The following is a 57671-nucleotide window of genomic DNA, read 5'->3' as shown; positions in this document are numbered from 1 at the left end:
TCTTCTGGCAAAGACGGTCGTGAATTCTGGGGACCCGCTTCATTATCCCCATCAGTTTGTGGATTCTATCAGCGATACCATAATGGATGAACCGATCTCGCCACCAAAAGTAGAAGTATATTTCGAACAAAAAAATGACCTTGAAGATGCAAAGAAAGCGATTGAAGGAATGTTTTCTGAGGTTGATCTGTTAAAGTTAACAGATTATAGAATGGAAATTGTACCACGTGGCGTTTCCAAGCTCACTGGCCTCCTCTTTTTAGGTCAGCAGTTGGGCATTAAACGAAATGAGATCGTTGCAATTGGCGATGCCATTGATGATTTAGAAATGATTGAAGCAGTTGGGCTTGGTGTTGCGATGGGGAATGCACCAATAGAAGTAAAAAAGGCGGCAGATTGGATTACCCGCTCGAATAATCAGCAGGGGGTAGGTTATATGGTGAAGGAGCATTTTCGCAAACAACAGCCGATTGAGTTTTTAAGAAAAATGAATATTATTCGTTAATAGGATAGTAAAGTGGATTGCCATTCGTGCAATCCATTTTTTAGGAATAGAGAGCTGTCTTCCAATTGACCTCGATTGCTCTATTCTGTACACTAGAAGTAATTTTGTCTTTAATGAAAGAGCAAGGAGAGATACTTTTGTATATTCACATAAATGGCTTAAAGGATGAACGATTTGCAAGGCCGCTCCAATTAATAGCGAACCTGTTTTTTGAAGAAACCTCGATTTCTCTCGAAGAAGAAATGGGCAAAGCCAATATAAAAATTGATTTTGAGCTACAGATTGGAGCAAAAGTAGAAGTTCAAGCTGTATTGCAACAAAATGAGCAAAGCTATAAAGCTTTTTATGAAAAAGCTCTTTCTGATGGTCTTACGGAAAAAGAACAATTTAAAGTTATCAAAAATGCCGTGGCCCATGTGTATTTATCCGTCTTACAGGACTGCACAAAAATGGTACAAAAGTGGGGAATCCTAACAGGTATAAGACCGACAAAGCTATTGCATAAATCGCTTCAACAAGGATTGACAAAAGAAGCAGCTCATCAAAAGCTAAAGTCTGATTACTTAATCACCGACGAAAAAATTGAATTGATGCAGGCCATTGTCGATCGTCAATTAGCCGTTGTACCAGACCTTTATGAATTGGGGAAAGAAGTAAGTATTTATATCGGTATTCCTTTCTGCCCAACGAAATGTGCCTACTGCACTTTTCCGGCTTATGCGATAAACGGACGACAAGGTTCAGTCAACTCCTTTCTTGGTGGTCTCCATTTTGAAATGAGAAAGCTCGGCGAATGGCTTAAGGAAAATAATGTGAAAATTACTACTGTTTATTATGGCGGAGGCACTCCGACGAGTATTACTGCAGAAGAAATGGATATGCTCTATGAGGAAATGTACACATCCTTTCCAGATGTGGAAAATATTCGTGAAATCACTGTAGAGGCAGGAAGACCAGATACGATTACCCCAGAAAAGCTATCAGTATTAAAAAAATGGAAGATTGATCGAATCAGTGTCAATCCTCAATCGTACACACAAGAGACATTAAAAGCGATCGGTCGTCACCACACAGTGGAGGAAACGATCAATAAATTTGACCTCGCGCGGCAAATGGGAATGAACAATATTAATATGGATTTAATCATTGGTTTGCCTGGTGAGGGGGTTGCGGAATTTCAACATTCCCTTGATGAAACGGAAAAGCTCATGCCGGAGTCCTTAACCATTCATACATTGTCCTTCAAACGTGCTTCGGAAATGACGAGAAATAAATCTCGTTACAAAGTGGCAAGCAGAGAAGAGATAGTTGAAATGATGGATTTAGGAGAGAAGTGGACGAAGGAACATGGCTATGCTCCATACTATTTATACAGACAGAAGAACATTTTAGGGAATCTGGAAAATGTCGGCTACTCCCTTCCAAATCAGGAAAGTATTTATAACATCATGATTATGGAGGAACAGCAAACCATCATCGGCCTCGGCTGTGGAGCGGCTAGTAAGTTTATTGACCAAGATGGGAAGATCAATCATTTTGCCAACCCAAAAGACCCAAAAACCTACAACGACAGTTTTGAAGAATACACAAATAAGAAGATCGCTATCCTAAATGAGATTTTTAACAAAAATGTGTTAACTAAATAAATTCAAAAAACTGCTGATAAGCTCGGAAGGAAAATGAGTTTTGTTAGCAGTTTTAATGTATTTAAAGTAGCTTAACTGTTGTTCTTACTACATCTTAAAAAGAAGCCATTTATTAAGCATAGTCTCTGTTGTGGGAGTGGATGCCTGTGATGGGGTGGGCGCCAAACTTTCTAAAAGAGCAAGCTCCTGAGGAATCCGCTGTTCTGCTAATTTGGACAGGGGTCAAGCAAGTGAGCTGAAATCAAGATTAGCTTTGCCATCTTTGTTTTTATTGAAAAAGCGGTTGGATTAAAAATGATAAAATCTTTAAACATAAAAAAGGATTTTTTTCTTAAAGAGAGAATCTTTTAGAAAAGGCTTCATAATTATTTATAAGCAGAAAAAATGTAAGCGTTTTATTTTCAAAAGGAGGAAGATAAAATTGATGATGCAAACACCTTTAACAATCACGCAAATGATTAAGCGGGCAGAAACGTTTTTTCCAAAAAAACAAGTCATCTCACGGACTGCAAAGGGAATTACAAGGTTAACTTACAAAGAAATGGCGGAACGAACGAGAAGGTTAGCCGATAGTCTCCAAAAACTTGGCATGCAAAAGGGGGATAAAGTTGGGACACTTGCCTGGAACACTCATCGTCATTTAGAAACCTATTTCGCGATACCATGTTGCGGAGCAGTACTCCACACAATTAACATACGATTAGCACCTCATCATATTTCCTACATTATTAATCATGCAGAAGATAAAGTCCTACTCATTGATGCAGATATCGTCCCACTAATTGAGAAATGCCAACATGAAATTCCAACGGTAAAAGCCTTTGTTATCATGACAGATGAAGAAGAGTTACCTGAAACAAGCCTTTCACCTGTCTACCATTATGAAGAATTAATCGAAAATGGCCGCAATGATTTTGAATATCCAGAAGATATTGAAGAAAATGACCCTGCTGGGATGTGTTATACATCGGCAACGACAGGAAATCCGAAAGGAGTTGTTTATACACATAGAAGTACAGTTTTACACAGCATGGCACTAGGGATGGCTGATAGTGCAGCCATTAGTGAACGTGATGTGGCGATGGCCATTGTTCCGATGTTTCATGCCAATGCATGGGGGCTACCGTTTGCAGGTGTTTGGTTTGGGACAACTTTAGTCATGCCTGGTCCTTATTTTACACCTAAAATATTGGCTGAGCTGATTGAACAGGAAAAGGTAACTTTTGCAGCCGGAGTTCCGACCGTTTGGTTAGGTTTACTGAAAGAATTGGAAGAGAAGAAATATGATGTTAGCAGCTTAAGAGCCGTTCTTTGCGGTGGTTCAGCTGCCCCTAAATCGGTGATTAGAGCGTTTGAACAGAAATATAATATTCCTTTTATGCATGGATATGGAATGACGGAAACAAGTCCACTTGCCGTTATTTCAACGTTAAAGAGTTACCAGGAAGAACTGCCTTATGAAGAGAGATTAAATATTCGTGCGAAACAGGGGATACTCGTGCCTGGACTGGAGATGAAAGTAGTAGGACACTCTGGAGAAATTGCATGGGATGGAAAGGAAATGGGAGAACTTGCCCTCCGCGGCCCGTGGATTGCATCGGAATATTATCATGATGAAAGAACGGGTGAAGCATTCTCAGATGGTTGGTTATTTACGGGAGATGTGGTCACCGTAGATGAAGAAGGTTTTATTAAAATAATTGATCGAACAAAGGACTTAATCAAAAGTGGCGGAGAGTGGATTTCCTCTGTCGATCTAGAAAACGCTCTGATGGCTCATGAAGCTGTATTCGAGGCAGCAGTTGTTGCAGTTCCACATGAACAATGGCAGGAAAGACCGGTAGCATGTGTTGTGTTAAAAGAGAAAGCAGAAATAACAAAAGAAGAATTAATAGATTTTCTCAAACCGCAGTTTGCAAAATGGTGGTTACCTGATGATGTTTTATTTTTGCAGGAAATTCCTAAAACATCAGTTGGCAAGTTTCTTAAGCGTGCTTTACGCGATAAAGTTCAAGAGGAATTGCAAAAGAATTAAAACGGGCAACTCGTGAAAGCAAATTTTCTTTCTGAAATATTATGAGGGAGTTCAGATATATTTTTCGCTAAGCCTTCAGTTCTGACTCGGTGAAATATGGGAAAACAAGTTTTCTCTTAGCTCATCGAGTCAGATTTAAACCTTGATGAAGAATCAGCAGTATGTCTCGCCTAAACAATTAATTTAAGAAATATTAGCGCAAGCTGTTTATAACCTATTAAATATCGCGATTCGAGTCACATTAAAGGGTTTTTGTCCGCTTCTGACTGCTTTTAACTAATCCGAAGTATTTTTGTTCTAATCGAAATAAAAAGTAATTTTAAAATATTATAAAAAATACTTATCCTTTCCAGCTATTGCCTTTATAATGGAGGTGAAGGAAGTAAAGGAGGGGGAATGGTTATGACAACTGAGTTTCTTACGAATACGGTGAATGTCAATGTGGCTGGGCGAGTAGCCACAATTCAATTTAATCGTCCTGAAAGCTTGAATTCGATAAACATTGAAATGATTAAGGAACTAGCTAGTAATTTAAAGGAAATCAGCAACTCTGATGTAATTGATATTGTAGTTTTCACTGGAAATGAACGGTCATTTTCCTCTGGGGGAGACATTAAAACAATGCTCAATCAGAAAGTGAATGAAAACGATTTCTCTTCCGTCATGGATAGCATTAATGAATTGGTGGTTACAATTCATAGTCTGCCGATGCTGACAATTAGTGCAATTTCGGGGGCTGCTGCAGGACTGGGGCTTAGTCTTGCGCTGGCTACGGATTACATAATTGCTGATGAGAACAGTAAGCTTGCGATGAATTTTATTGGGATCGGCCTTATCCCTGATGGAGGAGCGCATTTTTTCTTAGAGAAAAGAATGGGGGAAAATAAGGCGAAACAGTTAATTTGGGAAGGTAAGTCATTATCTGCTGAAGAGGCGTATAAATTGAATCTCGTTCATGAAGTCGCAGCGAATTATAAAGAGGCGCTTGAGGCCAAAATAGAGGATTGGTTAAATAAACCGATAAAGGCTATGATTAAAACCAAAAAAATCCTTGCTGAAAAAAATCGTCCACAGCTCCTGAAAATCTTGGAATTAGAGAAAAATGGGCAATATGCGATGCGCCAAACGAAAGACCATCAAGAAGGGATCGCTGCCTTTCTTGAAAAAAGAAGACCGAAGTTCACTGGAAAATAATTAGTCTGGAATGAAATGACGCTTATACGTTCATTTCATTCCAGATTTTTTTAAAAGACGTCCCTTGTTTTTTCGGGGTGTAAAGCCGAGAAAAAACAATCTTTAATCATATTTTGGTTAACTGTTAAAATATTGTTCCAATTTGTAGGCGGCTATTGCCAATTGGAGGGTCAACCTCGCATCAGCGGAATTTAGATCGGACCCACTGCGACTTTCAATTTGCCTGAGGCGATATTTTAATGTATGTCGATGGATGAAAAGCTCTGCTGCAGTTGCTTGTATATTGAGATTATGTTTGAAATAAAGCTCAAGAGTATGGACGTAATCAATCCCATGTTTACTCCCTTCTAGTAAACTGCCTATTTGTTCCTCGTAAAATTCCGCCAAGCTTATTCCTAATTCCTTCATCTGTAATAATAAATGGAAGGTTGCTAAGTCGTTGTAATGAATAATTTCTTTTTTTACTAATAAAAGATTGGATAAATCAACTGCATATTTTGCTTCATTGGCACTATCACTTAATTGATTAACATTTTTATATGCGCTTCCTACTCCAATGATAATGGGGATCCCCCGGTTCCGCTGCTGCCAATGATTTAATAGATTTTTAGCGAGTCTAATGCTGTCTTCAATAGCATTCTCTTCTTTCTTGGTAACTTTGACTTCTGTAAGAATAATCAGGCCATCTAACCTCGTTCTCAGCATAAATTGCCTATTTGACCTATCCAAGTAGGTAAGGACATGATTATACAGCAGTTCAACTTGGTGCTTAAAGAATTCGTTTTCTTCATATTTCTCCAGTTTAATTTGCAGGACTGCATGATGGAGAGAAAGATCGTATCCAAGCTTTTTTCCTCTATCGATAATCAGTGACGTCGATTGAAAGCTGCCGTTAATGATTTCCTCCAGAAATTCTCCCTGTAATCGAATTTGTGTTTGTTTCACTGCCTCTTCTTTTAAAAATTCAATGGCATATACAGTAGCTGCATGTTCAATTGTTGTAATATAAACGTCTTGCCATTTTTCGATTTCGGTAATAACAATTAATGTGCCATGATAGTGCTCATTGGCAATAATCGGATGAACATACACTTTGAAAATATCCCATTCTAGTTCTGATGGCTGTTTTCGACTGCGGCATTTCTGCACTAAGGGAATGAATGGAATGGAGCGATTATTGATGAAGATCGCATTATTGCTATAAAGTAAAGAATGATGCTTGTAGGCGTAATAAGCAAATTCATCGGATTCGTTTAAGACAAAAATGGAAGAATTAATTAATTCGGCTAAAGTAGTTGAAATCTTATTTTCTTGTTCATTTTTTAAGACAAGGCTTGTTAATTGTTTATGAGTTTCTAGCGAAAAGGACGTAACCTCCATTTGCTTATTTAAAATTTGCTGCAGAATACTTTTCGTAATAGAAGAAAAATTAATATGGGTTGGAAGCTCGATTAGCGGCAATTGGTATTGATTAGCGATTTCAATAAAAGCTTGAGGAATGTCTTGTAAATAAAAGCCGCTGTAGATGGCGACTCCTGATAGCTGTTTCATCGTTAGCAATTTTTTAAAATTTGCACTGTCTTCATTTAAACCATAGCCTGTTGTAATGAGAAATTCCCCCTCTTGGAAACGGTTAATATCCTCAATGATTTCGACAATGGTGACCCATTTTATCTGGTTATCAATTCCCCCTGCTCCGCCGCGTATTTTCGCTTCTTTCATTACTGGAAGGGAAATGGCTTCCTGAACACTTATACTCATTTTAAATCCCACCAATCTATCATTTCATGGACATTCTTATACATATTGTATAATAAAAAGCCACTAATTTTCATTGGTTTGACGAATATCAATTGTGTATTTCTTGAAATAAGATGTAATTATCAGAAAAAAACAATAATTTTAAATCCCTTAATAAGGAGGCGAGTACAATGAGCGAACAAACATTTTTAATAAAACCCTTATTAGATGGTCATTATCCTACTGCCAAGTATGGGAAGGGGATTTATATTTATGATGACACGAATAAGCAATATATTGATGGTTCTTCTGGAGCAGTAACAGCAAGTATAGGTCATGCTGTTCCTGAAATTATCGAAGCGATGATCAAGCAAGCTCAAAAAATCTCATTTGTGTACCGCTCACAATTCACAACTGAAGAAGCGGAAAGATTGGCGGCTAAATTAAGCAGGATTGATTTTATTAAAGCTGGCGACTACAGTTCCTTCTTTGTAAATAGTGGCTCTGAAGCAACAGAAACGGCAATGAAAATTGCAATTCAATATTGGCAGGAACAGGGAAAGACAACAAAAAATAAAGTGATTTCAAGATGGACTAGTTATCATGGAATTACGATTGGTTCATTATCCTTATCAGGACATTCAGAACGGCGTAGAAGGTTTGTTTCATTATTGGATGATTTGCCAACGATTTCAGCGCCTTATTGCTATCGTTGTCCATTTCATGCAACTTATCCAAGCTGTCAATTACAATGCGCATCAGAGCTTGAGAGCGCAATTCAACGAATCGGTGCAGAGCATATTGCCGCGTTTATAGCTGAACCAATTATCGGTGCAGCCGGAGCAGTGATAGTACCACCTGAGGGATATTATAAGTACATTAAAGAAATTTGCGAAAAGCACAGCATTTTATTTATTGCTGATGAAGTGATGACTGGAATTGGACGTACTGGAAAAATGCTGGCGATGGAACATTGGGGAGTAAGGCCAGATATCATTACACTTGGAAAAGGGATGAGCGCAGGTTATACACCAATCGCGGCTACCCTTGTAAGTGAAAAAGTGCTTGCTCCGATTCGCCAAGGGTCAAAGATGATTATGAGTGGGCACACATACAGTGCAAACCCTCAATCCGCTGCCGTATCGTTAGCAGTGCTAGAGTATATTGAACAACATCAACTAGTAGCAAAGGCAGAGGAGAATGGACAATACCTCTTAAATGAACTGCAAAAAATGGCCCAGCAAATTCCTATTATCGGGGATGTAAGGGGGAAAGGACTCCTTGTTGGAGTGGAATTTGTGGCGAATTACTTTAGCAAGTTCCCGTTTCGTAAAGATCTTGATCTAACTAATTCAGTTGTCGCATTGGCGAGGGATAAGGGACTATTAATCTATCCAGCTTCTGCAGGAATAGAAGGAGGCGATGGAGACGCAGTCATTATTTCTCCGCCCTTGACTATAAATAAACAAGAGATTGATCAATTGATAAAAATATTTAAAGAGACACTTCTCGATATTCAAAATGGAGTCATGGTCGATGACAGTTATGATTCGATCAGTTGAGAGAACGGGGGGAATCGAAAATGGAGATGCAGTCTAAGGTGACCACATTAGAAAATGCATTATCTTTCATTAATGACGGTTGCGTATTAATGTTTGGCGGCTTTGGCGGTGTTGGCAATCCTCCCACCTTAATTAAGGGGATTCTTCAAAAAGGGACCAAGGACTTGACCTTGATTGGAAATGATGCGGGTTTTCCGGAGATTGGTATCGGGAAAATTGTGAGTGCGGAAAGAGTAAGCAAACTAATAACTACGCATATTGGTTCAAATCCAATAGCAGGGAAATTAATGGTTGAGGGTAAGATGGAGGTTGAGTTTTGTCCACAAGGAATTTTAGCTGAGAGAATTCGAGCCGGCGGAGCTGGACTAGGAGGTGTTCTGTCTGATATTGGAATGGGGAGCATGATTGAGGTTGGAAAGCAAAAGGTGGAAATGGGAGGGAAAACATACTTGATTGAGTCAGCTTTACAAGCGGATGTGGCGATTGTTCATGCTAAAAAAGCTGATTATTTTGGGAATCTCATCTATGACAAGAGTGCAAGAAATACAAATCCATTAGTTGCAACAGCAGGCAGGGTAACGATTGTTGAAGCTGAGGAGATTGTTGCGCCCGGTATGCTTGACCCAGAATCGATTATTACGCCAGGAATTTATGTCGATATGATTGTCGAAAGCGAGGGGGTTAATTGGAAATGGGCATGGGAATAGAGGTGCGCAATCGAATGGCTAGTCGGGCAGCAAAGGAAATAAAAGCTGGGATGGTCGTGAATTTAGGAATCGGAATTCCTTCTCTTGTCCCAAATTTTCTTGCTCCCGAGACGGAAGTGTTATTTCATGCAGAAAACGGTGTCCTTGGCATGGGTCCTTCTCCGTCAAAAGGGGAGGAGGATGCAATGCTATGCAATGCAGGGGGATTTCCGGTTACTGTTATTCCCGGTGCGTCTTACTTTGACAGTGCTACGGCTTTTGCCATGATCCGTGGAGGTTATCTGGATATGACGATACTAGGAGGACTGGAAGTTAGTGAAAAAGGAGATTTAGCCAATTGGGTCATTCCGGGAAAAAGGATTCCAGGAATCGGCGGAGGGATGGAGTTAGCTGAGAAGGCGAAAAAAGTCATCGTGTTAATGAGTCATGTCAATAAGCATGGGGAACCTAAAATTTTACAGGAATGTACTTTACCTTTAACTGCAAGACGATGTGTAGATTTAATTATTACTGATATGGCAGTAATTGAAGTAAGTGAGAAGGGATTACTGTTAAAGGAAGTAATGGAGCCTTTTACTGAGAAGGATGTAAGGGAGATGACCGGTGCCAGATTATTGGTTAGAGAGGGGGGCAAAAAGTGAGTACTGCAATTAAAGAGCAGCTTAAGCAATGGTTGACAGACAATCAAGAAAGAGGCATTAAGCTATTGCAACAATTCGTGCAAGCAAAAAGTACACAGGGGAATGAAAAAGGTGTACAACAATTAGTGAGAGAAGAGCTTCAACGGATGGGACTTGAGGTAGATGTGTGGGAGCCTGATGGCAGACGATTAGCGGAGCATCCTTTTTTTGCATCGCCAAGAAAGGAATTTTCAGGAAGTCCAAATGTGGTTGGCGTGCTAAAAGGAACTGGGGGTGGCCGCTCTATTATTTTGAACGGGCATGTGGATGTAGTTCCAGAAGGGGATTTACAAAAATGGAACTATCAACCATACAGTGGAAAATTAGTTGATGGAAAAATATATGGGCGCGGTACGACAGATATGAAGGGGGGCAATGTGTCTCTTCTCTTAGCTATGCAAGCAATTCAAGCATTGGGTATTCGATTAAAAGGAGATGTCCTATTTGAAAGTGTGATTGAGGAAGAAAGTGGTGGGGCAGGGACGCTTGCTGCGATTTTAAGGGGATATCGAGCGGATGCAGCACTTATTCCTGAGCCGACAAATTTAAAGATATTTCCGAAACAGCAAGGCTCGATGTGGTTCCGCATTTATGTGAAGGGACAGTCCGCTCATGGTGGAACCCGCTATGAAGGTGTGAGTGCCATCGAAAAGAGCATGTCTGTTATGAACCATATTTTACAATTAGAAAAAATTCGTAATGAGCGGGTGCAGGATCCACTTTACAATCAGATTCCAATTCCTTTTCCTATAAATATTGGTAAAATTTCTGGTGGCGATTGGCCATCATCGGTGGCTGATTTCGTTCAAATTGAGGGGCGGATCGGCGTATCTCCCGAAGAAACGATGGATGAAGCAAAAGAGGAAATGGCTAAATGGATCGAGCGACTAAAAGAGATCGATCCCTGGTTTGAAGAATATCCCCCTCAATTAGAATGGTTTGGAGCTAGATGGCTACCAGGTGCAATTGAGCAGGAACACAAGCTGATGAACATTCTAGTCAAAAAATTTCAAGATGTGTTAGACGAAGAGCCAGTTATTGAAGCCTCTCCTTGGGGAACTGATGGTGGACTGTTAACTGCCATTGGTGACACACCGACGATTGTTTTCGGTCCTGGTGTGACAGAACTGGCTCACCACTCTGATGAGTATATCGAAATAGAGAAAATATTTATCGCAGCGGAGATCATTGCTTTAACCTTGCTCGAATGGTGTGAAATAGCAAATGCTAGCTTAAGTGAAAACTAAATAAGGAGGCTGCTGTAATGACAATGAAAACAGAGTCGATTAACCTCGTCACTGAAATTCCTGGACCAAAAGCGGCAGAGCTGCTAAAAAGAAGAGAGCAACATGTCCCGAGAGGTCCATTTAATACCGTTCATACCTTTATTGAAAAAGGTACTGGTGCATTAGTTACCGATGTCGATGGAAATACATTTATTGATTTTGCAGGGGCGATCGGGTCTTTAAATGCTGGGCATTGTCCACCAGCGGTAGTTGAGTCGTTAAAAACACAATTGGAAAAATATTTACATCCTTGTTTTCATGTGATGATGTATGAACCATATATAGAGTTGGCAGAGAAATTAAATCGAATTACGCCAGGTACTCATAATAAAAAAACTTTTTTTCTAAGCAGTGGTGCTGAAGCTGTTGAAAACGCCATCAAAATTGCGCGGAAATATACAGGCAGAAGAGCAATTATCTCTTTTGAACGGGGGTTTCATGGTAGAACATATATGGCAATGTCTTTAACAAGTAAAGTGAAGCCATATAAAAATGGCTTTGGTCCCTTTGCCCCAGACACGTATAAAATGCCGTACCCTTATTATTATCGTGCGCCTGAAGGGATGACGAGGGAAGATGTTGATGAACAGATAATTAAACAATTTCACAACTTTTTCTTGAGTGAAGTGCCGGCTGAAGACGTTGCTGCCGTAATTATGGAGCCGGTTCAAGGAGAAGGGGGATTTATCGTTCCTTCTAAATCCTTTGTCCAAAGAATAAAGAAAATATGTGAAGAAAACGGAATACTCTTTATTGCGGATGAGGTCCAAACAGGTTTTGCAAGAACAGGGAAAATGTTTGCGATGGAGCATTCTGAAGTCATTCCTGATTTAATGACGATGTCAAAATCGATTGCCGCAGGACTCCCACTCAGTGCGGTCACAGGAAGAGCGGAGATAATGGATGCACCTTCAAGCGGTGAAATTGGTGGAACATATGGCGGGAGTCCTTTAGGTTGTGTCGCCGCGTTAGAGGTCATAAAAATGATTGAAAAGGAAAATCTTACAGAGCGTGCAAACAAAATAGGGGAGTCGATCGTTCATTTTTTCAAGCAGCTTCAAGAGGACATTGCATTTATTGGTGAAGTTCGCACACTAGGTGCAATGACAGCGATTGAAATTGTGAAGAACAGAACTGAAAAAGAGCCGGATAAGGAGTTGACAATGCAGATTCTTCAGGAGGCCCATCGCCGTGGTTTAATTTTAATGAGCGCAGGGTTATATGGCAATATTATTCGCATTTTAAGCCCGTTAGTGATTACAGATGATCAGCTTGATGAAGGCTTGGCTGTGTTAAAAGAAGTAATGTTTCATTTAAAACAAACCGGAATTAAACGATCATAATGATTTAGGCTCTAATTCGATGAAAGGCGAACCTCACCTCGAATTCATTGGATTAGAGCTATTTTTCAGCATCATGAAATATAAAACCCGGTTTAAGAAAAAACGAAGCCTTCATCGTTGCATATACAAAATTTGTGAATAATGGGTTGTGGACGAATGGCTATGTTTGAGCGTGATAAGTCGAAAAAAAAGTAGGATTTATGTATAATGACCATAAAATATCATTAGTTTTGATCCAAAAGATTGGGACGAACGATACAAGTAATTCAATTGCCAGACGTCAATAATAAAACCAGGCTTTGTTTTATGTCTATGTTGATTTTTATCAACAGGATTGTTTAACAAAGGCTAAAATCAAAATGGAGAGTAAAATGATGGATGATAATCTATTCGAACAGATCGCAACTAAATATGATACGGAACATAGGATAGAATTAGCGAAAGTAATCGCAGCTGAAGTAAGAGCTGAATTGCAAGATAGTCAGTCAAAAACTTTAATGGATTATGGCAGTGGCACAGGTTTAGTTAGCTTGGAACTATGTGATGTATTAGATTCCATTTTACTAGTAGATTCAGCAAAACAAATGTTGGAGCTTGCGAAGGCGAAAATTTCCCGAAAAGGAATCACCAACGCGCAAGTGCTTTATTCTGATTTTACTAAAACTGCATCAGAACATAAGGCAGATATTGTTTTAATGTCACTAGTACTTCTCCATATCTCAGATACTAAAAAAATCCTTCAAGAGTTATTCCATATTTTAAATGCGGGTGGTAAGTTAATCATTGTGGATTTTGACAAAAACGATGAAGTATTTCATCCGAAAGTTCATAATGGGTTTGTACATGAAGAGCTGAAAGAAATTTTGGCGGAGGTTGGATTTAAAGGAACTAAGCTTAGAACATTCCACCATGGTAAAAATATCTTTATGAATCAAGATGCTTCAATGTTTATCTCCAGTAGTTTAAAGTAAATTTTTTGTTTAACGAATGGGAAGCCCACCTGAGCCCATAAAAAGCTCAGGTGGGCCAGTTGATTTCAGTGGTTCTTTTGCGCTTTGTTTTTTGTTGCGTGGAAGCTACATATGAAACAATAGTAACTGGCCGGTTGGTGAGGTGCAACGATGCGTTTTATCAAGTGCTCCTATTTCATTTAAGCGCTTTTCCCCTATTTGCTTTGCTTCATCATCGCTTTTCGCTTCAAATGCTTCGTCCAGAATTTTTTCTCCATTCGATTCAAATGCAGTCAGTTTATAGATTTTCATCGAAAAGATTCCCCTTTATTTAGTAAATTAAATTGCGTAGTAGAACGGTTACATCAAGTTTCAATGATAATTTTCACATAATCATTTAAATTTTGCAAAAAGTTTCAATTTTTATCGTGTTGATTTTTCGGCCCATTTCGTGCCAAACCAAAGGTTCATTATCAATAATTATGTTTAACAAAGCTTTGTAAAAAGAAAAAATAAGAGAAAATGAACCTTTTTTCTTTTTATTTCGTATACACTAAGTAAGAAGAGGAGGATGCAATATGGTTCTAAAGTTAGAAGATGTCTCGAAACGCTTTGGCAGTTTTACCGCAGTGGATAATTTATCAATTGCAATACCTGAAAAGGAAATGTTTGGTTTTTTGGGTGCAAATGGTGCTGGGAAAACGACAACCTTCAGAATGATATTAGGTCTTTTGGATGCTACTGAGGGAAACGTAACCTGGAATGGACAGCCAATTACATATGAGACAAGTCCTGTTATCGGATATCTTCCAGAAGAGAGAGGATTATATCCAAAGCTGAAGGTAAAGGATCAACTGGTGTATTTAGCTCGACTAAGAGGAATGAAAAAAGAGGAGGCATTAGAAGAGTTAAAAAAATGGCTTGATCGTTTTAAGGTTCCTGAGTATTTAGATAAACGGGTAGAGGAGCTTTCAAAAGGTAATCAGCAAAAGATTCAATTTATTGCTGCTGTTTTACATAAACCTAAGCTGCTTATCCTTGATGAACCGTTCAGTGGACTTGACCCAGTTAATGTGGAGCAGTTGAAAGAAGCCGTTCTAGAAATTAAGGAGAATGGAACGACGATCGTCTTTTCTAGCCACCGGATGGAGCATGTAGAAGAGATGTGTGAGCATTTATGTATTATGCATCGGGGACGTCCAGTTGTTCATGGCTCGCTAAAGGAAATTAAAAGAGCTTTTGGAAAAAAGAACTTAATCATACATGCTGACTTTGATTTATCTGCTTTTGAGAACTACCCTGGTGTTACAAAAATGAAGAGAACGCCAGAAGGTGTGCATTTGCAAATTGAAGGAGAGCATGTCGCAGAGAAGATTTTAAAGGATATTGTCGGAAAAGGGTTTGTTCGAAGATTTGTGCTTGAGGAGCCTTCTTTGAATGATATTTTTATCGAGAAGGTAGGTGCTTCATATGAATAATTTCTGGATTATTTTATCACACACGTATATGAGTAAAGTAAAAACCAAGTCATTTGTGGTGACGACTATTTTGACATTAGCGATCGTTATCGGTCTCTCCAATATGACGAATATCATTGGTTTTTTTAATAAAAATAGCTCAGAAAAAATTGCTGTAATCGATGAAACGAGCGAGCTTTTGTCACCGCTTCAAGAACAATTAAAGTTAACGGACAGTGAACTGATTTTAGAAAATTACGAGGCAGGGGCTAAAGAAGCTGAAAAAGCTGTGGAAGAAGGGGAATATAGTGGATTATTAATTTTGGACGTTGATGAAGCTAATTTACCAGTCGCCACTTACAAATCGATGAGCATTTCAGATGTGGAATCGTATACCGTCCTTCAATCAGGACTACAGCAAGTCAAAACACAAATGGCAGCAAATCAAATTAATTTAACCCAGGAACAACTTGCCGCTCTTTATGAGCCGGTTTCAGTCGAAAGAGTTGCTTTAGAGGAAAATGCAAAAACTGAAGAAGAGCTTAGTCAGGCAAGAGGACTTGTTTATGTGTTATTATTTGTTATTTACTTTGCTGTTATCATGTATGCAAATATGATTGCCATGGAAGTCGCGACTGAAAAATCTTCCCGTGTGATGGAGATTTTAATTTCAAGTGTCTCTCCAATTAAGCAAATGTTTGCAAAAATATTAGGGATTGGACTTTTAAGTTTAACACAGCTAATTTTGTTGCTAGGAGTTGGATATTTTTCAATTAAGCAAAATCTCGATTCGATGGAAGGCGGATTTTTCAGCGTTTTTGGATTTGGTGCAGTTTCCGTATCGACGATCGTGTATGCTGTCATATTCTTTATTCTAGGCTATTTCCTTTATGCAACTTTAGCTGCGTTCTTAGGATCGCTTGTTAGCAGAATAGAGGATGTTCAACAAATGATTACGCCAATGACATTGTTGGTTGTTGCCGGCTTTATGCTCGCCATGTTTGGTCTTGGGAATCCCGATGCCCCATTTGTCGCAGTTACTTCGTACATTCCGTTCTTTACGCCAATGCTGATGTTTATGCGCGTCGGAATGCTAACCTTACCAGCTTGGGAGCCAATTCTCGGGATTGCAATCCTGCTTGTTTCGATTATCTTACTTGCGATATTTGGAGCGAGGGTTTATAAAGGAGGAGTACTTATGTACGGTAAAACAAGCTCCTTTAAAGATATTAAGAAGGCCCTTCAGATGACGAAGTCAGAGAAATAATCAATACTTGAAAAGTTATTTTATGGGAATTAATAAGTTTACTTGCCTTTTCCAATTTATTCTGTTATGCTTAGTAAGAATTATTTTTGTTCAGAATTTAAGGGAAGAATAATATATTTTCGCCTGGAAGAGCAAGAATAGTAATACATTTGTGCGTTTAATGCACATAGGAGGCAACATACATGGAAAATGGTAAAGTAAAATGGTTTAACGCAGAAAAAGGTTTCGGATTTATCGAGCGTGAAGGTGGAGAAGATGTATTCGTTCATTTCTCAGCTATCCAAGGCGAAGGTTTCAAAACTCTTGAAGAAGGTCAATCAGTAACTTTTGACGTAGAACAAGGTGCTCGTGGACCTCAAGCAGCTAACGTTAACAAAGCTTAATTAATTCGAACTTTCAGAGCAGACTCATTTATGGGTCTGCTTTTTTGTCGTTTACAAAATGCGTGAATTAGTCTCACAAACTTCAGATCCTCTTAAGTAATTGCTCCGCAATTTCCTTTATCTCCAAAATATAGTTGTACGGATAAAAGTATGAAGGAAACTGACTTAGATTTATCATGACAGGAACAATTCGGATATTCATGGTTCTGAAGGAGTCTTACGCTTGTTCATGGTACTTGCTAGAACGTATATTCGATTTTATGGTAAGATATTAGAAAAGCTAATGTGAGGAAGCAGTTATGAAGAAAATAAGATTTATCCATGGGGCAGATTTACATATTGATAGTCCGATGCTTGGCTTACAAGCATTGCCGGACGCCATTTTTAAAAGAATTTTGGAAAGTACCTTTCGAGCGGCTGAGAATTTAGTGAATGCGGCCATTTTCCACCATGTTGATTTTGTCGTTTTAGCTGGAGATTTATTTGATCTAGAAGACAGAAGTGTGCGGGCTCAAGTGTTCCTTGCTAAACAACTGGAACGATTAGAGAAGGAAAAGATTGATGTTTTTATTGTTCACGGTAATCATGATCATTTAGGCGGAAAGTGGACGGAAATAAGACTTCCTGCTAATGTACATGTTTTTAAAGAGGAAGTCGAAATAAAGGAATTTACTGCTAAAAACGGAACAAAGGTTTATTTATATGGCTTTAGCTATCCAGAAAGACATGTATTTGAACGAAAAATTCACAGCTACAAACGAAAGGCTGGGGCAGATTTTCATATTGGAATTCTCCATGGCAATGCGGAGGGAAGCTCAGATCATGGAAATTATGCTCCTTTCCAAATAAAAGATTTGCTTGAAAAGGAGTTTCATTATTGGGCATTAGGTCATATTCATCAGAGAACAGTTCTTCATGAGAATCCACCCATTGTTTATCCAGGGAATACGCAAGGAAGACATAGAAAGGAACAAGGTCAGAAAGGCTGTTATTTGGTTGAGTTGAAGGAAGCTGCTGCAACATTTGATTTTGTTGAAACGAGCGAGATAATTTGGGATGAAATAACAATTGATGCTGCCAACATTTCCACCTTTGACCAATTATATCGTCTGTGTCTTGAAAAAATGGAGGAAGTTAGAGTAGAAGAACGCGGTATTTTTACAACCCTGAAAATCATCGGCTTGCAAAGGTTTGATTCTGCTCTGCTAGATGAATTATTAGAAATTTTGCAGGAAGAAGAAAAGGATGAACAGTCATTTGTATGGGTTGTTCGAATAATAGCTGAAGAGAAATTTTCTTGGAATCAAACGGAATTGGCGAAGGAATCTGATTTTTATGGAGAGCTTTTTCAAACGGTGAAGAGTTTTACAGAAATAGAGGAAGCGATAGCACCACTCTATAAGCATCCTGGTGCAAGAAAATATTTAGCGCCGCTTTCTGAGAGCGATGTACAGGAAATAGCGACAGATGCTGAGGCTTTATTAATGAAGAAGCTACTAAAGCAGTAGGGGGTGAGATGTTTGAAAATAAGAGAACTCCATATTTACGGTTATGGCAAATTGGAAAATGTAACCATTAAAAAAATCCAAGATTTAAATGTTTTTTACGGGGAAAACGAAGCGGGAAAATCAACGATTATGTCATTTATTCATAGCATTCTCTTCGGTTTTCCTACAAAGCAGCAAAATGAACTGCGCTATGAACCAAAGAAAGGTGCGAAATATGGTGGTCAGCTTGTACTTGAGCTGAAAGAAGGAAAGGCAACAATCGAACGTGTGAGGGGAAAAGCAGTCGGTGATGTCACTGTTCTATTGTCAGACGGCAGAAGCGGCGGCGAAGAATTGCTTAATGAGCTTTTATGGCGGATCGATAAAGGGTTATATCAGTCAATCTTTTCTTTTAATATACATGGTTTGCAAAATGTGCATCAACTGAAAGGGGAGGATTTAGGAAGGTTTTTATTTTCTACTGGAACAGTAGGTACAGAGCGTTTATTAATAGCTGAAACTGAACTTCTTAAAGAGATTGATAGTTGGTTCAAACCAAATGGGAAGAAACCTGCTATTAATGAAAAGTTAAGGGAGATAAATGGTGTTCATAAAGAGCTAAAACGGGCAGAACAACAAAATGAACAATACGGGGAGCTTCTAAAGCAAAAGAGTCAAATCGAGGAAACCATTCAAATGAAACAAAAAGAAATGTACGGTCTTCAGAAGAAGTTGCAGCAATTGGAAGAATGGGAAAAGCTGTTGCCAATTGTAAAAGAAAGACGATTGCTTCAAAGCCAATTGCAACAGTCTGAAGACGTTTCTTTTCCGACAGATGGGCTTCCCCGACTTGAACAGCTACAGCAGCTATTAAAGCCGTTAGAAGGGCAAATGAAGTCTTTGAGTGAGCGCAATAAGCAAATGGAAGAAGAATTAAAGCTTCTTGAACCAAACCGCCAGTTTATTGAGGCAGAAACTGAGATACAACAGATTGTTGAACAGGTCACCCTTTATCAACAGATGAAAGAGGAGATAGAGCAGTGGCGGTTTAAACGCGAGCAACTGACTGAGAAAATTGAAGACATAGAGAGCATGCTCCATTTATCTATGGATGAAGACAGGCTGAATCATGTAAATACAAGTATTTTCATGAAGGATAAAGCGGCCCATGCTGAGAAAAAACAAATTCGACTGCAGGAGCAAAAACTCGAGCTTGATCAACAATTTATAAAAGAACAAGAGGAATTAGAAAGGCTGGAACATCAAATTGAGCAGCTACAAGAGGAGTTACTGCCTGAAGCTGTTCGAGAAGAGAACGAAAATAGACTGCAACGTTGGAAGCGGAAGGATTTAATAGAGAGGGAACTACATAGTATTGGCGATAAAATACATCTTCTAAAAATGAATAACCAGAAAGAGAAGGAGCAGCTTCGCTCCAATCAAATACACTCTCTTTTTTTGGTGGGTCTTTTTGTGATATTGGCGATTTGGGGACTCTTTCAGGCACAATGGGGTCTTGTTGTTATTGGTGCTATCGGGATTAGTTTTTCTGGGTATAAGCTGTTTGTAAGGAGGAAAACTCGGCAAAAAGAGTTTGAAGTTGAACTACAGCGCTTAAAAGAAGAAGAAGTTTCACTAAAAACAGAAATGAATGATTTTTCTGATGCAGATGTTTCTTTCATAACGGAGCAATTAAAGCGGGATCAAGCTCTAAGAGAGCAATTAACAGTCATGAAAATTAAATGGGAGCAGCAGAACAATCAATATGAAAAAGTACTTCATGCCTTTGAAGCTTGGGAGCAAGAAATGAAACAGCATGAAGAGTTTTTACTTCAGCTTGGTCGAGAACTTTGCTTATCGAAGGAATTGGCTTTAAATCATGTTCACGAAGCGTTTCTGTTGATTTCAAAGCTAAAGGAATTAAAAAGGGAAGATCGCAATCTTGATTCGCAATTGCTGAAAAAGGAAGCGGATGTGAAAAATTTTGAGGAAAGAATTGAGCGTATATGGACGAGGTTTTTCGCTCCGTCTTCAAGTTCGATTGGAGATAAGATTTATATATTAAGAGAACAGTTAAAGAAGGAATTTGTCAACAAACAAAAGTATGAAGCGTTGATGGAGAAACAGACAGAATTAGCTGAACAGCTAGAACATGTAACAAGAGAGTTTGAGCATCTTGAGCAGGAAAAGAGCACATTATTTGCGATGGCGCAAGTCGATTCAGAAGAAGCATACCGCTTAAAAGGCAAGGAGGCTGAAAGGAGACAGCAATTAGCATTAAAAGCAGAGGAGTTATCAAGGCAACTCAAATTATCTCTTTTAGAGATTGATGCAATGGAAGGGATAGAACCACAAATTGAAAGAGAAATGACGGTTAGGGCATTGCATGCTGTCAAAGATGATATTCAAGTGCTCCAGCAATCCTTGGCAGAAGTAAAGCATCAAATTTCCCTGCTTGAGGAGGGCGGGGCATATGGTGAACTTCTTCATAGGTATAGGCAACTCCAGTCTGAGTTAGATGGAATAGCAAAGGAATGGGCGAAGCGCATGGTTGCAAAAGAAATGTTGCAGAAGACTGTCAATCGTTTTAAAGAAGAACGTCTGCCATCAATGTTAAAAAAGGCAGAACAATATCTAGCATTTTTAACAAATGGAAATTATTTAAGAATCCTTCCCAAAGCGGAGGCAAATGGATTTCTGATAGAAAGGGCGGATCATGTTCTTTTTGAAGCGAATGAATTAAGTCAGGCAACGATGGAGCAGATTTATTTTTCGCTGCGCTTAGCCCTTGCGACAACAATCTATAAAAAGTATCCTTTTCCCATTATAATAGATGATAGTTTTGTTAATTTTGACCACGTACGAACGTCAAATGTAATTGAATTATTACAGAGTATAAAAGATAATCAAATTCTTTTCTTTACATGTCACCAACATTTACTAAGTTATTTTGAAAAAGAGGAAGTCATGAGCATGGACAATCTTATAAGTAAACATAGTAGCATTTCTATTTTTTAGACTTTATTTTGTTCATTTTCCAGCGGTGTAAGGAAGTCAAAATGAAGTAAAAATTAACGGCCTAAAATAAATTTGCCTTGAATTAAGCTGGTTCGCTTTTTACAACGATCCTCCATGCGTATGCTATAATAGTTTCATAGAAAGGGGCGTCTATTCATATGAGTAAGGGTATTCTCCAGCATGATGTCGGGGAGCAAGTTGAGAAGTTTCTACTTATAAAAAGTTCTGTAAAAGGTACAGCCAGCAACGGAAAACCATTTTTAACTCTAATTTTGCAGGATCAAAGCGGTGAAATAGAAGCGAAGCTTTGGGACGCATCTGAGGCGGATGAAAAGAACTATAGTGCGGAGAAGATTGTGAAGGTGTTGGGTGATATCCAGAATTATCGAGGGAGAAATCAATTAAGACTTCGGCAAATTCGTCCCGCAACTCCGACGGATGGAGTTAATCTTTCAGACTTTTTATTAACGGCACCTGTCAGTAAGGAAGAAATGCTAAGCAAAATCACACAATATATCTTCGAAATGAAGAATCCAAATATACAAAGAATTACGAGGCATTTGCTAAAAAAATATCAGGATGATTTCTTAGAGTTTCCAGCAGCGACTAAAAATCATCATGAATTTGTTTCCGGTTTAGCTTATCATGTCGTCAGCATGCTGGATTTGGCAAAGGCTATAGCAGGGTTATATCCAAGTCTTGATAAAGACCTGCTGTATGCAGGTGTATTGCTCCACGATTTAGGCAAGGTAACGGAGCTTTCAGGTCCGATTTCCACAACTTATACAGTTGAAGGGAATTTACTTGGCCACATTAATATTATGGCATCTGAAATTGTCCATGCGGCAAATGAGCTTGGGATTTCCGGTGAAGAAGTAGTTATACTGCAACATTTAGTGTTGTCCCACCACGGCAAAGCCGAGTGGGGAAGTCCGAAGCCGCCATTGATTAAAGAGGCGGAAATTCTCCATTACATTGATAATATTGATGCGAAAATGAACATGCTTGACCGGGCGCTTGAGCGTGTCAAACCAGGAGAGTTTACGGACAGAGTATTTGCATTGGATAATCGCGCCTTTTACAAGCCTACTTTTCATAACTAAAAAAATGGTAGCCGTATGCGAGCAAGCTCGAGCATGGCTACCGTTTTTCTTATCGTTTAGAGCAAATATAAAGTATATCTACGTCTGGCCCAAATAGTAAAAGTTTAGTAAACTTCAAATACCCTTCGCTACGGTAAGTCATTCAGGGAATAGTATCGCATTTATCGTTCGTGCTGCCAAAAGTAGGCTCTTTAAGTAGTCAGCTTAAAAAATGATAATAGTAGCTGAGAAAAAGCGATTTTACCTGAAAATATCGCATGAAGGAGAAATACTGTTGACATGAATCTTCTGCCACCAGTCGAACTCAGCAATAATCTCTATTGCTACGTTCATATTTTAAAGACTTATGCATACAATGGAACCAATAAGGCTTGTACAAATCTATATATGTGGAGGAAGAAAATATGGGTGTGCCTATTTGGGTAATAGTGATTGTTGGTGGTATTGTCATAAGCGCCTTTATGGCTGTTAAAACAGGCAGAGAAGAAAGAGAAAAAGAAAGAGAACTGATTGAAAAAGAGGGAGAAATTTATATGGAGCGGTTGGAAAAAGCGAAAGAAGAAAAAACGGAGAGCCGTTCATTTGGCTAATTTCCAATGGTAGCTTAAATAGAAACAGTCTGAACATCAAGAGATGTTCAGACTGTTTTTGTATAAAGTATTATTTTTCATCAGATTCAGTATTTTTTTCAGCTTCTGTACCCTCTGCACCTTCGTCAGACTGTATAAAGCCGCTTAATTCTTTATCACTGATTTTCACATTAGCCTCTTTCAATTCTTTCTGAAGTGTTTCACTCATCATAGTGTTATCGATTTTTGATACTTTTACTTCATACTCAATCTCAGCTCTCATGTCTTCTAGAGGTTTCTTCTCTTCTTTTTCGGTTACTTGGATGATATGGAAACCGTTGTCAGATTTGACAGGTTCGCTAATTTCATTCACATCCAGTGCATAAGCCGCTTCTTCGAATGGCTGAACCATCATTCCTGGACCAAACCAGCCTAATTCGCCGCCTTCTTCAGCAGAGCCAGGATCTTGTGAGTATTCTTTTGCTAATTCTGCAAAATCTCCACCATCATCAAGCTTCGCTTTCACTTCTTTTGCTGTTGCTTCGTCCTCAACTAAAATATGACGAGCCTTAATTTGCGGCTTGTAGTTATCATAGTATTCCTGAACTTCTTCATCTGTTACTTCCATATCGGCAGTAGCCGCTTTTTCAACGAGAAGGTCAAGCTTTAGGCTATCTTTAAAGCTTTCCTCTGTCATATTGTATTGCATTAAGGCCATTTCGAAGTTTGCCCCTAACTGCTCTTTCACTTCATTGAATTTTGCGTCAAGCTCTTCATCCGTTACTTCATATTTTTCAGATAAGATTTTTTCATACACAAGTTGTTGAAGGACATTTTGTCCATAGGACTTTTTCATTGCTTCATAAAGCTCGTCCTTTGTAATATTGCCTGCTTTTGTTTCTGCGACTGTCTCAGAATTACCCCCGTTGTTACATGCAGCTAACGTAACGATTCCCACAAGTAATAATAGGGAAAGGACCCACTTTTTCATTAAAACAACTCCTATAATTAAATTTCTTGATTGTGACTACATTTCATAGGATAAAGAAAACCATTCCCTTATTTTTTAGCTTTGTTAAACAATATTATTGATGCAACGATTTTTGTTCATTTCGTGTGAAACTTTAGTTTCACACGAAATGAACAAAAAATCAACACCGACATATAACAAAGCCTATTTTTTATTCGTTTGTAATTTTAATAAAAAACCTATTTGAAAATGTATCACTGGTTACCACAAAGTATACTATATCATAATTTGGAAAAAGAACAAAACCATATCTATCTCCATTTTTTGTCCACAAAAATAGGCACTCTACCTATTCCAAAATAAGGACTTATACATAGGATAAAGTGTAAGAGCGATAAGCTCCTCTTCAACAAGATGAGAGGGAATCCAATCATTTTCATGTTCCATGTATTGACAAGGCGGCCATGGAACCAATTAAAAACAGATAACTTGCCAGTTCGGTAGGGGGATTATTTAGACGATCTTATCTTGGAAGGAGGTGTTATGATGGGTGCAGCAGGATACGGTGGAGGTTTTGCTTTAATCGTTGTGTTGTTCATTCTATTAGTCATTGTTGGAGCAGCATGGCTATAAGAAAAGAAGGACGATTTGAACAAAGGCTGAGTAAATAACTAAAATTAGAAAGACTTTAAAGGCGTGCAGAAGGACGGAAAAATCGGCGAAAGTATTGCTAAGGATATAAAAAACCATTTTTAAATAATATCCTTTATTATAAGCTTGTGAAGCTTTATCAAAGATACACAAAGTTTTATTGAACTTTTAGTAAAAAGAAGAACATGGATTAAGCCATGTTCTTCTTTTTGCAGTTGCTTATGTGTATAATATTTCGATGTATGAAGATATTAACAAGATGGTAATTAATACATTTATCGTTCTAAACACCTTCGCTTGCTTTTCTTCAGGGATTTCTTTTTGCAAACAAAGGGAATTTGTCAGTTTATTAATATTAAACAATATAAATATAGCAAAAACGATAAAAATGGAGATGATCACAAAATCCCTCCTTTAGGCATAATCATCAGTAAGGCTATTATTGATGCTTTGTTACTAAAATTTCAAAGCCATCTTCATTTTCCTCAATATAAGCATTTTTCGGAGCTTTTCTAATATTGATTGCATGGAGAATATCTGGAACAGATAAACCAATCTGATAAGCCATTAAAATCGTAATATAGTGAACATAATGTTCAAATAAAAAGTATGATAGGCTTAAAAGGGTCGTTATGACAAATAATGGCATGAGCAATGCAACTAAAAATAATGTTTTGGTAATTGGTTCATGAACTTTTATCTCTAAAATGGGATAAATTCCAAATTTCCACTCAATTTTCTTTTTTACTATTGCTCCTAAATGAGCAATCGGCAAAAAATGCAAAAATTTATGAAGTGGATACATAAGAATCACTCCGCATACTAGTACGGCAAAATGATTATCATATAAGGTAGTCGGAACGAGCAGATGAGACATTGCCATATATAAAATAATAAATGCTACTAACATCGTCATCAATGATATGATAAACAATCTTTGAGGTCCATATTGCTTAGTAAAGTTTATCGTTTTCCAACAATTCAAAAGTATCATCCTCCACAAGGAGTAAGTTAGGGATTCATGGTATCGATATAAATGTGCAAATCAAGATCCACTTCTGATACTTTACGATCAAAGAATAAAAAAATCAATAGGTTTCTTATTTCATTTTTAGGTTTGTTTCTGTAAAATAAGAGCGGACATAGGATTAACATTTGTCTAACTTTTAATAATATACCCGAAAGAGGTTGTTTTATGGACCTTGATACATTGCTAGAAAAAATCAATCGCCTTGAATATCATCAATCAATATTATTGAAGATGATATCCAAAAGCGATGATCAATTTTATAAATTAATTGTCGAAAAATCATTGAGTAAAAAAGACGTTGAACATTTTTACTCGATTTGCGAAGAATTAACGGCTGCACTTGAAGAGCAACAAGCGGAGGGGTTTGTCTATTTTGAATCACTTTATAAAAGATTCAAAATAGATTTGCACCCAAGCCTTGAACCAAAAGAGACGATTGAAGCTTGTCTCCGTCAACAATTATATTTGCCACTCATGTTACAACTTCAAAAATTTGCAGATTAATCCTTTATTACAAGTTCTTTTGAGGGATCCTTTTTTGTTAAATAGCCATCTTTATCATCGAATTCATTTTCAATGTTTTCAAAGGATCTTTCAAAAATTTCCATAAAGTCATCCCCATATACGTTGCGTACAATCGCCATCATTTCCACAATTTCTGGAAATTTCCCGTATAAATTCTTTAAAGGCATAGCGCCTGAGAAAACAGAATTTTTATCAGGGTCGTAGGTTTCCATCAGACTTAATAAAACTTCCTCGCCTTTTTCTGTCAATTTTATATACGTGTTGCGCTTATCGCTTTCTTTTTTGGAGAATTTGAGCAATCCTCTTTCTTCAAGCTTTTTTGAAAAGTTAAAGGCTGTGGATACATGCATTACTCCAAACTTAGCAACATCAGAAATAGAGGAGCCGTTTAAATGATACGCTATCCATAAGATGTGGTGCTCATTGATGTTTAAATCTGCCGGCTTGATCCACTGCTGCCAATCTTTCTCAATAGACTTCCATAAGGCCTTACTTAACTGTGCAATTCTTTGACTGAAAATCATCGCTTCTTTCATTGTATAATTTTTCTCTGTCATCCCCAAATTCACCCGCTTTAATATTCTTTATTTCATTATGCCAAGAAAACAATCAGAAATAAAGAAAAAATATACTAAATTTTTAGAAATTTTTTTATAGATTTTAAATAAGCTTGTAATTATGTAAAACAAGTAAGATGATATGGCGTTTTTCCTCATTTTTTATATAGTCAAAACAATGGACTGGAAATATTTACTGATGTCTATTTATACGGAAGCTATAAATAAAATACGATTAATAGAAGAAAATGTTTCATTACAAACTGATCATTTTTATAATATATTACTTTTCTGCCTCAAATAAAAAAATCCTTCTTTTTTTATAAGTTTTTTTATAGGATGGTGTTGAATATAAAAAATACATGAAAAAGAAGGATTGTATTCAAAACCTTTGCTTATTTAAGGGATGATTCCAGTTCCTGAATGGTCTTTTGAATGGAATGAAGTTCATTCTTTAACTGCTCTTCATGGGGCTTCATTTCAATCTGCCATGTTTCAAGGAGGATTTTTACATCTTTTATAAAGGAAGAAAGAGTGTCTTTTCCTTCTTTAGTAAGGGCAGAAATGGAAGTTTTTATTTTCTCAAGATCATGTGCTAACTCAAATAATTGCTGTTTCCATATATGCGTATTTTCCTTTATGAATATTCTTGATTCCTTCCCTGAAGCAGGGGCAGACAGTAAGGCTGCAACTCCTGCAGAGATCCCTCCAATTAATAACCCGAGCATGAATGATTTTTTGTTCAATTGCCTTCACCTCAATTAATTTTTATTATGTAATTGTTGTTCCTATCAATGCTCTAAACGCAGGGCGTTCAAACTTGATAAGTAGTTAAATTAAAAAATAGGTATCGTCCTTGATGACAAATATGTATAGCTTGGCCAATTGACAACAAAGGAGTAAAAGAGCTTTGACATTCGCCTCATAGCGAAAGAAACTTTGCATATATATGTATTATACCTTTTTTTAGAGGACGATAGAAAATAAAAGCCCGGGATATATAGTTGGAGAGAAAAAGGGGTGAGCGGAATTGGACGGTGTCATTTTTGGATTATTTACTTTAAGTATGGTCCTCATCTTCGGGGCCATTTATAACACAATGTCCATTAAAAGGCCTGGTTTTTATCCGCCTAAACAAGTTTTAAAGAGACGAGCTTTCGTCTTGGCTCTTGCTGGGCTCATTTTCTTGCTGCTGGGGATGTTTGTGACAGCGTTGCGATGACACAAAAAAAGGAACCCATTGTCTGGGTTCCCAATTTGTATTCACAAAATTTTTAGCTGTTGACTGTTTGCCCGGTTGTAAGCTTTGTTCTCTTTACAATTGTTAGGGCAACTGGGTAAAGGACAATCATGGCAATTGTATTGGCGGCAGTTGCCGGCAGTACAACACCTGCAAAGAGAGCTGCAAATGGACCTGGCAAGCCTACAATTAAATAGGCAGAGCCTAAAAATGCAATTCCTGAAATGATCGTACCTAATGCTGTTAAAATGGCAATACTGACAATATTTGAACGGAAATTTTTAAGGGCTAAAAATAGTCCAAAGATTGCAAAGGCAGTAATCGGTTTGTCGATGATATTTGGAATCAGTCCCCCAGGGAATGTCGTTGTTAGACCAGAAATAACCCCGGTGACAATACTTAAGAGCAGGACGCTCTTACTGTCAGGAAATAAAACGATCCCTAAAAACATCATGGCCAACATCATATCTGGCTTCATTCCGAATACGATGCCTGGCATCACCGCATGCAATACAGCACCCATCCCAACTAATAGGGCAAGTGCAACAAGGTTTTTCGTCTTCATTATCTCATCTCTCCTCATCTCGACTAATCAAACTTTGCCCCTCCTACAGTGCACTCATTGCCTGTAGCGAAAAGCTTTCTACTATTATATCATAAACATTCGTTTCGTCCAGAAGCATTAAGAACGAACTTGAAACCATTTCATAAACTCGGCTAACTGGGCAACATGGTCCACAGGTACAGCATTGTAAATAGAGGCCCGACATCCGCCAACAGAGCGGTGTCCATTTAAACCAACAAAGCCTTTTTCCTGTGCTAAATGTAAAAATTCTTTTGTTTTTTCTTCAGACGGTAAGGTGAAGGTAACATTCATATTGGAGCGACTATCAGGTTTTGCATGACCTGAATAGAAGCTATCACTTTCGTCAATAACATCGTAAAGGAGTTTTGCTTTTTCTTGATTTCTTTTTTCTATCACCTCTACGCCGCCCTCACTCTCTACCCAATCAAGGACGAGCTTTAACAAATAGATGGCAAAAGTTGGCGGAGTATTATAAAGAGATTGATTCTTGCTGTACGTTTCATAGCTCAGCATTGTTGGTAAATGGTCAGGAGGAGTTGAAATCAAGTCTTTCTTCATAATGACAACTGTTAAGCCAGAAGGGCCAAGATTTTTCTGGGCGCCAGCATAAATGAGTCCAAATTGGTCAACATTGATGCGTTTGCTTAAAATATCACTGGACATATCAGCGATGAGTGGGATAGAGCTGGAGGGATACGTTTTCCACTCGGTCCCATAAATGGTATTATTGCTTGTAATATGCAGATAGGCACCATCCCCTTCGAGCTGTTCTGTCTTAATGGAAGGGATGGAACGATACTGATCTTCCTTTGACGAAGCAAGGATGGAAGTAGGACCGACTTTTTTGGCTTCTTTAAGTGCTTTTTCAGACCATGAACCTGTTAAAACATAGTGGCCAATTTTTCCTTTCGTTAATAAATTTAACGGAATCATGGAAAATTGCAGACTAGCTCCACCCTGAAGAAGGAGGATTTCATATTTTTCAGAAATGGCTAATAGCTTCCTTAGTTGTTGTTGGGCACCAACATGAACCTCTTCATAATCTTTACTACGATGACTTAATTCCATGACAGACATTCCTGTCCCATTGAAATTCAATAAGTGTTTTTGTGCTTCTTGAAGAACTGCTTCAGGTAACGCAGCAGGCCCTGCATTAAAATTGAGTGCTCGAGTCATTTTATGAACCTCCACCGGCAAGTTTTTTTACAATATCGCTTTAAAGAATCAAAGTTTTTATGTGATAAATTCTACAGAATATAAATGGGAGTGTAAATGGTCATTTTCAAAATTGTCATAAAATATCTAAAGATGCATTTTATAGAGGTGTGAATGTGTGTTTGTTAAATTACGAGATTTTTGGGGGATTTTAACGCACCTGACCAAGGAGGTGATGGAAACTCATCCTTAGTCAGTGCAAAGATTTACAAATTCGCTTTGATTTCACTTGCAATTTGTTGATAGTCTTCCGGTTTATATTCGTTTTGGTGTGACTTCCAAACAGCTCCAAAGCCGTCACCTTCGCCATAGCGGGGAATTAAATGTAAGTGATAATGGAAAACGGATTGCCCAGCCTTTTCACCGTTATTATTAAGAAGATTTAAGCCAATTGGTTCGTATGCTCCTTTTATGGCATTTGCAATGTTCGGAACTATCTCAAAAAGATGGGCTGCTATTTCTGGCGTTAGTTCATATAAGTTTTCTTTATGTATTTTCGGAATGACGAGCGTATGTCCTTTTGTTACTTGACTAATATCTAGAAATGCTATTACATGCTCATTTTCAAATACTTTTGCTGCAGGGATTTCCCCAGCAACAATTTTGCAAAAAATACAATCATTCATTCTCAAAGCCCCTTTTCATATATTTTAGTATATTTTACCACAGGAATAACGTAAACAAAAAGAAGAACGGACAGGATTCACTTGGAATCCCGTCCGCCGGTTGAAGGGGAAATTTATTCCTTTTGTTCTGCAAATCGGGTAATTTCTCTTTGATAAACACCTCATTTTTACATGATTGTTATCTAGTGAGAAATCGATCTGTAGTTCAAGCGTACCATCCCCTTATTTCTTTATATGTTTCTCAACGTATAAAGCAGGTAGATAGTCTTTCGCCAACACCCCATTTTTATAAATGTGTGTAACGTTAGATCTTTTGGTTTACATGAACTGATTGTCCACTACAACCATCCCCTTATTGAACTTAGGAAGCTTAACTTAAGTGTTATATGCCTTAACAGACATCACTATAAAGTTTTGATGATTTTTACATCATCATATTACTTTCCCCTTCGAATATTATCATGCCCCATGCTCATTGAATTATGCATGTAGTATATGAAGGGAGAAAAGGTAGCTGCTGTTAGCATTTACAACAATTAGAAAAGGGCTATTTCTATTTTTTAGTAAAATAATTTGATAAAATGATGCTAACTAAGTGTAGGAGTTGTTGAAGATGACATTGCTGCAAATCAATGATGTAACAGGTGGCTATACTCGAAACCCTGTTTTAAAAAATGTCTCTTTTGAAGTCAATCAAAAGGAAATAGTCGGATTAATTGGCTTAAATGGAGCCGGGAAAAGTACGACGATTAAGCATGTTATTGGCTTAATGGAGCCGCAAAAAGGGGAGATTCTCATAAATGGAAAATCAATTCAGGATAATATGGAATCTTATCGAAGACAGTTCACTTTCGTACCTGAAACCCCGATTCTTTATGATGAATTAACATTAGATGAGCATTTGTCAATGACAGCGATGGCTTATGGGCTGGAGAAAAATATTTTTACAGAGAGAAAAGAGCAATTACTGAAGGAATTCCGCATGAATAAGCGCTTAAAGTGGTTTCCGGCCCATTTTTCAAAGGGAATGAAGCAAAAAGTGATGATTATGTGTGCCTTTTTGGTTCAACCGAATCTTTACATAGTAGATGAGCCATTTGTAGGGCTAGATCCATTAGGGATTCAATCACTTCTTGATTTAATGAAAAAAATGAAGGATGAAGGTGCGGGGATTTTAATGTCGACGCATATTTTGGCAACGGCGGAACGCTACTGTGATCGCTTTGTCATTTTACACGAAGGACATGTGAGAGCAAAAGGAACATTAGAAGAGTTAAGAAAGCAATTTTCGATGCCGAATGCTACTTTGGATGATCTTTATATTCAGTTAACAAAGGAAGAAGACTATGTTTGATGAAAAGGTTCTATGGAAGCAAAGGTTTGGAAATACAGTTAAAGAACTTGGCAAGTATTTTCGCTATATTTTTAACGGCCATGTCGTTATTATCCTCGTGTTTTTAATTGGAACTGCCGCTTATTATTATCAGGAATGGATTCGTACGTTGAGCGATGATTTTCCTGTAGCGCTCATAATGGCGATTATTTTAGCATTGGTGGCTACCTTCAGTCCTATTTTTACATTTTTATTGGAAGCTGACCGGATTTTTCTCATTCCTCTTGAAGAGAAGCTTAAACCTTATTTTCAACGTTCGATGATTGTAAGCTTTTTTGTGCAGGTGTATTTATTATTCATTGGGTTAGGCATTTTCATGCCGCTCTATGCTCATGTAAATGAAGGCAGCTACAGTGGTTTCTTTTTATTTTTTGTGCTCATGAGCTTGTTAAAAGGATTAAATATTATCATTCGCTGGAGAGTTCAATTATATGTCGATGTAAATGTGCATCGAATGGATTCGATGGTCCGTTATTTTGTAAACGGTGCATTTCTGTATTTGTTATTTTCACATGCCTCGCTTTGGTTTTTTATGCCGATTATCGTGATCTATGCCCTACTCTGTGCTTTTTATTTTTCACAGACAAAGCATATGGGGCTTAAATGGGATTATTTAATTGAGCAGGAAGAAAAGCGCATGATGTCTTTCTATCGATTGGCGAATATGTTTACTGATGTTCCAAAATTAAGGGATCAAGTGAAAAGGAGAAAATGGTTGGACTGGCTTTTGCGAATGTTGAAGTATCAGCATGAGAATGTGTATACACATTTGTATATACAGACATTCATTCGCGGTGGGGATTATTTAGGGATATTCATGCGCTTAACAATCATCGGAATACTCGCTCTTTATTTCATTACCTTTGGAAATGGACAAATATTGTTCGTTTTGTTATTTCTATTTCTTACTGGTTTTCAATTATTCCCTTTATGGAACCATCACCAAAATAAAATCTGGCTTCAATTGTACCCAGTAGCGGAATCATTGAAGAGCAGCTCGTTCAAGAAATTTTTGACGAAGATTTTAATGATTCAGACAATATTGTTATCAGTGCCCCTGTTTTTAAAAGCTGAATGGATTACTGCTTTGATAGCGATTGGTGCAGGTCTTGCTTTTAGTTATGTTTTTGTGAATTTTTATAGAAAAAAGTCGATTGTTTAGAAAGAAAACATATAATTGAATCCTCATGGGAAAGATAGTGGATATTTATTTGAAACCATTTTGATGGATAGTCGTATGCTATATTATCACGTTGTTAAAGGATGTATCCACGATGAACGATTACGAGCAAAAAGCTTACGAGGAAGTTCAAGCATGGAAAAGAAAGCTTTTGAAACGCTCCAATTTAATTAAGCGAGTATCAAAAAAAGCTCAGGATAAAATAAACGAAAAGATTCCGGAGAAAGTCCATAGTGTCATTACGGATAGCATTAAAAATATGGTAAAAATGACGGTAGCAGGTTCCAGTTTTACAACGAAAATGGAGATGGCAAGAAATTTATCGTTGGAAGAGCGAGAAAAAAAACTTGTGGAAAAAATTGCTGTTTATCAAAAAACAGCAACAGTTGAAGGTGCTGGTACAGGTGCTGGAGGAATTTTGCTCGGTTTAGCCGACTTTCCATTGCTCTTGTCCATTAAGATGAAATTTCTTTTTGAAGCGGCAGCAGTGTATGGTTTTGATACGAAGGAGTATGAGGAAAGGCTGTTTATCCTTCATATTTTTCAACTCGCTTTTTCAAGCGATGAAAAAAGAAAAGAGACGCTCCAAATCGTTGAGAATTGGGAGGAGCGGATAAAGGAAATTATTGATATGGATTGGCAGCAATTCCAGCAGGAGTATCGTGATTATATTGACTTTGTCAAAATGCTGCAGCTCCTGCCAGGAATCGGGGCTGTTGTTGGAGCATATGCAAATTACAACTTAATGGAGCATTTAGGAGAGGTTGCCAAAAATGCCTATCGTATTCGAATTTTAGCAAATGCGCCAAGGCTTTACTAAAATTAATCCAGATAAAACGCTGTTGATGTAATGTCGATGGCGTTTTTTTTTAGGATTTAAGTTTGCGTACTATCATTGTGGTGAAAATGAGTGCGCAAATGACGAGAGCAGCACTGATCCATATAAGTAATAAAGAGAGCCTGATTATCTTTTTCATAAGGCTTTGTTAAACAACGATATTAATATTGTTGCCAAATGATTTTTGGCTCATTTCGTGTGAAACCTTAGTTTCACACGTCTTTCAGCTATGCTGAAAGGTCTTCTGATTCCATGGAAAGAAAGGTGAAAACTCGTTTTTACCTTTCTTTCCATGGAATCAGAGAAAAAATGAGCAAAAAATCAACACCAAAATCTTTATTGAAAAGACCTCCTAGTAACAGAGCGATCTATTGAATCAGTCGTCTATTTTTACATATCGTTCTAATTTCTGTTCTTCTATGTAGGTAATCGTTTCCTTTGTTTTTGAATACAGGATAATTTGTTCTTGAATATTTGGATAAAGCTCTATGGAATATAAATCATTCAATTTAATCCACTTCACCCCGGTTTGGTTAGGGTCAGGATTAGCTGGCAGTTGGGGAGTGGTACCATTTATGATTTTACAATCAAACATGAGTTGCAACGATTGAACACCCCCATATTTATCGTTATTCAAGTGCGGAGCATATTCATAAACGAGCGCCAATGGTCCTACTTCCACATCAATGGATGCCTCTTCTTTCGCTTCTCTCATAACTGCCTCAATAACTGATTCATTAGCTTCCACGCCACCAGCTGGAAGATTATAATGTAAGCCTCGATGGTCATTGAATTCTACTAACAAAATAGAATTATTTTCGATAATAAGTGCACAAGCTCTAACTCTTATGTGGGAAGCCATGCCATCGCTCCATTCTTTTTTGGTTTTTATTTCCTATCTTCGCATGAACTTTTCATAATGTAAAATAATTAGGAAATTTAAAATAATTTAATAATCTATGAGAAAATATTTTTATTTCTTTCGTTATTAATAGTGTAAAAGCTTTTACAAAAAAGTGAAGGAGAAAATTTATGAAATCCAATGAATCGAACTTTATCACACGTCTCCAAGCTGGAAAGGAAGATGCTCTTGAATATATTATTGATTGCTATCTGCCTCTTATAAAAGGAATTGTGCATAAAGTTATCGGACCACTTCGTCAGGAAGAGATGGTGGGGGAATGTGTAAATGATATTTTTCTATCCATCTGGCAAAAGGCCGAGAAATTTCGCGGCAATGGTGAGACAGATTTTAAGAAATGGATTTGTGCCATTGCTAAATATCGTGCGATTGATTATTACAGAAGGGGAGTCAAAAAGCAGGAACTCTCTTTGGAGCATATAAGAGTACCGCCTTCACCCTCGATGGAGGTTGAGCGCGAGGATGATCTGATGGAATTGCTCAGCCAGCTGGAACCGACCGATCAAAAGATATTTATGATGAGGTATTTGATGGATTTTAACTCAGAGGAAATTGCTGAACAGCTAGCAATGACGAAGTCAGCGGTTAATAACAGAATTCATCGTGGGAAAAAGAAGCTTAAACATGAAATCTCTAGTAAAGGTGGGAACTATTTATATGAAGGACATTTATGAACTTTTAAACGATGTTGACATTGATATAAATGAATTCGAGCATGTAGAAGTAAGCAAACATGAAAGAGAGCAAGTTAAAAAGGAATTAAAAAAGAAAATTCACATGAATAAACCTTCGAAATGGAAAAAAACAATGACTGCTGCCTCTATAGCTATTGGGATTTCCTCAGCTTCTCTATTTGGCTTATCATTTACGACTTTCGCAGAAGAGATTCCTATAATAGGCGGAATTTTCAAGCTCTTTAATGAAAATGGCTTGTATAAGGAGTATGATGCGAATGCGAATAAGCTCAATCTTGTGAAGGAAGGTCAAGGGATAAAAGTAACCCTCAATGAAGCGGTGTTTGATGGGCGTGCTTTATATGTAACATATGAGATTGAAAGTGAAAAAGATCTTGGTCCATCACCTGAAATTATTGGTTTTCCTGAAATTAAAGGGAGTCACACTTTCTTTCATGCAGGAAAATATGAGATAAAAAAGACGGGAGATCATCAGTACGTTGGTATGATGACTAGCAGACTTCTTATTAATGGAAAAGGATTATCAGAAGGTAACTTTGAATTAAATATAGAAGGATTTAAGATTGACTCTGCAATTGATGGAGAACAGATTAGCGGAAACTGGGATTTTGAGTTTGATTTAAAAACCACAAAACATCACGAGCAAGTAGTGAATCTTGTAAGAGAACAAAAGGGCATTACTTTTAATGTTACTAGGATCACGTATACGCCTATGTCGTTTATCGTCAATTACGATGTATCAATCAGTAAAGAAGTAGATGAAAAGTGGGACTTCGAATTTATTGATATTAAAGAAGTAAAAGATGATTTAGGGAATGTATATGTGAGTAGTTGGGACGGTGGGTATAGTGAAGGTGATATTTTCCATTATACTTATACTTTAGAAAAACTGAACCCTGGTGCATCGAAACTAATTGTAATACCGATAGTGAGACTCTTAGCAGCTGATGGAACAGATGAAAGGGGTAATGTGTATCGTGAAGAAAACAGTTCAGCCCCTGATGAGGTTTTTGAACTTGAACCAATTGTAATAGAAATTGAAAAATAAAATAGATTTTAAAAAAAGAAGTGGATATTTTTACAAGTAACAAAGGGGGCTATCCAAAAAGTATTGCGGCTGTTCAGAAATTCGTTTTCCTTTAAATTTTTGAGAGGCAGTATAAAGTATAACTTTTGGGAGCCCACTAATACTCTAGCTTGGAAGCTCCCAAAAAAGAAAGACTTTTTGATAGGGTTCATGAGGACAAAGATCACATAGATCCAAGAAACCTTATTCTCATAAAGAGCTCATGCGGACAAAGTATCCACAAATTGAGCTCGTTCTCATAAAGGGTTTATGAGGACGAGCTCAGGTGGATTTCGAGTATAAAATTGCAGAAACTATTGCCCTTAATTTGACCAATTCTCATTGCTGGGGCTTCGATTAAGCGCATATGAGTTTGGAATTATGGCATTAGCCTTTTACGTTAATTTAACTTATACGTTTCTCTTCTCTGTTATAATTTGACTTCAGAACTTTTGTCCAGCTCTATTACAGTGAAACCTCTTCCATTTGCACTTTATAGGTGAGTGCAGCAGACCCCAATGCTTTTGCGGCCACTAATAGCGCTTTTTCATCGATATCAAATTTTGGATGATGATGAGGATAGGCAATGGTTACCCCTTCTGGTTTCGCTCCTGTAAAGAAGAAGGTGCCCTTCACATGCTGTAAGTAGTAGGCAAAATCTTCTCCGCCCATTTGTAGTTCGGCTTCTTCCACCGTTTGGACAGAAGGGACGCTTTTAACACAATCCACAAGGAAATCCGTTTCCTCCGCATGATTGACGACAGCAGGGTAGCCTCTGTTGTATTCGTAGGAATAGTCACAGTTAGCAGCAAGGCATGTTCCTTTTACAATTCGTTCAATTTCATGTTCGATAAAGGAGCGAACCTCTTCATTAAATGTTCTTACGGTTCCAACAAGCTTCGCTTTATCAGCGATTACATTGAAGGCATTCTCAGCAACAAAGGAGCCGACAGAGATAACGGCAGAATCAATTGGATTCACTCTTCGACTGACAATTTGCTGTAGATTAAGAACGAGTTGAGAGGCGATGACAACTGAATCTTTCGTTCTGTGTGGTTGTGCCCCATGTCCACCTTGACCCTGGATCTCGATTTCAAAGCGGTCTGCGGCAGCCATAATCGGACCGGTGCGGTATTGGATTTTTCCGGTCGGTTCACTTGCCCAAAGATGGGTTCCGAAAATAACATCAACTCCATCTAAACAACCGTCTTTAATCATGGAAATGGCTCCACCTGGTGCATACTCCTCCGCATGCTGATGAATCATTACATATGTACCTTCTAATTCATCTTTTAGCTCATGCAGTACTTTAGCAAGAACAAGTAGTGTAGCTGTATGTCCATCGTGACCACAGGCATGCATGACTCCGGGATTAAGAGATTTATACGGTACATCATTTTCTTCTTGAATTGGAAGGGCATCGAAATCGGCACGAAGGGCGATCGTTTGTCCTGGTTTGCCACCGTGAATTTTGGCAACAACGCCATTACCGCCAACATTTCCCCTTACTTCAATTCCTAAATTTTCATAAAAGCTTTTAATGTAGTTGGCTGTATTAACTTCTTGAAAAGATAGTTCTGGATTTTGATGTAAATAGCGTCTGATTGATACCATTTCGTCGTAATAGCCTTCTAGCTTTGAATATAACTTTTCGAGCATAATCAACACTCCTTATTATAAAAAGATTTAGTCTTTTTTGATAATTATAACAGAAGTTTGCTAAGAAGACTTATGATTTATTTTGAGACACGAAAAAAAGGAAGCGGTGTTTAACTTCCTTTTGAAATTCGCTATTTTTCAGCCAAGTGCTGGATGGCATACAGACCATTTTAAATGAAACAAAAAATGAGTGTCAAAAAGCTAAGCTACGATCATGCGTGTAAGAACTTCACACAAACCGGATCTGGTACAGTAATATCGGATTGTAGTAGCGTTAGTTTACCTGTGTCTGGATTTCTTGAGAACAGCACCAAATTGCTTGATTCCTGATTGGAAGCAACGATAAAATTCTCTGACGGATCAATGGCAAAATCCCTTGGCCAGTTTCCTTCTGTAGCAATGTGCTCGACAAAAGTGAGCGTGCTCTTCGTTTCGTCAACTTTGAAAATTGCGATGCTATTATGACCACGATTGCCCGCATAAACAAATTGTCCGTCAGAGGAAATATGAATGGCGCTTCCTTGGTTATTTTCATGAAAGTCTCTAGGGAGAGTTGAAATGTATTGAACTTCATTAAAACTACCATCATGTTCATTATAACCAAGGACAATAACTTCCGAGCTAAATTCTGTCATCACATAGGCATATTTTTGATTTGGATGAAAGACAATGTGGCGAGGACCACTTCCAGCTTTTACAGATAGCTGATTTTTCTCTTGTAAGACTCCGTTTGAAACTTCATATGTATAAATTTTATCGCTTCCCAATTCCACTGCAATTACATATTTTTCATCTGGAGTAAAAGCAGAATAATGGGTGTGTGGTTTTTCCTGACGAGGGTCTGGCCCTGAACCATGGTGCTTCACAATTGAAGAGGCAGGAAGTAGTGTTCCGTCGTCATTGACTAAGTAGGAATCGATCGTTCCTTTGTGATAATTGGCAGAAAAGACGTTTTTATTTTTCTTACCTACACTCACGTGACATGGAGGTGCACCATCTGCTAATACTCTATTTAAGTGGGTGAGATCGCCTGTATGGTGATCAAGAGAGAAGGCTGTAACTCCACCAGCAGCTCCATCTTTTACAACTGAGTATACATACTGATTATCACTACTTACAGTTAAATAAGTTGGATTTTCCAACTCAGCTGCTAGCCGTACATCTGTGATTTTTTCCAGAACTGTATCCAAGGTAAATGAATAAATTCCTTTACTATCCCCTTTTGTATAAGTACCAATAAAACCAGTATATTTTGTCATTATAAATTCCTCCATCGCCTTATTAATCGCATTCATATCTTTTCCTTATACGTTCATAACATACTGCTGTAACCACCATCAGTGTACTAAAACATCAATGATACGTACAGTAATTTGTATTATCCATATTGTCAAGGGAGTGGAGCATTTATGAGCCTTCCAAAAGCTTTACCCTATGTAAAGAAATCGGGGCCTAAAAAACTAAGGCCCCGACATTTCGTTTTAAATTAAAAACATGGCAACAATTGTTGTCACGAAAAGACCGATTGTTACAGGTAATAGGTTTCTTCTAGCTAGTTCAAATGGATCAACATTACAGATTGCAGCGGCGGGAATTAATGCCCAAGGTATAAGAGTGCCTCCGCCAACCCAAATTGCGGCAATTTGCCCAAGAGCAGTTAAGGTTGCAGCTCCAGCACCGATCGAATGGGCAAATAGAGTGGCGATTGATCCAGCCAGTGATATTCCTGAAAAGCCGGAACCATCTAAGCCGGTAATCGCTCCAACAATCGTTAATGTAATGGCCCCAATTTCTTTGCTCAAAGGAACAACGGCTGCCAGCGCAATCCCTAAATCATTCACAATGCCTTGTGAATGGTCTGGCAAGTATTCCCCAACGATGCTGTAAAAACCCGCGTCGCCTAAGTAGAAAAAAGCAGCAATAGGGATGACAGGGACGAAAACTTTAAAGCCAAATTGAAACCCTTCAATTAGAAATGCTGTTGTTTTTTCTAACCCCTTTTTTTTATGACTAGCTAGTGTAATGATTAACAGAATCAATATCGCAGTTCCACCAACGAGAGCTGTTGCATCCCCACCAGTCAGATCAAGGACAACCATGGCTAAGACGTCTAAAAGAAATAGCAGCGGTACCAAAATGGCGAAAAAGCGTTTTTGAGTAATGGTTAGTAAGCTTTCTTTTTTATTTTGAGGGTCCGTTTTTGAAAAAACGGTGTTCTTGTCGATGCTTAATTTTCCACGCTCCATATCCCTTTTTAAGAAAAGAAAGGCAGCGATAGTGGTTGTCAGTCCCATGACCACGACTAGTGGGATACTCGCTTGAATCACTTCATTAACAGGCAACCCAGCTGCATCTGCTGTTAGCTTTGGCGCAGCTTGAATGATAAAGTCACCTGATAAGGCGATCCCATGGCCAAATAAATTCATAGCCATAGCTACACCTAAAGCGGGAAGTCCCACTCTTAAAGCTACTGGGAGAAGTACGGCACCTAAAAGGGCAACTGCCGGAGAGGGCCAAAAAAACCAAGAAATTATCATCATTAAAATCCCGATTGTCCAATAAGCTAGTGCCGGGGTTCGAATCAATTTAGCAAAAGGTGAGATCATTACGTCATTAATTCCTGTTGAGGTTAAGGTCTTACTCATTGCAACAATAATGGAAATTACAAGAATAGTGGATAGAAGCTCTGTAATTGCATAAATGAAACTTGTAAAAATACTGCTTACAGAGGCGCTTAAAGAACCGGTTGCGGTTATTGCGATAAGAAAGATGCCGACAATACAAATGAAAGTTGTATCACGTCGCATGATCATAAAGCCAATGATGATAAATATGATCAAGACGTAAAGCCAATGTAGCGCTGTTAACTCAACGCCCATTTTCATTCCTCCTAAATTAGGTTAAAAGGGTATTTGCCCTATATGTGTTTACAGAATATGTTGGAAAAGAAAATGAGTGCGAGAGGCGGACAATGTGAAAAAGCTTCCTCCGTCTTGAGACGGAGAAAAAACCATCGATTGATTGTTTCTATTTATGAAAAAAATAGTAAACTATTAAACAAGTGAGATTATTTATTCAGGAGCAGAAAATGGACAGAATAAATTACTCTCTATGGAACTAGAAAGAAAGGGGAATTTTGTGAAGCAGAAATCCATTAATCAAACTTTATTTGCATTATTTTTGCTGGCTTTAGGAATTGTTCTCCTGCTAATAAATATAGGTGTCATTTCCTTGGAAATGAAAGAACTATTTGTCGTTTTATATCCCTTTTTCCTTTTGGGGATTGGATTGAGCTTGTTTATTAGCAATTTATTGAGGAAGGAAAGAAAAAAATACACTTTCAGCCTATTGTTACTGTTATTTTCCTGTCTATTAATTTTGGACAGATTTGAGGTCATTGTTTTTAAATTTGCAGATGTTTGGAAGCTATGGCCGATATTGATTATCCTGCTGGCCCTCTCACTCTTATTCAAAAAAAGCAAATGGCAGATTGATATTGATTTTTCTACAAAAAAACCTGCGTTCAGCGACAGTGATCAGGATGAGAAAAAGATAGTTAGCGGCTTGATTGGTGAAGTCAGTTATAATGATAGCAATTGGGCGCTGGAGCCGATGGTGCTAAACAATTCAATTGGTGACTATTTTTTGGATTTAAGCAAAGCTTTCATCCCGGAGAGAGAAACCCCAATAATAATCAACGGGAGTATCGCGGATATAAAAATGATAATTCCTGAAAATATTCCTGTAAACATTACTGCTAATTCAAAAATAGGGGATGTGCGAATTTTTGATATAAAGGGAAATACATTGAATAGAACCGTCTTTTATAAGACTCAAGGTTATGATGAAGCGACGAGAAAATTAAAAATAACCATTAACGTTAAGATAGGTTCAATTCGAATCGATAAGGTATAGGAGCGAAAATTTTGAAAAAATTAAATAGCATCCGATATTGGTTTTTACAAAACTATTTGATGATGGCCTTTATCAGCACGTTAATTCTGTTTATTGGCTTTCAGCTATTATTGGTTAATCGTTCAATAACGCTAACAATTGAGAATACCTTTTGGTTTTCTATGATTGCCTTCATTGTGTTTTTATTTGTGGGCGCTTATTTTGGCTATCGGTCAAGCTCTCTTTTAAAGGGGAGGTTAACGGATCTCCTCCTGTATGTTTCCTCTTTGCGAAGTGGCAATTTACCCGGGCGCATTGAAGTAAATGATAACGATGAAATCGGAATGATTTCAGAGGAATTAAATCAACTTGCTGAGTTTATCGAGGAGCAAAAGCATTCGCTGCAAAGATTGGCTGATACAAAAACCTCTTTAGCGCAATCGGCACATGCTGCAGTGGTGATGGAGGAAAGACAAAGACTGGCCCGTGATCTTCATGATGTCGTCAGTCAGCAGCTTTTTGCTTTAAGTATGATGTCTTCAGCAACATTGCGCTTATTTGAAATTGATCATGAAAAAGCGAAGGAACAGTTAGAAGAAATCTCAAAAATTGCTGCACATGCGCAAGGTGAGATGAGGGCATTGCTTCTCCATTTACGCCCGATTCAATTAAGTGATGATCGTCTGTGTGACGGGGTCATTAAGCTTATTCAAGATTTAAAAGGGAAAACGAATATAGAATTTCAAGCGAGTATTGATGAAATTGTTCATATATCGAAAGCGGCAGAAGAGCATTTGTTTCGCATTATTCAGGAGGCTTTATCAAATGTTCTACGTCATGCTGAAGCGTCAAAAATCAGTATTTCATTGACGGAGGAAGAGCGTTATATTTATTTGTTTATCTCTGATAATGGAAAAGGTTTTAATCCGACAATTGAAAGGGTTGCCTCTTACGGTTTAAAAACGATGCGGGAAAGATGTGAAGAGGTAGGAGGAGTTTTCAATATTCGTTCTAAAGAGAGAGAAGGAACATATATCGATATTCGCATACCAACTACTAGGGGGGAATAACAAATGATTAAAGTAGCCGTCGTTGATGATCATGAAATGGTTAGAAAAGGAATTATCTCCTATTTAGTTACAGAGCCAGAAATTGACGTCGTGGGTGAAGCGAAAAGTGGAAATGAAGCGATAAAGCTGGTGCTTGAAAAAAGGCCTGAAGTTGTATTGATGGATTTATTAATGGAGGATGGCAATGGGATAGAGGCTACAAGGGAAATCTTGCAGCATGAGCCGAATTGCAAAATTATTATTATCACTAGTTTTTATGATGATGAACAAGTTTTCCCGGCAATAGAGGCGGGGGCATTCAGTTACATGCTAAAAACGGCGACTGCTGATGAGGTCGTAAGGGCGATCCGAAAGGCAGTAGCAGGAGAGCCTATTATTGAGCCAAAGGTTGCGAACCGGATGATGAATCGATTGCGGAAACAGGAGAAAAAACCTCATCATGATTTAACTGAAAGAGAGCTTGAGGTTCTGATGTGTATTGGCGAAGGGATGAATAATCAAGAAATTAGCGCCGAGCTTTTCATTGGGATAAAAACGGTGAAAACGCATGTAAGCAATATTTTAAGCAAGCTGGATGTTGCTGATCGTACACAGGCCGCAGTTTATGCCAATCGTAATGGAGTGATAAAAACAAATAAGCACTAGGTAAATTAGGACATTGAAGCATGGTTTCATTAAGTGCATTCAATGTCCTAAATTGTTTTTCAAATAAATGAAGCTTATAATATATCCGTTGTATATTCTACTATTGTCGTAAACGAGGCTAGTCAAATGCAAGCATTTTTTAATCTATTAAAATACTTAAAACCATATCTTTTCTTTGCTGTTATTGGCCCCCTTTTTATGTGCATCGAGGTGGCGATGGATCTATTACAACCAATGATCATGCAGCATATTATCGATAATGGAATCGCTGAACAGAATCACTCTTATGTGTTTAAAATGAGTCTGCTTATGCTGGTTGTAGCGGTAATCGGTTTAATTGGCGGGCTTGGCTGTTCGATTTATAGTACAAAAGCCGCTGTCAATTTTGCCACAGATATTCGTCAAGATCTTTTTAAGAAGATGGAACAGTTTTCTGCTAGAGATAAGGATCACTTTGGTACTGGAAAGCTGATCACAATTGCGACGAATGACGTGACGTCTGTTCAAGCAGCGACGATGATGACATTAAGAATTCTTGTAAGAAGTCCTCTCTTATTTATTGGAAGTGTTGTTATCGTATATGTTTCAGCAAGAGAGTTTTTTTCGATTTTACTCATATTAATCCCAATACTGGCACTTGTTAATTGGTATTTTATGAAGCGGGCTGGGACGCTTTTTCGTAAAGTTCAGGAAGCTGTTGATAAAATAAATACGAAGTTGCAGGAGAATCTCGCGGGCATTCGCGTAATCAAAGCATTCGGGAGACAGAATTATGAGAAAAAGAGTTTTTCTCGTATTAATGATGAACTGACGAAAATGAATTTGTCAGCCAGTCAAATGATGATGGGGCTTATGCCGGTTATGCTGTTTCTTATTAATATTGGAATTGTTGCTGCTCTTTGGCTTGGTGTCATTAAAGTTGATGAAGGAACAAGCAATGTAGGGGTTATTCTTGCTTTTATCAACTATTTGACGATTACTTTGAATGCGCTTATAGGCAGCAGCCATGTCCTGATGTCTATCTCGAGAGCCGTACCTTCAGCAGAACGAATCAAAGACGTACTTGATGTAGAGTTGGAAATTTCAAATTACGAAAATAATGCTCCTTCAACCATTAAAGGCGCTATTGAATTTCGGGATGTCAAATTTAGCTACAGTAAAAATGGTGAATATGTCCTTCGAAACATTTCCTTTCAGGTAAAAGCCGGCGAGAAAGTGGGGATTATTGGAACGATTGGCAGTGGTAAATCAACTTTAGTGAAATTATTGCCTCGTCTATATGACGTTGATTCAGGAGACATTTTCATTGATGGGAAAAACATAAAAGATTATTCCCTTGAGCAGTTGCGAAAAGCAATTGGGTTTATCCCGCAAAGAGCAACTCTTTTCTCTGGGACAATATTGGAAAATTTACAGTACGGCAAAGAGGATGCGGATCTTAAAGAGATTGCTGACGCATCAAAATCTGCCAATGCTTCGGAATTTATAGAAAAACTGGATAAACGCTATGAGCAACCGTTAACACAAGGAGGGAATAATCTTTCCGGTGGTCAAAAACAGAGATTATCGATAGCGAGGGCATTAGTTCGAAAACCGCCGATTTTAATTTTGGACGATTCGACTTCAGCAGTTGACGCATTATCAGAGAAAAAGATTTTGCATGCGTTGAATACAAACTTTATGACAGCAACAACATTTATTATTTCTTCGAAAATATCCTCTATCATGAGCGCTGACCGAATTTTAGTTCTGGAGGATGGAAAAGTAGTCGGCAACGGCACACATCGTGAATTGCTGAAAGAAAATTCCGTATATCAGGAAATTTATTATACACAGGGTGGAAAGGGGGATGGCTACCATGAAACAGCAAGCCACTAGTTTTTCCCCTAGAGGTCAGACAGGAACAAGAGGAAAAATGAGAGGGCCATTTGAAAAGGCAAAGGATAGTAAAGGGACTTTAAAGAGAATTTGGCAGTACATGAAGAATGAGAAGCTTTATCTTTTCTTTGTTATTGTTCTTGTTATTGCCACAACCTTATTAGGATTAGTTGGCCCATATATGATCGGAATCATTATTGATCAATATATTATTGCCAAAAATATTGCCGGAACAATCAAAATGGTAAGCATTCTAGCGATTGTTTACCTTGTTTTTTCGATATTTACGTGGCTTCAATCTTACTTCATGATCAATATCTCCCTGAAAACAATCCGAAAGTTAAGACAGGAGCTTTTTGAACAATTGCAAAGTTTGTCTTTAAGATTTTTTGATAAGAGAAGTCAAGGGGAGCTTATGAGTAGAGTCACCAACGATATCGACCAATTGAATAATGCTATAAGTCAGAGCGTTATTCAAATAATGTCCACCGTATTAACAGTGGTGGGCGTTATCATCGCGATGGTCTCTCTCAATTGGATGATGGCATTGATTACACTTTGTGTCATTCCGGTGATGTTTTTTTCAACCAAGAAAATGATTAAATATAGCAGTAGCAATTTTATTAAGAGACAGCGAGATTTAGGGGAGCTTAATGGAATTGTCGAAGAGTCGATTACAGGCCTTGAGGTCATTCAGCTTTTCGGAAAAGAAGATAATGTTTTTAAAAAGTTTTCTAGTGTTAATGAACGACTCAGACAATCCTCGGAAAAGGCTGAAATGGTGTCTGGTTTTTTAGGTCCGGTCAATAACTTTATTAACAATCTTGGACTCGTTTTTATCATCGCTTCAGGTGCTCTCTTAACATTGAATAATTTGGCCACGGTTGGCATTATTGCTGCGTTTGTAACATATTCCCGGCAATTTTTCCGTCCAATTAATCAAATGTCAAGTCTTCTCAATACTTTCCAAGCAGCTATTGCTGGCGCCGAGAGGGCATTTGAAATTTTGGATGAAGTTCCTGAAATAAAAGAAAATGAAGCTGCGATTCCAGTTCGAAGCTTTCGTGGCGATGTCCAGCTTTCACATGTTTATTTCGGATATTCAAAAGAACAATTAATTCTCAAAGATATTTCCATTCATGCCAAAGCAGGACAAACAATCGCTATTATCGGTCCAACGGGTTCAGGAAAAACAACAATTATAAACCTTCTGGCACGCTTTTATGATGCAGATGCTGGAAGTGTGATGATCGACGGACAAGATATTAAAGACTATCGCTTGAAGGATGTTCGTAAAAATATCGGTCTTGTCTTACAGGAAACATTTTTATTTTCAGGTACGATAATGGAAAATATTCGCTACGGCAATTTACAGGCGAGTGATGAAGAGGTTATTCTTGCTGCGAAAACAGCTTCTGCCCATCAATTTATTAAACATTTACCGAATCGCTACGAAACTCTCTTGTCTTCAGGAGGAAATAATTTAAGTCAAGGTCAAAAACAATTGATTGCGATCGCCCGGGCGATTTTAGCAGATGCCAGTATTTTAATTTTGGATGAAGCAACTTCCAGTATTGACACGAAAACAGAGATTGAGATTCAAACTGGCCTGGCAAATTTAATGAAGGGCAGGACAAGCTTTGTTATTGCCCATCGACTTAAAACAATTGAGAATGCCGATGTCATATTGGTGATACGGAATGGAGAGATTATAGAAAGAGGTTCGCATCAAAAGCTAATGGCAGAGAAGGGTTTTTATTATGAGTCGTATCGCAACCAATTTGAAGTGCTATAACGGTAAAAACGTCTATTTTTTGACAGTTCAATCACTAATGTATACAACAGTAGTAGAAAACGCTATATTAGAATGAGTATAAAATAGTCTATTCTCTTATTTTAGAATAGATAGTTTTGAAAGGTGGACTTCATTTCATGGTCAAAGAAATAAATGAAACATTTTTGAAAGCAGCAAGGGGAGAAAAAACGGACTATGTGCCTGTATGGTATATGAGACAAGCAGGTCGTTCACAGCCTGAATATAGGGCGATCAAGGAAAAGTATTCACTTTTTGAAATCACGCATCAACCAGAGCTTTGTGCCTATGTAACGAGGCTTCCGGTTGAGCAATATGATGTGGATGCCGCGATATTATATAAGGATATTATGACGCCGCTGCCTGCACTCGGAGTAGAGGTTGAAATTAAGTCAGGGATTGGCCCGGTTATTGCAAACCCGGTTCGTACTTTCGCTGATGTGGAGCAGCTTGGAGAAATTAATCCTGAAGCAGATGTTCCATATGTATTAAATACGATTAAACTTTTGACGGAAGAGCAGCTTTCCGTACCATTAATTGGCTTTGCCGGTGCACCATTTACATTAGCAAGCTATATGATCGAAGGGGGACCTTCGAAAAATTATAATAAAACGAAAGCCTTTATGTATTCTCAGCCGGATGCATGGTTTGCTTTAATGGACAAACTTGGGAGTACTACGATTACATATGTAAAATCACAGATAAGGGCAGGAGCAAAAGCAATACAAATTTTTGATTCTTGGGTTGGAGCATTGAATGTGGCAGATTACCGTACCTTTATCAAGCCTATCATGACACGCATTTTTTCAGAACTTCGCTCAGAGAATGTTCCGCTAATTATGTTCGGTGTTGGAGCAAGTCATCTTGCTCTTGAATGGCACGATTTACCGTTGGATGTTGTTGGCTTGGATTGGCGTTTACCGATTGAAGAGGCTCGCATGAAGGGAATCACGAAAACAGTTCAAGGAAATTTAGATCCGGCAATCCTTCTTGCACCTTGGGAAGTGATTGAGGAAAGAGCAAAGGCAATTTTGGATCAAGGAATGAAGCAGCAAGGGTTTATCTTTAATCTTGGGCATGGGGTATTCCCGCAAGTGAATCCAGAAACATTAAAGAAGCTAACTACTTTTATACATGAGTATTCAGCCAGCAAATTACACAAATAGATAGGTATAAAAGTTGATATTTCAATATAATTTTTGGCAAGATAATGGCTTAGAGACGTAAACATGAGGTGAATAGAAAAAAATGACAAAAAAACAAATGGGTCTGCTTGTAATGGCATACGGAACCCCATATAAAGAAGAAGATATTGAGCGCTATTATACGCATATTCGCCATGGACGAAGACCATCAGATGAGATGTTGTTAGATTTAAAAGGACGCTATGAAGCGATTGGAGGATTATCTCCATTAGCACAGACAACAAATGATCAGGCAGCAGCGCTTCAACAACACTTAAATAAAATTCAGGATGAAGTAGAATTTAAGCTGTATATCGGTTTAAAGCATATCGAGCCTTTCATTGAGGACGCTGTGAAGCAAATGCATGAGGATGGTATAACAGAGGCATTAAGTATTGTTTTGGCCCCTCATTTCTCAACTTTCAGCATCAAGTCCTATAATGGACGTGCCAAGGAAGAGGCAGAGAAACTAGGCGGTCTCACGATTCAATCAGTAGATAGCTGGTACAAGGAGCCAAAATTCATTCAATTTTGGATCGAAAAGGTGAAAGCAGCTTTTCACAGCATGACAGAGGATGAGCGAAATAATGCAGCTTTAATCGTTTCCGCTCACAGCTTACCAGAAAAAATTCTGCAACTTGGTGATCCTTATCCGAACCAGCTTCAGGAAACAGCAGATTTAATCGCTGAAGGTGCTGGTGTAAAAAATTATTATGTAGGTTGGCAAAGTGCTGGGAATACTCCAGAGCCTTGGTTGGGACCTGATGTTCAAGATCTAACGAGGGAATTGTATGACGAACATCACTTCAAGGCATTTGTATATACACCAGTTGGGTTTGTAGCAGAGCATTTAGAAGTCCTGTACGATAATGACTATGAATGTAAGGTGATTACGGACGAGCTTGGAGTAAGCTACTATCGCCCAGAAATGCCAAATACAGATCCATTATTTATTGACGCAATGGCTTCAGCAGTGCTTAAGTTATTAAAATAAATGTCAGAGCAAATGATTCCGTTCTGACAGGGTGAAATGAGCTTGAACTCCTTGTGTTTCATCCTTTCAGAGCAATCTTTAAACATATAAAAACATGGAGCTCAACAATGTGACGAACACTATTTGACCATCAAAACAGTCACAATGATTGGCAAAAGAACTTTATTATGTGTCATTGATACAGCAAACTGAGTAATCTATCAAATGAAAAGAAGGCGATTTACTGTGTCAGAGAAAAAGAGAAGGGTTGTAATACTTGGGGGAGGTATTACGGGACTCACAACTGCTTTCTATTTACAGAAAGAAGCACGGGAGAAAAACCTACCACTAGAGATTATTTTAGTTGAAGCATCACATCGATTAGGTGGGAAGATTCAAACGGTCGTGAAAGATGGATATGTGATTGAAAGGGGTCCAGATTCATTTTTAGCACGAAAGAAAAGTGCTTCCAGACTTGCAGAGGAAGTAGGAATTGGGGATACACTCGTAAGCAACACTGCAGGAAAATCATATGTATTAGTGAAAGAACGGCTCCATCCAATGCCAGGTGGTTCCATTATGGGGATCCCAACGCAAATCGGACCATTTATTACAACTGGATTGTTTTCTCTAACAGGAAAAATGCGGGCAGCGGCCGATTTTGTTATGCCTAAATCTGATCCTGCACAAGATCAATCGCTTGGTTATTTTTTTAGACGCAGGCTAGGAGATGAAGTGGTGGAAAACTTAATTGAGCCATTATTGTCAGGGATTTATGCTGGTGATATTGATCAAATGAGTTTGATGTCCACTTTTCCACAGTTTTATGAGGTAGAACAGAAGTATCGAAGCCTTGTGTTAGGGATGAAAAAGGCGACGCCAGCTCCAAAGAAAAGCCCACAGTCAAAAGGCAGTAAGAAAGGAATGTTCTTAACTCCTAAAGCTGGTCTGCAAAGCTTTGTTGATGCGATTGAAGAGAGACTGGGGCCAGGAACGGTTTTAAAAGGGCAGAGGGTGGAAAAAGTAAAGAAAACCCAAACTGGTTATGAAATAAGCTTGAACAGCGGTGAGCTGTTATTAGCAGAAAGCATTGTCGCAACCGTACCACATCAAATATTACCGACAATATTTGCTGATTATCCATTTTTCAATGAATTTAAAAAGGTTCCGTCCACATCTGTGGCCAATGTCGCATTAGCATTTCCAAAGGAAGCAATTGCCAACGATATTGATGGTACTGGCTTCGTTGTTTCAAGAAATAGCGACTATACGATTACAGCCTGTACTTGGGGACATAAAAAATGGCCGCATTCTTGTCCAGATGATAAAGTATTGTTGCGTTGCTTTGTTGGTCGTGCAGGTGATGAAACGATAGTTGAGCTATCCGATGATGAGATTGTCAAAATTGTTCTTGAAGATATGAACAAAACGATGGACATTACAATGGAGCCTGAACTCGTTGTTGTATCGAGATGGAAAAACGCTATGCCTCAATATACTGTTGGGCATAAAGAGCGGCTTGCGAAAGTGACTGAACAAGTGAAGCAGCAACTACCTGGAGTCTTTATCGCCGGTGCTTCATTTGAAGGCTTAGGTCTTCCTGACTGCATTGATCAAGGAGAAGCCGCAGTCGAAAAAGTGTTGCAGTTTTTTAATTAGGCTTTGTTAAACGATATTGTTGCTCAAACAATTCTTTAGTTTTACACTTCGAGAAATCTTGTTTTCTCCTCATTCATGGAATTGCAATCAATCAACATTGACATTTTATAAAGCCTGCTATTGATTGGGCTCATCGAAGAAGTATTTATCTTTTCGAAAACAGAAAGACCAAATCCGCTGTAAAGGATTTGGTCTTTTTAAATAAGAGCAAATGTTCGTTTTTTGCTGCACCTAAATTAAAAATCGGGTATCCTCGATTTTCATATTATTAGTATAACAAATTTTTAAATAACAGTCTATATTTTATCTGAAAATTCTTTTATATTGGAGGAACCTGGCCAGGAACGAAAAGAGGAAGGTGACTCTTATGAAAGTATTTCATTGGGATTTAAACTTAAAGGTGCGATTGTTTGGAGAGGCGATCTTTAACCTTCATTTTTGGATGTATTTCCCTTTCATAGCACTCTATTTTAGTACGGAATTAGGAAATTCTACCGCAGGAATGCTAATGGCGATTCCTCCGCTTATCAGCTTATTTGGAAGTCTCGCGGGAGGGAGTCTTGCTGATCGTATAGGGAGAAGACATGTGATGCTAATGGGTTCATCTATTCAAGCATTGATGTTTGTCCTCTTTGCCCTATCTATGTCCCCTTGGCTTGATTACCTTGCCTTTATCGGTATTAGTTTTGGTGGCGCGATTTATCGTCCACCAAGTGCAGCGATGGTAGCGGATTTAGTTCCAGAAGCGGAGCGGCGTCAAGTCTTTGCAACTTTTACAACCGCAAAAAATATTGGGGCCGTTCTTGGACCAGCTCTTGGTGCGATATTTTTCTTTCATTATCGTCATGAGCTTTTATGGACATGCTCGCTTATATTAATTATCTATACGCTGGTGATTTATTTAATTGTTAAAGAAACAAAACATGATATTCATAGTAAATCAAAGCTTCGTCACGTAATGAAGGCGCAGTGGAGCGATTATCGGGAGATTTTTCGTGATAAAATATTCGCCATATACATTTTGGCAGGTGTTTTCGCAGTCGTGACGATCATGCAGTTGGATCTCTATTTGCCGATCTATGTAATTAATCATGTCCCCGCACAAGTGTTTATCGGTTGGAATCAATGGTCTCTTTTTTTGACGAGTGAAGAAATTTTTGGATGGATGCTGGGCTTGAACGGTCTCTTATTTGTTCTATTCGTTCTGCCTGTTACGAAATGGCTGAAAAACCGTGATGAAAGAGATATATTTATTCTCTCTTCCTTTTTATCGGGAACAGGGATGCTTGCATTAGGGATAAGTACAAATATTTGGTATTTATTTTTGGTGACGGTCGTTTTTACATTTGGGGAAATAGTCCGTTCACCGGTAATGGAGAGTTTTGTAAGCCGCTATGCTCCACGGGAGTCAGTTGGTAAATATATGGGAGCGGACAGTTTGCAATATACAATTGGCCGATTTCTTGCACCGATCACTTTATTTTTATCCGAATGGCTTGAACCCGTATGGATTTTAAGTATTTTGTTTGCCTCTTCTTTGTTTAGTATTTATCTCTATGCTCATTTATTCAAATTGTTTTCTGTTGACAAATCAACTGAGTAGGGTAAAATAGCAATTGTACTTACTGACTAATTTGGACATTTGGTCAAAAGAGGTGATGAAATGGTCGTTGATAGAAGGAAAATGATTGTTGATGCAGCAACTAATTCGTTTTCTCAATTTGGTTTTAAAGCAACAACGATGGATCAAGTTGCAAAAATTGCTAATGTTGGCAAGGGCACGATCTATACTTTCTTCAGTACAAAGGAAGAACTCTTTGACGAGATTACGAACAGTCTTATTAAGGAGATGAAAATAGCGGCCGAAGAGGCAATCGATGAAACATTGACTTTTCAAGAGAATGTCCACAGAGCTCTTTATCGCATCTTGGAGTTTCGTTTGGAACATCAGCTCACGATCAAGCTTTTTCAGGAAGGGAGAGAAATGCGTACCCCTGCTGCAATGGAAGTAATAGAACGCATTGAGAAGGCGATTTTAAATTTTATTAAGGATAAAATCGTGAAGGCCATCAATAAAGGTGAAATACAACGATGCGATCCGGAACTCACTTCTTTTGTTATGTTGAAGTTGTACGTTGCTCTTATTTTTGATTGGGAAAAAAACCATGAACCACTGTCAAAAGAAAAGATTGCTAAAGTGTTAGAGCAATACATTTTTGAAGGATTATCCAAATAGGTAATCCTTGATTTTTTTAAAGAAATGACCATATGAATAAAATGGTCAATTATTACGGAGGTTGGGGATGAGACATTTGATGAAGGCAGAATTAAGTTCTTTAGTAAAAAATAAAAAGCTGCTAATTCCTGTGATTGCGATATTATTTATTCCAATTCTTTATAGCGGGATGTTTTTGTGGGCTTTTTGGGACCCTTATGAGCATTTAGCAGATCTTCCTGTCGCGATTGTCAATGAAGATAGAGGGGCGAGTTATGGTGAGAAGGATTTAAATTTAGGGGATGAATTGGTAGATAAATTAAAGGATAGTGAAGAATTCAAGTTTGAATTTCTCGGAAAAAAAGAGGGTTATGAAGGTCTTGAAAAGCAAAACTATTATTTGCTTGTGGAAATACCAGAAAACTTTTCTGAAAATGCAACAACATTAATGGATAAAGAGCCGCAAAAGCTCGAATTAATTTATGTTCCAAATGAAAGCTATAACTTCCTTGCAGCCCAAATTGGTGGCACAGCTATTGAAAAAATAAAAGCTTCCATTTCAGATAAAATTACCGAAACTTATGCAGAAACTGTTTTCTCTAACATTGAGGATTTAGCATCCGGTCTCAATGAAGCGAGTGACGGTGCAGGAAAAATCAACGATGGCTCTGAACAATTGAAGGATGGTACGAATGAGCTGCATACTCATCTTGCTGAATTAGCAAGTAAAGCGATTACCTTTAATGAAGGGATGAAAAGCGCAAACTCAGGATCTAAGGATCTATCAACTGGAGTTCAATCTTTGAATGAAGGTTTGGGTGAATTGGAAAAAGGATTTTCCACATTAACAACAGCTTCACAAGAAATTTCCAAAGGGAATACTGAGCTTGCGAAAGGAATCTCTGAAGCAAAAGCCGGTATTGAAGAGATGGATCAGAAAATACCTGAGATGACAAAAGGTACAGCAGGTCTTGCTCAAGGGGCAGCACACCTGTCGAACTCTTTGGATACATGGCAGGCGGAAGCGAAAAATGTAAGCGGCGGAATGATGATGCTCAAGCAGCAGCTTGAAGGAGTATTATCTATGCTGGAGCCAGCTCAGCAAAAAGAATTAGAAGGGATTTTAAACTCTCTAACAGCAGGTACCTCAAAATTGGCTGAGGGGGCAGGACAAATCTCGCAAGGGGCAGATACCCTTTCAAGTAATTTGACTTTATTATCCGAGAAGCAAACACAGCTTGAAACAGGTGTCCACAGACTTGCTGAGGGGAGCAAAGCTCTCCATGAAGGTTCTAGGAAAATGGTTGAGGGTCAAAAACAATTTCAATCTGGAATGGGAACATTTGCACAAAAATTTTCAGAGGCAAAAGCGGGCGCAAACGAATTAGCGGGCGGTGCTTCTCTTTTATCAAGTGGATTAAATGAGTTGAGTGATGGAACGGATAAAATTACAATCGGTGCCGGTCAATTAGAGGAGGGGGCAAAAGAGTTAGCAGATGGTACGGTTGAACTTGCAGATGGAAGCAGTGAATTGGCCGATAAACTAGCTGATGGTGCAGAGGAAGCATCAACTGTCGAGGCTAATGATAAAACTTATCAGATGATGGCAGCCCCAGTTGATATTCAAGATGAAAAAATTAATGAAGTTCCAAACTATGGTACCGGCTTTGCGCCATATTTTATCTCACTCGGTTTATTCGTTGGAGCACTCTTGCTTTCCATTGTTTTTCCGCTAAGGCAGCCTGCTGCAGTTCCGAAAAACGCCTGGACCTGGTTCGCAAGTAAATTTGCGATCCTTTCAGGAATTGGCATTATTCAAGGTTTGATTGCAGCAGCGGTTTTAATGACTGCTCTAGGACTAGAAGTGAAAAACATACCATTATTTTTATTGTTTGTTGTTGTTACAAGCTTAACCTTTGTAGCGTTAATTCAATTTTTTGTAACGGCCTTTGGCGATCCGGGCAGATTTATTGCGATTTTAATTTTGATTTTCCAATTAACGACAAGTGCTGGAACTTTTCCATTAGAATTAATTCCGAGATTCCTGCAGCACTTTAATGCATTCCTGCCGATGACCTATACGGTCCAAGGCTTAAAAGCAGTTATTTCTAGCGGTGATTACGGATTTATGTGGCAAAATTTATTTGTTTTGATCGGGTTTATGTGTTTATTTATTATTGGAAGTCTATTTTACTTTAAACTTAAGCATAAACGTCAATTTGAAATACTTGTAAAAGAGTAAAAAAAGTGCCAGTTGTCAAATGACAACTGGCTTTCAAATTTGGAAGGGATTATGGAACAAAATGCAGATGCATTTTGATAGAAAACGAATATCACATTGAATTAAAACGATTATCATGGTCAAAGAGTTTTCCTTAAATCTACAGCAGTCACCCATACTTAGTTTGAACGACGTGCCATTAGCGTAAGCTTTATAAAGTTGTAACACCTAGACAATGATCACATTTATTGCTATAACACTCGTGCTGTTCTTCGATCTTTACACCACAGTCGCTACACTCTTTTGCCGGCAAATTATTGAAAAATTCAACAATGCTTTGAATCATGTTTATAGCCTCCTTCGGTTCAGGTGTTTGAAACAGTTTTAATATTATCTTAATTGTATTATAACAGTTTTGAGGTGTCAATACAGTTTTTTTATTATTTTTGTGAAATCTTATATAATGGCATTATGAGGAGGTAGGTTTATGAAATTGACGATTATTGGTTTTTGGGGCGGTTATCCGAAGGTAAATGAAGCGAGTACAGGCTATTTATTGGAGCATGGTAAGTTTAAACTACTGATCGATTGTGGCAGTGGGGTTTTGGCCAAATTGCAAAATTTAGTTGAGCCTGAGGAGCTTGATGCTGTCGTTATATCGCATTATCATGCTGATCACATTGCCGACATAGGGGTATTGCAGCATGCTCGTTTAATAAAAAGTTTCATCGGTGAGAAGCCGGCGACGCTTCCGATCTATGGACATCTATTAGATGAACTGGAATTTAGTAAGCTTACCCATACAGGGGTTACGGAAGGAATTGCCTATAATCCGCAAAAGCGTTTAACTATAGGCCCGTTTACGATTCAATTTTTAAGAACGAACCATCCAGTCCCATGCTTTGCCATGAGAATTGAAGCAGATGGAAAGGCGTTGGTTTATACTGCTGATACCTCATTTAAAGACGAGTTTATCGCATTTTCGGACAAGGCTGATTTGCTTCTTGCTGAATGCAACTTTTTTAAGGGACAAGATGGGAAAAATGCCGGCCATATGAACAGTATTGATGTCGGTAATTTGGCGCAATCAGCGAATGTTAAAGAAGTCATTTTGACCCATTTGCCGCAATATGGAAATCTTGAGAATCTTGTTAGTGAAGCGCAGGAAATCTATGCAGGTCCTGTTTCATTAGCCCAGTTTGGGAAGGTTATAACTTTATAAGGAGTTGATTTAGAAATTGTTGTTTATAGATAATAAGGGGATTACAGATCCTCAAATAAACCTAGCGATTGAAGAGTATGCTTTAAAAAATTTGGATATTAACGAGACCTATTTGCTTTTTTACATAAACGGGCCTTCTATTATTATTGGAAAAAATCAAAACACAATTGAAGAAATAAATACAGACTATGTGGAAGAAAACGGAATTAAAGTTGTTCGCAGATTATCTGGCGGAGGTGCGGTTTATCATGACCTAGGAAACCTGAACTTTAGTTTTATCACAAAGGACGATGGCGAATCTTTTCATAATTTTAAAAAATTTACTGAACCCGTTGTTCAAGCCCTTCATAAGTTAGGAGTTCATGCCGAGCTTAGCGGTCGTAATGACATAGTGGTTGGAGGCAGAAAAATTTCTGGCAATGCCCAGTTTTCTACTCGTGGAAGAATGTTCAGCCACGGGACTCTTATGCTTGATTCGGAAATTGATAATGTTGTTGCAGCATTAAAGGTGAAAAAGGATAAGATTGAGTCAAAGGGGATAAAGTCGATTCGCAGCAGGGTTGCCAATATTTCAGAATTCCTTGATGAAAAAATCTCAATTGAGGATTTCCGGGCTTTGTTGCTAGAATATATCTTCGGCAGCAAAGAAAACATTCAGGAATATGTTTTAACAGAGAAAGATTGGGAGAATATTGATCAGCTTTCAAAGGAGCGCTATCAAAATTGGGATTGGAATTATGGTAAGTCGCCAAAATTTAATCTTCAGCATTCCCACCGTTTTCCTGTCGGCAGCATCGATGTGCGCTTAGAAG

53 protein-coding genes (2 of these 53 cut by a window edge) are annotated in these 57671 nt (G+C 38.1%); 38 read left to right on the top strand and 15 right to left on the bottom strand.

Annotated features, from left to right (window positions below):
- The 4 genes from FCJ93_RS10170 to FCJ93_RS10155 form a co-directional block, all read left to right on the top strand.
- Positions 1-505, top strand: partial view of a Cof-type HAD-IIB family hydrolase gene (locus FCJ93_RS10170; protein WP_095314790.1) — the 3' portion only. 362 nt of this gene lie to the left of the window's left edge; 505 of the gene's 867 nt are visible here — the last part of the coding sequence; its start codon lies beyond the left edge, outside the window; its stop codon occupies positions 503-505.
- 113 nt (positions 506-618) lie between these two features.
- The gene (locus FCJ93_RS10165; protein WP_408014795.1) at positions 619-2151 is read left to right on the top strand and encodes a coproporphyrinogen III oxidase; all 1533 of its coding nucleotides are present in this window, start codon (positions 619-621) and stop codon (positions 2149-2151) included.
- Between the two features lie 424 nt (positions 2152-2575).
- Positions 2576-4186: a long-chain fatty acid--CoA ligase gene (locus FCJ93_RS10160; RefSeq protein ID WP_170943674.1), complete on the top strand. Its 1611-nt coding sequence runs from the start codon at positions 2576-2578 to the stop codon at positions 4184-4186.
- A gap of 402 nt (positions 4187-4588) precedes the next feature.
- Positions 4589-5380: an enoyl-CoA hydratase gene (locus tag FCJ93_RS10155; protein WP_095314787.1), complete on the top strand. Its 792-nt coding sequence runs from the start codon at positions 4589-4591 to the stop codon at positions 5378-5380.
- A 117-nt stretch (positions 5381-5497) separates the two neighbouring features.
- Here FCJ93_RS10155 and FCJ93_RS10150 read toward each other — a convergent pair whose 3' ends face one another.
- A complete protein-coding gene (locus FCJ93_RS10150; RefSeq protein ID WP_095309811.1) occupies positions 5498-7141 on the bottom strand; it encodes a PucR family transcriptional regulator in 1644 nt (547 codons plus the stop codon).
- A gap of 170 nt (positions 7142-7311) precedes the next feature.
- Between FCJ93_RS10150 and FCJ93_RS10145 the strand changes: the two genes are divergently transcribed.
- The 6 genes from FCJ93_RS10145 to FCJ93_RS10120 all read left to right on the top strand — a co-directional run bounded on the left by FCJ93_RS10145 (position 7312) and on the right by FCJ93_RS10120 (position 13669).
- Entirely contained in the window at positions 7312-8682 is a 1371-nt protein-coding gene (locus FCJ93_RS10145) for an aspartate aminotransferase family protein (protein WP_137743618.1), read from the top strand.
- A 20-nt stretch (positions 8683-8702) separates the two neighbouring features.
- Positions 8703-9389, top strand: coding sequence for a CoA transferase subunit A (locus FCJ93_RS10140; RefSeq protein WP_137743617.1), 687 nt, complete (start codon positions 8703-8705; stop codon positions 9387-9389).
- Positions 9374-10030 carry a 3-oxoacid CoA-transferase subunit B gene (locus FCJ93_RS10135; RefSeq protein ID WP_137743616.1) on the top strand — a complete coding sequence of 219 codons (657 nt, stop codon included), beginning with the start codon at positions 9374-9376 and terminating at the stop codon, positions 10028-10030. Before FCJ93_RS10140 ends, FCJ93_RS10135 begins: the two co-directional genes overlap by 16 nt.
- A complete protein-coding gene (locus tag FCJ93_RS10130) occupies positions 10027-11316 on the top strand; it encodes a peptidase (RefSeq protein WP_137743615.1) in 1290 nt (429 codons plus the stop codon). Before FCJ93_RS10135 ends, FCJ93_RS10130 begins: the two co-directional genes overlap by 4 nt.
- 23 nt (positions 11317-11339) lie before the next feature.
- Entirely contained in the window at positions 11340-12698 is a 1359-nt protein-coding gene (gabT, locus tag FCJ93_RS10125; RefSeq protein WP_137743666.1) for a 4-aminobutyrate--2-oxoglutarate transaminase, read from the top strand.
- Between the two features lie 374 nt (positions 12699-13072).
- Positions 13073-13669: a class I SAM-dependent methyltransferase gene (locus FCJ93_RS10120; RefSeq protein WP_137743614.1), complete on the top strand. Its 597-nt coding sequence runs from the start codon at positions 13073-13075 to the stop codon at positions 13667-13669.
- Positions 13670-13774: 105 nt separating this feature from the next.
- Here FCJ93_RS10120 and FCJ93_RS10115 read toward each other — a convergent pair whose 3' ends face one another.
- Entirely contained in the window at positions 13775-13960 is a 186-nt protein-coding gene (locus FCJ93_RS10115; protein ID WP_095309821.1) for a YhzD family protein, read from the bottom strand.
- Positions 13961-14226: 266 nt separating this feature from the next.
- Between FCJ93_RS10115 and FCJ93_RS10110 the strand changes: the two genes are divergently transcribed.
- From FCJ93_RS10110 to FCJ93_RS10080, 7 genes are all read left to right on the top strand, one after another.
- Positions 14227-15126 carry an ABC transporter ATP-binding protein gene (locus FCJ93_RS10110; protein ID WP_095309823.1) on the top strand — a complete coding sequence of 300 codons (900 nt, stop codon included), beginning with the start codon at positions 14227-14229 and terminating at the stop codon, positions 15124-15126.
- Positions 15119-16372, top strand: coding sequence for an ABC transporter permease (locus FCJ93_RS10105; protein ID WP_095309825.1), 1254 nt, complete (start codon positions 15119-15121; stop codon positions 16370-16372). The genes FCJ93_RS10110 and FCJ93_RS10105 overlap by 8 nt, the downstream gene beginning before the upstream one ends.
- A gap of 182 nt (positions 16373-16554) precedes the next feature.
- Positions 16555-16755 (top strand): cold-shock protein, encoded by a 201-nt coding sequence (locus FCJ93_RS10100; protein WP_095309826.1) that lies wholly within the window; start codon positions 16555-16557, stop codon positions 16753-16755.
- A 299-nt stretch (positions 16756-17054) separates the two neighbouring features.
- Positions 17055-18263 carry a metallophosphoesterase family protein gene (locus tag FCJ93_RS10095; protein WP_095309828.1) on the top strand — a complete coding sequence of 403 codons (1209 nt, stop codon included), beginning with the start codon at positions 17055-17057 and terminating at the stop codon, positions 18261-18263.
- Positions 18264-18275: 12 nt separating this feature from the next.
- Positions 18276-21260 carry an ATP-binding protein gene (locus FCJ93_RS10090; RefSeq protein WP_170211281.1) on the top strand — a complete coding sequence of 995 codons (2985 nt, stop codon included), beginning with the start codon at positions 18276-18278 and terminating at the stop codon, positions 21258-21260.
- Positions 21261-21418: 158 nt separating this feature from the next.
- A complete protein-coding gene (yhaM, locus tag FCJ93_RS10085; protein ID WP_095309831.1) occupies positions 21419-22363 on the top strand; it encodes a 3'-5' exoribonuclease YhaM in 945 nt (314 codons plus the stop codon).
- 404 nt (positions 22364-22767) lie between these two features.
- Entirely contained in the window at positions 22768-22953 is a 186-nt protein-coding gene (locus FCJ93_RS10080; protein ID WP_095309833.1) for a sporulation YhaL family protein, read from the top strand.
- A 70-nt stretch (positions 22954-23023) separates the two neighbouring features.
- Here FCJ93_RS10080 and FCJ93_RS10075 read toward each other — a convergent pair whose 3' ends face one another.
- Entirely contained in the window at positions 23024-23923 is a 900-nt protein-coding gene (locus FCJ93_RS10075; protein WP_137743612.1) for a peptidylprolyl isomerase, read from the bottom strand.
- 522 nt (positions 23924-24445) lie between these two features.
- Between FCJ93_RS10075 and FCJ93_RS10070 the strand changes: the two genes are divergently transcribed.
- On the top strand, positions 24446-24535 hold the full coding sequence (locus tag FCJ93_RS10070; protein WP_137743611.1) for a YjcZ family sporulation protein: 90 nt from the start codon (positions 24446-24448) through the stop codon (positions 24533-24535).
- Between the two features lie 237 nt (positions 24536-24772).
- Here FCJ93_RS10070 and FCJ93_RS25435 read toward each other — a convergent pair whose 3' ends face one another.
- On the bottom strand, positions 24773-24952 hold the full coding sequence (locus FCJ93_RS25435; protein WP_095309960.1) for a hypothetical protein: 180 nt from the start codon (positions 24950-24952) through the stop codon (positions 24773-24775).
- A gap of 40 nt (positions 24953-24992) precedes the next feature.
- Positions 24993-25547: a DUF3267 domain-containing protein gene (locus tag FCJ93_RS10060; RefSeq protein WP_095309838.1), complete on the bottom strand. Its 555-nt coding sequence runs from the start codon at positions 25545-25547 to the stop codon at positions 24993-24995.
- A 201-nt stretch (positions 25548-25748) separates the two neighbouring features.
- On the opposite strand from FCJ93_RS10060, the gene FCJ93_RS10055 reads away from it, so the two are divergent.
- On the top strand, positions 25749-26087 hold the full coding sequence (locus FCJ93_RS10055) for a DUF1878 family protein (RefSeq protein WP_095309840.1): 339 nt from the start codon (positions 25749-25751) through the stop codon (positions 26085-26087).
- Here FCJ93_RS10055 and FCJ93_RS10050 read toward each other — a convergent pair.
- Positions 26084-26665: an HTH-type transcriptional regulator Hpr gene (locus tag FCJ93_RS10050; protein ID WP_095309842.1), complete on the bottom strand. Its 582-nt coding sequence runs from the start codon at positions 26663-26665 to the stop codon at positions 26084-26086. The two genes, FCJ93_RS10055 and FCJ93_RS10050, sit on opposite strands and share 4 nt — an antisense overlap.
- 395 nt (positions 26666-27060) lie before the next feature.
- A complete protein-coding gene (locus tag FCJ93_RS10045) occupies positions 27061-27411 on the bottom strand; it encodes a YtxH domain-containing protein (protein ID WP_137743610.1) in 351 nt (116 codons plus the stop codon).
- A gap of 284 nt (positions 27412-27695) precedes the next feature.
- On the opposite strand from FCJ93_RS10045, the gene FCJ93_RS10040 reads away from it, so the two are divergent.
- Entirely contained in the window at positions 27696-27887 is a 192-nt protein-coding gene (locus FCJ93_RS10040; RefSeq protein WP_095309846.1) for a hypothetical protein, read from the top strand.
- 52 nt (positions 27888-27939) lie between these two features.
- Here FCJ93_RS10040 and FCJ93_RS10035 read toward each other — a convergent pair whose 3' ends face one another.
- The 3 genes from FCJ93_RS10035 to FCJ93_RS10025 form a co-directional block, all read right to left on the bottom strand.
- Complete coding sequence (locus FCJ93_RS10035; protein WP_095309848.1) at positions 27940-28470, bottom strand: tryptophan transporter; 531 nt, start codon at positions 28468-28470, stop codon at positions 27940-27942.
- 117 nt (positions 28471-28587) lie between these two features.
- Positions 28588-29667 carry a 3-phosphoserine/phosphohydroxythreonine transaminase gene (gene serC / locus FCJ93_RS10030; protein WP_095309850.1) on the bottom strand — a complete coding sequence of 360 codons (1080 nt, stop codon included), beginning with the start codon at positions 29665-29667 and terminating at the stop codon, positions 28588-28590.
- Between the two features lie 245 nt (positions 29668-29912).
- Positions 29913-30332 (bottom strand): HIT family protein, encoded by a 420-nt coding sequence (locus FCJ93_RS10025; protein WP_137743609.1) that lies wholly within the window; start codon positions 30330-30332, stop codon positions 29913-29915.
- A 613-nt stretch (positions 30333-30945) separates the two neighbouring features.
- On the opposite strand from FCJ93_RS10025, the gene FCJ93_RS10020 reads away from it, so the two are divergent.
- From FCJ93_RS10020 to FCJ93_RS10010, 3 genes are all read left to right on the top strand, one after another.
- Complete coding sequence (locus tag FCJ93_RS10020; protein ID WP_095309854.1) at positions 30946-31686, top strand: ABC transporter ATP-binding protein; 741 nt, start codon at positions 30946-30948, stop codon at positions 31684-31686.
- Positions 31679-32887: an ABC transporter permease gene (locus FCJ93_RS10015; protein WP_095309856.1), complete on the top strand. Its 1209-nt coding sequence runs from the start codon at positions 31679-31681 to the stop codon at positions 32885-32887. The genes FCJ93_RS10020 and FCJ93_RS10015 overlap by 8 nt, the downstream gene beginning before the upstream one ends.
- Positions 32888-32999: 112 nt before the next feature.
- The gene (locus tag FCJ93_RS10010) at positions 33000-33725 is read left to right on the top strand and encodes an EcsC family protein (RefSeq protein ID WP_095309858.1); all 726 of its coding nucleotides are present in this window, start codon (positions 33000-33002) and stop codon (positions 33723-33725) included.
- Positions 33726-34119: 394 nt separating this feature from the next.
- On the opposite strand, the gene FCJ93_RS10005 is transcribed toward FCJ93_RS10010, so the two are convergent.
- A complete protein-coding gene (locus FCJ93_RS10005; protein ID WP_095309860.1) occupies positions 34120-34605 on the bottom strand; it encodes an NUDIX domain-containing protein in 486 nt (161 codons plus the stop codon).
- A 170-nt stretch (positions 34606-34775) separates the two neighbouring features.
- On the opposite strand from FCJ93_RS10005, the gene FCJ93_RS10000 reads away from it, so the two are divergent.
- The gene (locus tag FCJ93_RS10000) at positions 34776-35339 is read left to right on the top strand and encodes a sigma-70 family RNA polymerase sigma factor (RefSeq protein ID WP_095309862.1); all 564 of its coding nucleotides are present in this window, start codon (positions 34776-34778) and stop codon (positions 35337-35339) included.
- The gene (locus tag FCJ93_RS09995) at positions 35323-36408 is read left to right on the top strand and encodes a DUF4179 domain-containing protein (protein WP_170211280.1); all 1086 of its coding nucleotides are present in this window, start codon (positions 35323-35325) and stop codon (positions 36406-36408) included. Before FCJ93_RS10000 ends, FCJ93_RS09995 begins: the two co-directional genes overlap by 17 nt.
- Before the next feature lie 483 nt (positions 36409-36891).
- On the opposite strand, the gene FCJ93_RS09990 is transcribed toward FCJ93_RS09995, so the two are convergent.
- The 3 genes from FCJ93_RS09990 to FCJ93_RS09980 form a co-directional block, all read right to left on the bottom strand.
- Entirely contained in the window at positions 36892-38085 is a 1194-nt protein-coding gene (locus FCJ93_RS09990) for a M20 family metallopeptidase (RefSeq protein ID WP_095309866.1), read from the bottom strand.
- Between the two features lie 212 nt (positions 38086-38297).
- Positions 38298-39344: a lactonase family protein gene (locus FCJ93_RS09985; protein WP_095309868.1), complete on the bottom strand. Its 1047-nt coding sequence runs from the start codon at positions 39342-39344 to the stop codon at positions 38298-38300.
- Between the two features lie 222 nt (positions 39345-39566).
- Positions 39567-40964 carry a hypothetical protein gene (locus tag FCJ93_RS09980; RefSeq protein ID WP_095309870.1) on the bottom strand — a complete coding sequence of 466 codons (1398 nt, stop codon included), beginning with the start codon at positions 40962-40964 and terminating at the stop codon, positions 39567-39569.
- Between the two features lie 232 nt (positions 40965-41196).
- Here FCJ93_RS09980 and liaF point away from each other — a divergent pair, with 232 nt between their 5' ends.
- From liaF to FCJ93_RS09925, 11 genes are all read left to right on the top strand, one after another.
- Positions 41197-42000, top strand: a complete 804-nt coding sequence (liaF, locus tag FCJ93_RS09975) for a cell wall-active antibiotics response protein LiaF (RefSeq protein ID WP_373315098.1) — start codon at positions 41197-41199, stop codon at positions 41998-42000.
- A gap of 11 nt (positions 42001-42011) precedes the next feature.
- Entirely contained in the window at positions 42012-43049 is a 1038-nt protein-coding gene (locus FCJ93_RS09970; RefSeq protein ID WP_137743608.1) for a sensor histidine kinase, read from the top strand.
- A 3-nt stretch (positions 43050-43052) separates the two neighbouring features.
- Positions 43053-43694, top strand: a complete 642-nt coding sequence (locus FCJ93_RS09965; RefSeq protein ID WP_095309875.1) for a response regulator — start codon at positions 43053-43055, stop codon at positions 43692-43694.
- 126 nt (positions 43695-43820) lie between these two features.
- A complete protein-coding gene (locus FCJ93_RS09960; RefSeq protein WP_137743607.1) occupies positions 43821-45572 on the top strand; it encodes an ABC transporter ATP-binding protein in 1752 nt (583 codons plus the stop codon).
- Entirely contained in the window at positions 45553-47367 is a 1815-nt protein-coding gene (locus FCJ93_RS09955; protein ID WP_095309879.1) for an ABC transporter ATP-binding protein, read from the top strand. Before FCJ93_RS09960 ends, FCJ93_RS09955 begins: the two co-directional genes overlap by 20 nt.
- Positions 47368-47504: 137 nt before the next feature.
- Positions 47505-48551: a uroporphyrinogen decarboxylase gene (hemE, locus tag FCJ93_RS09950; protein ID WP_095309881.1), complete on the top strand. Its 1047-nt coding sequence runs from the start codon at positions 47505-47507 to the stop codon at positions 48549-48551.
- An 82-nt stretch (positions 48552-48633) separates the two neighbouring features.
- Complete coding sequence (gene hemH, locus FCJ93_RS09945; protein ID WP_095309883.1) at positions 48634-49563, top strand: ferrochelatase; 930 nt, start codon at positions 48634-48636, stop codon at positions 49561-49563.
- Between the two features lie 225 nt (positions 49564-49788).
- On the top strand, positions 49789-51201 hold the full coding sequence (gene hemY, locus FCJ93_RS09940) for a protoporphyrinogen oxidase (protein WP_137743606.1): 1413 nt from the start codon (positions 49789-49791) through the stop codon (positions 51199-51201).
- A 367-nt stretch (positions 51202-51568) separates the two neighbouring features.
- Positions 51569-52804 carry an MDR family MFS transporter gene (locus FCJ93_RS09935; protein WP_137743605.1) on the top strand — a complete coding sequence of 412 codons (1236 nt, stop codon included), beginning with the start codon at positions 51569-51571 and terminating at the stop codon, positions 52802-52804.
- A 60-nt stretch (positions 52805-52864) separates the two neighbouring features.
- Positions 52865-53437, top strand: coding sequence for a TetR/AcrR family transcriptional regulator (locus FCJ93_RS09930; protein WP_095309889.1), 573 nt, complete (start codon positions 52865-52867; stop codon positions 53435-53437).
- 67 nt (positions 53438-53504) lie between these two features.
- Positions 53505-55658 (top strand): YhgE/Pip domain-containing protein, encoded by a 2154-nt coding sequence (locus tag FCJ93_RS09925; protein WP_137743604.1) that lies wholly within the window; start codon positions 53505-53507, stop codon positions 55656-55658.
- Positions 55659-55848: 190 nt separating this feature from the next.
- On the opposite strand, the gene yhfH is transcribed toward FCJ93_RS09925, so the two are convergent.
- Positions 55849-55983 carry a protein YhfH gene (yhfH, locus tag FCJ93_RS09920; RefSeq protein ID WP_095309893.1) on the bottom strand — a complete coding sequence of 45 codons (135 nt, stop codon included), beginning with the start codon at positions 55981-55983 and terminating at the stop codon, positions 55849-55851.
- A gap of 141 nt (positions 55984-56124) precedes the next feature.
- Between yhfH and FCJ93_RS09915 the strand changes: the two genes are divergently transcribed.
- Together FCJ93_RS09915 and FCJ93_RS09910 are read left to right on the top strand one after the other, a co-directional pair.
- Positions 56125-56859 (top strand): MBL fold metallo-hydrolase, encoded by a 735-nt coding sequence (locus FCJ93_RS09915; RefSeq protein WP_137743603.1) that lies wholly within the window; start codon positions 56125-56127, stop codon positions 56857-56859.
- Between the two features lie 16 nt (positions 56860-56875).
- Positions 56876-57671 carry the 5' portion of a lipoate--protein ligase gene (locus FCJ93_RS09910; protein ID WP_095309897.1) on the top strand. 194 nt of this gene lie beyond the right edge of the window, so only the first 796 of its 990 coding nucleotides appear in the window; its start codon is at positions 56876-56878; its stop codon lies off the right edge, out of view.

Origin of the sequence: Robertmurraya siralis (assembly GCF_005502275.1) — a bacterium.
GTDB lineage: Bacteria > Bacillota > Bacilli > Bacillales > Cytobacillaceae > Robertmurraya > Robertmurraya siralis.
This window is presented reverse-complemented; position numbering and strand designations above follow the sequence as displayed.

Bases quoted from the DNA above. Each gene is read 5' to 3' on its own strand.
- FCJ93_RS10165 (WP_408014795.1), top strand. From the start codon at position 619: ATGAAAGAGCAAGGAGAGATACTTTTGTATATTCACATAAATGGCTTA.
- FCJ93_RS10160 (WP_170943674.1), top strand. From the start codon at position 2,576: ATGATGCAAACACCTTTAACAATCACGCAAATGATTAAGCGGGCAGAA.
- FCJ93_RS10155 (WP_095314787.1), top strand. From the start codon at position 4,589: ATGACAACTGAGTTTCTTACGAATACGGTGAATGTCAATGTGGCTGGG.
- FCJ93_RS10150 (WP_095309811.1), bottom strand. From the start codon at position 7,141: ATGAGTATAAGTGTTCAGGAAGCCATTTCCCTTCCAGTAATGAAAGAA.
- FCJ93_RS10145 (WP_137743618.1), top strand. From the start codon at position 7,312: ATGAGCGAACAAACATTTTTAATAAAACCCTTATTAGATGGTCATTAT.
- FCJ93_RS10140 (WP_137743617.1), top strand. From the start codon at position 8,703: ATGGAGATGCAGTCTAAGGTGACCACATTAGAAAATGCATTATCTTTC.
- FCJ93_RS10135 (WP_137743616.1), top strand. From the start codon at position 9,374: ATGGGCATGGGAATAGAGGTGCGCAATCGAATGGCTAGTCGGGCAGCA.
- gabT (WP_137743666.1), top strand. From the start codon at position 11,340: ATGAAAACAGAGTCGATTAACCTCGTCACTGAAATTCCTGGACCAAAA.
- FCJ93_RS10120 (WP_137743614.1), top strand. From the start codon at position 13,073: ATGGATGATAATCTATTCGAACAGATCGCAACTAAATATGATACGGAA.
- FCJ93_RS10115 (WP_095309821.1), bottom strand. From the start codon at position 13,960: ATGAAAATCTATAAACTGACTGCATTTGAATCGAATGGAGAAAAAATT.
- FCJ93_RS10110 (WP_095309823.1), top strand. From the start codon at position 14,227: ATGGTTCTAAAGTTAGAAGATGTCTCGAAACGCTTTGGCAGTTTTACC.
- FCJ93_RS10105 (WP_095309825.1), top strand. From the start codon at position 15,119: ATGAATAATTTCTGGATTATTTTATCACACACGTATATGAGTAAAGTA.
- FCJ93_RS10100 (WP_095309826.1), top strand. From the start codon at position 16,555: ATGGAAAATGGTAAAGTAAAATGGTTTAACGCAGAAAAAGGTTTCGGA.
- FCJ93_RS10095 (WP_095309828.1), top strand. From the start codon at position 17,055: ATGAAGAAAATAAGATTTATCCATGGGGCAGATTTACATATTGATAGT.
- yhaM (WP_095309831.1), top strand. From the start codon at position 21,419: ATGAGTAAGGGTATTCTCCAGCATGATGTCGGGGAGCAAGTTGAGAAG.
- FCJ93_RS10080 (WP_095309833.1), top strand. From the start codon at position 22,768: ATGGGTGTGCCTATTTGGGTAATAGTGATTGTTGGTGGTATTGTCATA.
- FCJ93_RS10075 (WP_137743612.1), bottom strand. From the start codon at position 23,923: ATGAAAAAGTGGGTCCTTTCCCTATTATTACTTGTGGGAATCGTTACG.
- FCJ93_RS10070 (WP_137743611.1), top strand. From the start codon at position 24,446: ATGATGGGTGCAGCAGGATACGGTGGAGGTTTTGCTTTAATCGTTGTG.
- FCJ93_RS10060 (WP_095309838.1), bottom strand. From the start codon at position 25,547: ATGATACTTTTGAATTGTTGGAAAACGATAAACTTTACTAAGCAATAT.
- FCJ93_RS10055 (WP_095309840.1), top strand. From the start codon at position 25,749: ATGGACCTTGATACATTGCTAGAAAAAATCAATCGCCTTGAATATCAT.
- FCJ93_RS10050 (WP_095309842.1), bottom strand. From the start codon at position 26,665: ATGACAGAGAAAAATTATACAATGAAAGAAGCGATGATTTTCAGTCAA.
- FCJ93_RS10035 (WP_095309848.1), bottom strand. From the start codon at position 28,470: ATGAAGACGAAAAACCTTGTTGCACTTGCCCTATTAGTTGGGATGGGT.
- serC (WP_095309850.1), bottom strand. From the start codon at position 29,667: ATGACTCGAGCACTCAATTTTAATGCAGGGCCTGCTGCGTTACCTGAA.
- FCJ93_RS10025 (WP_137743609.1), bottom strand. From the start codon at position 30,332: ATGAATGATTGTATTTTTTGCAAAATTGTTGCTGGGGAAATCCCTGCA.
- FCJ93_RS10020 (WP_095309854.1), top strand. From the start codon at position 30,946: ATGACATTGCTGCAAATCAATGATGTAACAGGTGGCTATACTCGAAAC.
- FCJ93_RS10015 (WP_095309856.1), top strand. From the start codon at position 31,679: ATGTTTGATGAAAAGGTTCTATGGAAGCAAAGGTTTGGAAATACAGTT.
- FCJ93_RS10010 (WP_095309858.1), top strand. From the start codon at position 33,000: ATGAACGATTACGAGCAAAAAGCTTACGAGGAAGTTCAAGCATGGAAA.
- FCJ93_RS10005 (WP_095309860.1), bottom strand. From the start codon at position 34,605: ATGGCTTCCCACATAAGAGTTAGAGCTTGTGCACTTATTATCGAAAAT.
- FCJ93_RS10000 (WP_095309862.1), top strand. From the start codon at position 34,776: ATGAAATCCAATGAATCGAACTTTATCACACGTCTCCAAGCTGGAAAG.
- FCJ93_RS09995 (WP_170211280.1), top strand. From the start codon at position 35,323: ATGAAGGACATTTATGAACTTTTAAACGATGTTGACATTGATATAAAT.
- FCJ93_RS09990 (WP_095309866.1), bottom strand. From the start codon at position 38,085: ATGCTCGAAAAGTTATATTCAAAGCTAGAAGGCTATTACGACGAAATG.
- FCJ93_RS09985 (WP_095309868.1), bottom strand. From the start codon at position 39,344: ATGACAAAATATACTGGTTTTATTGGTACTTATACAAAAGGGGATAGT.
- FCJ93_RS09980 (WP_095309870.1), bottom strand. From the start codon at position 40,964: ATGGGCGTTGAGTTAACAGCGCTACATTGGCTTTACGTCTTGATCATA.
- liaF (WP_373315098.1), top strand. From the start codon at position 41,197: ATGGAACTAGAAAGAAAGGGGAATTTTGTGAAGCAGAAATCCATTAAT.
- FCJ93_RS09965 (WP_095309875.1), top strand. From the start codon at position 43,053: ATGATTAAAGTAGCCGTCGTTGATGATCATGAAATGGTTAGAAAAGGA.
- FCJ93_RS09960 (WP_137743607.1), top strand. From the start codon at position 43,821: ATGCAAGCATTTTTTAATCTATTAAAATACTTAAAACCATATCTTTTC.
- FCJ93_RS09955 (WP_095309879.1), top strand. From the start codon at position 45,553: ATGAAACAGCAAGCCACTAGTTTTTCCCCTAGAGGTCAGACAGGAACA.
- hemE (WP_095309881.1), top strand. From the start codon at position 47,505: ATGGTCAAAGAAATAAATGAAACATTTTTGAAAGCAGCAAGGGGAGAA.
- hemH (WP_095309883.1), top strand. From the start codon at position 48,634: ATGACAAAAAAACAAATGGGTCTGCTTGTAATGGCATACGGAACCCCA.
- FCJ93_RS09935 (WP_137743605.1), top strand. From the start codon at position 51,569: ATGAAAGTATTTCATTGGGATTTAAACTTAAAGGTGCGATTGTTTGGA.
- FCJ93_RS09930 (WP_095309889.1), top strand. From the start codon at position 52,865: ATGGTCGTTGATAGAAGGAAAATGATTGTTGATGCAGCAACTAATTCG.
- FCJ93_RS09925 (WP_137743604.1), top strand. From the start codon at position 53,505: ATGAGACATTTGATGAAGGCAGAATTAAGTTCTTTAGTAAAAAATAAA.
- yhfH (WP_095309893.1), bottom strand. From the start codon at position 55,983: ATGATTCAAAGCATTGTTGAATTTTTCAATAATTTGCCGGCAAAAGAG.
- FCJ93_RS09915 (WP_137743603.1), top strand. From the start codon at position 56,125: ATGAAATTGACGATTATTGGTTTTTGGGGCGGTTATCCGAAGGTAAAT.